General features: G+C 69.1%; 44 protein-coding genes and 1 riboswitch (1 of these 45 cut by a window edge). Of the genes, 22 read left to right on the top strand and 22 right to left on the bottom strand.

Translation table 11 applies throughout. The features are described from left to right. Positions 1–179 precede the first annotated feature (179 nt). Complete coding sequence (gene ygfZ / locus FBZ88_RS16535) at positions 180–1103, top strand: CAF17-like 4Fe-4S cluster assembly/insertion protein YgfZ (protein WP_145618302.1); 924 nt, start codon at positions 180–182, stop codon at positions 1101–1103. On the opposite strand, the gene FBZ88_RS16530 is transcribed toward ygfZ, so the two are convergent. Beyond that, a complete protein-coding gene (locus tag FBZ88_RS16530) occupies positions 1072–2256 on the bottom strand; it encodes a glycosyltransferase (protein ID WP_186464444.1) in 1185 nt (394 codons plus the stop codon). The genes ygfZ and FBZ88_RS16530 overlap by 32 nt on opposite strands. A 398-nt stretch (positions 2257–2654) precedes the next feature. Here FBZ88_RS16530 and FBZ88_RS16525 point away from each other — a divergent pair, with 398 nt between their 5' ends. Then, positions 2655–5027 (top strand): HAMP domain-containing protein, encoded by a 2373-nt coding sequence (locus FBZ88_RS16525; protein ID WP_145618300.1) that lies wholly within the window; start codon positions 2655–2657, stop codon positions 5025–5027. Positions 5028–5036: 9 nt separating this feature from the next. On the opposite strand, the gene FBZ88_RS16520 is transcribed toward FBZ88_RS16525, so the two are convergent. Beyond that, positions 5037–5471, bottom strand: a complete 435-nt coding sequence (locus FBZ88_RS16520) for a winged helix-turn-helix transcriptional regulator (protein ID WP_145618299.1) — start codon at positions 5469–5471, stop codon at positions 5037–5039. 175 nt (positions 5472–5646) lie between these two features. Here FBZ88_RS16520 and FBZ88_RS16515 point away from each other — a divergent pair, with 175 nt between their 5' ends. Together FBZ88_RS16515 and FBZ88_RS16510 are read left to right on the top strand one after the other, a co-directional pair. After that, positions 5647–6261 (top strand): NAD(P)-dependent oxidoreductase, encoded by a 615-nt coding sequence (locus FBZ88_RS16515; protein WP_145618298.1) that lies wholly within the window; start codon positions 5647–5649, stop codon positions 6259–6261. Between the two features lie 233 nt (positions 6262–6494). Beyond that, on the top strand, positions 6495–7238 hold the full coding sequence (locus tag FBZ88_RS16510) for an acetoacetate decarboxylase (protein WP_145618297.1): 744 nt from the start codon (positions 6495–6497) through the stop codon (positions 7236–7238). A 134-nt stretch (positions 7239–7372) separates the two neighbouring features. Here FBZ88_RS16510 and FBZ88_RS16505 read toward each other — a convergent pair whose 3' ends face one another. The 4 genes from FBZ88_RS16505 to FBZ88_RS30315 form a co-directional block, all read right to left on the bottom strand. Continuing rightward, positions 7373–8011 (bottom strand): LysE family translocator, encoded by a 639-nt coding sequence (locus FBZ88_RS16505; protein WP_246138699.1) that lies wholly within the window; start codon positions 8009–8011, stop codon positions 7373–7375. Between the two features lie 8 nt (positions 8012–8019). Beyond that, positions 8020–8730, bottom strand: a complete 711-nt coding sequence (locus tag FBZ88_RS16500; protein WP_145618296.1) for a LysE family translocator — start codon at positions 8728–8730, stop codon at positions 8020–8022. A gap of 24 nt (positions 8731–8754) precedes the next feature. Beyond that, positions 8755–8854, bottom strand: a riboswitch (ZMP/ZTP riboswitch). A 20-nt stretch (positions 8855–8874) separates the two neighbouring features. Then, on the bottom strand, positions 8875–10167 hold the full coding sequence (locus FBZ88_RS16495; RefSeq protein WP_145618295.1) for an MFS transporter: 1293 nt from the start codon (positions 10165–10167) through the stop codon (positions 8875–8877). 365 nt (positions 10168–10532) lie between these two features. Continuing rightward, positions 10533–10709: a hypothetical protein gene (locus FBZ88_RS30315; RefSeq protein ID WP_186464443.1), complete on the bottom strand. Its 177-nt coding sequence runs from the start codon at positions 10707–10709 to the stop codon at positions 10533–10535. Between the two features lie 299 nt (positions 10710–11008). Here FBZ88_RS30315 and FBZ88_RS16490 point away from each other — a divergent pair, with 299 nt between their 5' ends. From FBZ88_RS16490 to FBZ88_RS16470, 5 genes are all read left to right on the top strand, one after another. Next, positions 11009–11575, top strand: coding sequence for a RidA family protein (locus tag FBZ88_RS16490; RefSeq protein ID WP_246138698.1), 567 nt, complete (start codon positions 11009–11011; stop codon positions 11573–11575). 82 nt (positions 11576–11657) lie between these two features. Then, the gene (locus FBZ88_RS16485; RefSeq protein WP_246138697.1) at positions 11658–13259 is read left to right on the top strand and encodes a flavin monoamine oxidase family protein; all 1602 of its coding nucleotides are present in this window, start codon (positions 11658–11660) and stop codon (positions 13257–13259) included. An 11-nt stretch (positions 13260–13270) separates the two neighbouring features. Next, on the top strand, positions 13271–13681 hold the full coding sequence (locus FBZ88_RS16480; RefSeq protein WP_186464442.1) for a c-type cytochrome: 411 nt from the start codon (positions 13271–13273) through the stop codon (positions 13679–13681). A gap of 292 nt (positions 13682–13973) precedes the next feature. Beyond that, entirely contained in the window at positions 13974–16424 is a 2451-nt protein-coding gene (locus FBZ88_RS16475; protein ID WP_246138696.1) for a TonB-dependent receptor plug domain-containing protein, read from the top strand. A gap of 126 nt (positions 16425–16550) precedes the next feature. Beyond that, a complete protein-coding gene (locus tag FBZ88_RS16470; protein ID WP_145608786.1) occupies positions 16551–16913 on the top strand; it encodes a DUF1304 domain-containing protein in 363 nt (120 codons plus the stop codon). A gap of 23 nt (positions 16914–16936) precedes the next feature. On the opposite strand, the gene FBZ88_RS16465 is transcribed toward FBZ88_RS16470, so the two are convergent. Then, positions 16937–17968, bottom strand: coding sequence for a DUF6607 family protein (locus FBZ88_RS16465; protein ID WP_211102690.1), 1032 nt, complete (start codon positions 17966–17968; stop codon positions 16937–16939). A gap of 115 nt (positions 17969–18083) precedes the next feature. Next, on the bottom strand, positions 18084–20369 hold the full coding sequence (locus FBZ88_RS16460) for a TonB-dependent hemoglobin/transferrin/lactoferrin family receptor (protein WP_145618294.1): 2286 nt from the start codon (positions 20367–20369) through the stop codon (positions 18084–18086). A 240-nt stretch (positions 20370–20609) separates the two neighbouring features. Here FBZ88_RS16460 and FBZ88_RS16455 point away from each other — a divergent pair, with 240 nt between their 5' ends. Genes FBZ88_RS16455 through pnuC form a run of 3 tightly spaced genes read left to right on the top strand, consistent with a single transcriptional unit; the run spans position 20610 to position 24600 of the window. Further along, positions 20610–22793 carry a TonB-dependent siderophore receptor gene (locus FBZ88_RS16455; RefSeq protein ID WP_246138695.1) on the top strand — a complete coding sequence of 728 codons (2184 nt, stop codon included), beginning with the start codon at positions 20610–20612 and terminating at the stop codon, positions 22791–22793. Between the two features lie 17 nt (positions 22794–22810). Continuing rightward, complete coding sequence (locus FBZ88_RS16450; RefSeq protein WP_145618293.1) at positions 22811–23998, top strand: phosphotransferase enzyme family protein; 1188 nt, start codon at positions 22811–22813, stop codon at positions 23996–23998. 26 nt (positions 23999–24024) lie between these two features. Next, on the top strand, positions 24025–24600 hold the full coding sequence (gene pnuC, locus FBZ88_RS16445) for a nicotinamide riboside transporter PnuC (protein ID WP_145618292.1): 576 nt from the start codon (positions 24025–24027) through the stop codon (positions 24598–24600). A 142-nt stretch (positions 24601–24742) separates the two neighbouring features. Here the strand turns inward: pnuC and FBZ88_RS16440 are convergent, their stop codons facing one another. Together FBZ88_RS16440 and FBZ88_RS16435 are read right to left on the bottom strand one after the other, a co-directional pair. Next, positions 24743–25027: a hypothetical protein gene (locus tag FBZ88_RS16440; RefSeq protein WP_088873897.1), complete on the bottom strand. Its 285-nt coding sequence runs from the start codon at positions 25025–25027 to the stop codon at positions 24743–24745. Then, positions 25024–25383 (bottom strand): hypothetical protein, encoded by a 360-nt coding sequence (locus tag FBZ88_RS16435; RefSeq protein WP_145608790.1) that lies wholly within the window; start codon positions 25381–25383, stop codon positions 25024–25026. The genes FBZ88_RS16440 and FBZ88_RS16435 overlap by 4 nt, the downstream gene beginning before the upstream one ends. A gap of 137 nt (positions 25384–25520) precedes the next feature. Here FBZ88_RS16435 and FBZ88_RS16430 point away from each other — a divergent pair, with 137 nt between their 5' ends. Further along, positions 25521–26009, top strand: a complete 489-nt coding sequence (locus FBZ88_RS16430) for an Lrp/AsnC family transcriptional regulator (protein WP_088873899.1) — start codon at positions 25521–25523, stop codon at positions 26007–26009. A gap of 61 nt (positions 26010–26070) precedes the next feature. Then, on the top strand, positions 26071–26862 hold the full coding sequence (locus tag FBZ88_RS16425; RefSeq protein WP_145618291.1) for a substrate-binding periplasmic protein: 792 nt from the start codon (positions 26071–26073) through the stop codon (positions 26860–26862). A 95-nt stretch (positions 26863–26957) separates the two neighbouring features. On the opposite strand, the gene ppdK is transcribed toward FBZ88_RS16425, so the two are convergent. From ppdK to FBZ88_RS16410, 3 genes are all read right to left on the bottom strand, one after another. Next, entirely contained in the window at positions 26958–29642 is a 2685-nt protein-coding gene (ppdK, locus tag FBZ88_RS16420) for a pyruvate, phosphate dikinase (protein WP_186464441.1), read from the bottom strand. A gap of 252 nt (positions 29643–29894) precedes the next feature. Then, positions 29895–32024, bottom strand: a complete 2130-nt coding sequence (gene glyS, locus FBZ88_RS16415) for a glycine--tRNA ligase subunit beta (protein WP_145618290.1) — start codon at positions 32022–32024, stop codon at positions 29895–29897. A 3-nt stretch (positions 32025–32027) separates the two neighbouring features. After that, positions 32028–32942: a glycine--tRNA ligase subunit alpha gene (locus FBZ88_RS16410; RefSeq protein WP_050898121.1), complete on the bottom strand. Its 915-nt coding sequence runs from the start codon at positions 32940–32942 to the stop codon at positions 32028–32030. A gap of 315 nt (positions 32943–33257) precedes the next feature. Here FBZ88_RS16410 and FBZ88_RS16405 point away from each other — a divergent pair, with 315 nt between their 5' ends. The 4 genes from FBZ88_RS16405 (at position 33258) to adhP (ending at position 37413) form a co-directional block, all read left to right on the top strand. Continuing rightward, complete coding sequence (locus FBZ88_RS16405) at positions 33258–34967, top strand: bifunctional aminoglycoside phosphotransferase/ATP-binding protein (RefSeq protein WP_145618289.1); 1710 nt, start codon at positions 33258–33260, stop codon at positions 34965–34967. A 6-nt stretch (positions 34968–34973) separates the two neighbouring features. Next, positions 34974–35924 (top strand): DnaJ C-terminal domain-containing protein, encoded by a 951-nt coding sequence (locus FBZ88_RS16400; RefSeq protein ID WP_145618288.1) that lies wholly within the window; start codon positions 34974–34976, stop codon positions 35922–35924. A 3-nt stretch (positions 35925–35927) separates the two neighbouring features. Then, on the top strand, positions 35928–36293 hold the full coding sequence (locus tag FBZ88_RS16395) for a chaperone modulator CbpM (protein ID WP_145618287.1): 366 nt from the start codon (positions 35928–35930) through the stop codon (positions 36291–36293). Between the two features lie 91 nt (positions 36294–36384). Beyond that, positions 36385–37413 carry an alcohol dehydrogenase AdhP gene (adhP, locus tag FBZ88_RS16390; protein ID WP_145618286.1) on the top strand — a complete coding sequence of 343 codons (1029 nt, stop codon included), beginning with the start codon at positions 36385–36387 and terminating at the stop codon, positions 37411–37413. Positions 37414–37445: 32 nt separating this feature from the next. Here the strand turns inward: adhP and FBZ88_RS16385 are convergent, their stop codons facing one another. From FBZ88_RS16385 to FBZ88_RS16375, 3 genes are all read right to left on the bottom strand, one after another. Then, positions 37446–37691 carry a hypothetical protein gene (locus tag FBZ88_RS16385; protein ID WP_145618285.1) on the bottom strand — a complete coding sequence of 82 codons (246 nt, stop codon included), beginning with the start codon at positions 37689–37691 and terminating at the stop codon, positions 37446–37448. A gap of 160 nt (positions 37692–37851) precedes the next feature. Further along, positions 37852–39330, bottom strand: coding sequence for a methyltransferase regulatory domain-containing protein (locus FBZ88_RS16380; protein ID WP_145618284.1), 1479 nt, complete (start codon positions 39328–39330; stop codon positions 37852–37854). Between the two features lie 68 nt (positions 39331–39398). Continuing rightward, positions 39399–40355 carry a glycosyltransferase family protein gene (locus tag FBZ88_RS16375; protein WP_145618283.1) on the bottom strand — a complete coding sequence of 319 codons (957 nt, stop codon included), beginning with the start codon at positions 40353–40355 and terminating at the stop codon, positions 39399–39401. Between the two features lie 342 nt (positions 40356–40697). Between FBZ88_RS16375 and FBZ88_RS16370 the strand changes: the two genes are divergently transcribed. After that, positions 40698–42584: a glycosyltransferase gene (locus FBZ88_RS16370; protein ID WP_145618282.1), complete on the top strand. Its 1887-nt coding sequence runs from the start codon at positions 40698–40700 to the stop codon at positions 42582–42584. Positions 42585–42627: 43 nt separating this feature from the next. On the opposite strand, the gene FBZ88_RS16365 is transcribed toward FBZ88_RS16370, so the two are convergent. Further along, the gene (locus tag FBZ88_RS16365) at positions 42628–46116 is read right to left on the bottom strand and encodes a ligand-binding sensor domain-containing diguanylate cyclase (RefSeq protein ID WP_186464440.1); all 3489 of its coding nucleotides are present in this window, start codon (positions 46114–46116) and stop codon (positions 42628–42630) included. Positions 46117–46360: 244 nt separating this feature from the next. Then, a complete protein-coding gene (locus FBZ88_RS16360) occupies positions 46361–48832 on the bottom strand; it encodes a tetratricopeptide repeat protein (protein WP_145618280.1) in 2472 nt (823 codons plus the stop codon). 126 nt (positions 48833–48958) lie between these two features. Between FBZ88_RS16360 and FBZ88_RS16355 the strand changes: the two genes are divergently transcribed. After that, complete coding sequence (locus tag FBZ88_RS16355) at positions 48959–49864, top strand: hypothetical protein (protein WP_145618279.1); 906 nt, start codon at positions 48959–48961, stop codon at positions 49862–49864. Positions 49865–49867: 3 nt separating this feature from the next. Here FBZ88_RS16355 and FBZ88_RS16350 read toward each other — a convergent pair whose 3' ends face one another. The 4 genes from FBZ88_RS16350 to FBZ88_RS30310 all read right to left on the bottom strand — a co-directional run bounded on the left by FBZ88_RS16350 (position 49868) and on the right by FBZ88_RS30310 (position 54530). After that, positions 49868–51076 carry an MFS transporter gene (locus FBZ88_RS16350; protein WP_145618278.1) on the bottom strand — a complete coding sequence of 403 codons (1209 nt, stop codon included), beginning with the start codon at positions 51074–51076 and terminating at the stop codon, positions 49868–49870. 122 nt (positions 51077–51198) lie between these two features. After that, positions 51199–51786 carry a nucleotidyltransferase family protein gene (locus FBZ88_RS16345; RefSeq protein WP_145618277.1) on the bottom strand — a complete coding sequence of 196 codons (588 nt, stop codon included), beginning with the start codon at positions 51784–51786 and terminating at the stop codon, positions 51199–51201. Between the two features lie 150 nt (positions 51787–51936). Then, positions 51937–54207, bottom strand: a complete 2271-nt coding sequence (locus FBZ88_RS16340) for a TonB-dependent receptor (protein WP_145618276.1) — start codon at positions 54205–54207, stop codon at positions 51937–51939. Positions 54208–54392: 185 nt separating this feature from the next. Then, the gene (locus tag FBZ88_RS30310) at positions 54393–54530 is read right to left on the bottom strand and encodes a hypothetical protein (protein WP_186464439.1); all 138 of its coding nucleotides are present in this window, start codon (positions 54528–54530) and stop codon (positions 54393–54395) included. A 174-nt stretch (positions 54531–54704) separates the two neighbouring features. Between FBZ88_RS30310 and FBZ88_RS16335 the strand changes: the two genes are divergently transcribed. Continuing rightward, complete coding sequence (locus FBZ88_RS16335; protein WP_145618275.1) at positions 54705–55901, top strand: glycosyltransferase family protein; 1197 nt, start codon at positions 54705–54707, stop codon at positions 55899–55901. Between the two features lie 379 nt (positions 55902–56280). Further along, positions 56281–57671: the 5' portion of a TonB-dependent receptor gene (locus FBZ88_RS16330; RefSeq protein ID WP_145618274.1), read on the top strand. The gene runs 961 nt beyond the window's last position; 1391 of the gene's 2352 nt are visible here — the first part of the coding sequence; its start codon is at positions 56281–56283; its stop codon lies off the right edge, out of view.

The raw sequence follows: 57671 nt of genomic DNA, 5'->3' as shown, positions 1-57671 counted from the left end.
CTGGCCCCCAACCCACGGCATGACCCCGGCGACCGGCCCCTTATACAAGCGCCGTCAGACGCTTGCCAATGCGGCGATGGCGGTCGACCCTTGCATACGGGTGGGAACCCTTGCGGCGGAACGCGCCACCCCTTACCTGTTGAAGCACCCCATTGGGAAAACTGTTCAGGTCCGGCATCATGAGTGAAGGCGTCGCATTTTCCTGGCCCCTGGTCGCCCACGGCGTGGCGGGCCGGCTTGCCGACCGGGGCGTGCTGGCGCTGACCGGGCCCGACGCCCGCAGCTTCCTGCAGGGGCTGATCACCAACGACGTTCGCCGCGTCAGCGCCTCCCACGCCATCTACGCCTTGTTCCTGACCGCCCAAGGCAAGTTCCTGCACGAGCTGTTCGTGACCGCCCAGGTGGATGCGGACGGCAACGAAACCCTGCTGATCGAGACGGAAGCGGCGCGGGCGCCCGACCTGCTGCGCCGCCTGTCGATGTACAAGCTGCGGTCCAAGGTGGCCTTGGCCGACGCCAGCGCCCAGTGGGCGGTGGGCGTGGCCCTGGACGGGGCGGCGGCGGACGCCGCGCCTGGTGCCGCGGGGATCATGGAAACGCCGGACGGCCCGGCCATCGCCTATGTCGATCCGCGCCATGCCGGCCTGGGCTTGCGCCTGCTGCTGCCTCGCCCGCTGGCGGAGAGCCTGCCCGACGCGGCCGACGCCTACGCCCGGCGCCGGCTGGACCTGGGCGTGCCGGATGGCAGCCGCGATCTGGTGCCGGAAAAGTCCATTCCGCTCGAGAACGGCATGGACAACCTATCCGCCGTGGCCTTCGACAAGGGCTGCTACATGGGTCAGGAACTGACGGCCCGCACCCACTATCGCGCCCTGATCCGCAAGCGCCTGATGCGGGTGACGGCAACCGACGGACAAGCCCTGCCCGCCGCCGGCACGCCGGTGCTGTGGGGGGAGCGCGAGGTGGGCGAAATGCGCAGCAGCCTGGGGCCCCTGGGCCTCGCGGTCCTGCGGATCGAGGATGTGGAAAAGCCCGACGTGGCCCTGAGCTGCGGCGGCGTGCCGCTGAAGGTCAGTGGCCCGGTGCCGGCGCCCCGGCCTTGAGCGCGGCGGCGGCCGCCGCCTCGGCAGAAGCGATCAGTTCGGCGTAGAGCCGTTCCAGCGCCTCCAGGCTGGTGGCCTGGTTGTAGGCGGGCAGCTCCGGCCGGTGACGCAGGCGGACCCCCGCTCCACGGGCCTGCGCCATCGCCTCCAGCGCCACGCCCAACTGCTCCGCCAAATCATCGGCATCGCCCAGGGCCGCCAGCGGGGCCAGCGCCAAGCCATTGCCCGTTCGCGCGCCGGCGGCCGCGCTGAACGCGTCCCCGCCGTCCTGCGACAGGGGCTGCAGGATGGTGCGGGCCCCTTCCGAGGCGGAGGCCACCACAGGCACACCGGCGTCCAGCGCCTCCAGGAACACCAAGCCGAACGGTTCGAACCGGGAGGGGGAACAGAACAGGTCGGCGGCGTGGTAGAAATCCTTCACATCGCCCCGAAAGCCCAGGAAGCGGATGGCCGGGCAGTCGGCCGCCTGTTGGCGCAACGCCCCCATCTCGGGACCATCGCCAACGATGGCCAGCTTGAGGTGCGGGTGGCCCATGCCGCGTACCGCGCTGACCAACAGGTCGAAGCCTTTTTCCCGGATCAGCGGCCCCACACCCAAGGCCAGCACATCGCCCGGCAGTTCCGCACCCATTTCCGCGCGCAGCGCCGCGATGCGTCCCGCATGCGGGACGGGATGGGCCTGCAGCCACAGGTTTACGCGGGCGATGCGCCCCTCGAACCCGCCCAGCTTGGCCTCCTGCGCCTGCCAATCGGTGGTGGCGACCACGGCGTCGTGGTTCTGGTACCACCGGCGCCGGTAGTCGGGGTGCATGGTGGCCAGCAGGGACGGGCGGCCCGGCAACAGCGGCCGCAGCCGGCCCACGGTCTGGCCCGCGCGGCCGCCATGGCAATGGATGACATCCGGCCGGAAGCGGCGGATATGGCTCCAGATCCCAGGCGCCATGAGGCCGGGCCCCACCGTCACCACCCGCAGTCCCGGCAGCGCGCCCGAGGGCGGCAGCTGGTCGCGGATGGAACGACCACCCGCGTCGGCGCTGTCAGCCCGGACGATCAGCAGAACGTCGTGGTGGCGCGCCTGGGCCGTCGCCAGCTCCGCGACGTGGCGTTCCGCCCCCCGGAACCCTTTGGACAATATGATCTGGACGATACGCATACAGGCCCTCGATACGAAACCCGCGCAGCCACAACGGCGCAGACAACCGGGCCTCCTCACCCAGGATCCAGGCGCACCAACCTCGCCCGACCTGATCCTTCCTACGCCCTGCCCGGCGTGGGGGCAAGCCCCCGCCCGGCATCCGGCATTAAGGTCGCAATCGTGCTCCCGGGTCATGCGGGTCCTGGTACGCGCTTGGCAGCGTCAACCCATCACCATGCCAGGCGGCGCAAAGTGCTTAAGTACAAAGTCATTGACGAAGGTGGGGCGCCCTCCCACACCATGCGCCTTGTACCGGGGCGCCTTACACTGGAGCGCCTTGGGCCGGGGCCGACATCGCCGGGGCGGGGCGCGCCCTGGCAACCGGCGTGTGGAATGGACGACAGGCGGGTGGGGGTATGAGGTCAGGGATCAGTTCATCGCACGGCGCCGCCAAAGGGGGCCCCGCCGGCAGCCTGCGGCGCGCCAGCGGCTGGATCGCCGCCCTGGTCGTCGTCGCGTCCGTCGCCCTGGTGGCGGCCGCGACCTACAACATGGCCCTGTTCAGTCGCGTCGACAGGTCGCTGGATGAGACGCCAGCCGCAGCCGCCGCCAAATCCCGCGCGCTGGATGAGGCGCGGTCCGCCCTGGGCAACGGCGGGCTTCTGAATGCGCTGGCTGTATACGCCGAAACCGGCAGTGCCCAGGCGCGAACCGACATCGCCCAGGCGCTGGAAACGGCGGACCGCAACGTCCGCGCCTTCGAAGGCAACCGCCTGACCACGGCCGAATCAGATCTGGCGCGCGACCTGCACCGTCTGATCGACCGCTACCGCGCAGCGGTGAATGCCGCCGGCGACAAGCCGCAGGCCCTGTCCGGCGCCACTGGCCTGTCGCTGATGACCCTGCATGCCGCCGTGGCCGACCGCATCGCCCAGCTGCGCCGGCAGGAGGTGCAGACCACGGCCGACGTGCTGGCCGGCCCCGCCCGCGCCGGCTTCTGGCTGGGAATCGCCGCCGTGGGCGCCATGCTGGCCACGGCGGCGGCGACCCTGTGGCTGATCCGCCTGCGCCTGCTGGTGCCGCTGGCCCAGTTGCGCGACAGCGTGGGCGGAGTCGCCCGGGGGGATTGGCGCGTGCCCGTGGCCGGCACCGACCGTGTGGACGAACTGGGCGACATGGCCCGCGCCATCGAGGGCTTCCGTCGCCAGGTGGCCGACCTGCCCGACGTGTCCATCATCACCGAGAACGGGCGCGTGCGCCTGAAGTTCGATGGCGACGCCGGCGACCTGTTCGACCAGCTGACCACCCGCCTGCGCAGCGCCGGCGACACCCTGGCCGGCAATGGCGACGCCGTGTCCACCCTGGTGGCCGACACCCGGCGCGACCTGACGGGCCTGCTGAGCGGCACCCAGCGCGACCTCACGGAATTGCTGGGCGACACCCGGCAGGAGCTGGCCGACAGCGTGCGCCGCATGGGCGAACTGTGCGGCGCCGTGGCCAAGGCCGCCGGCGACAGCAACCGCGAGATCAAGGAGGCGACGGAGCTGCTGAGCCGCGCCGCCCTGCAGGTCCACGCCTTCGACGACCGGGGCGGCGGTGGCGGGCTGGACAACTTGGTGGAGGTGCTGCGCCGCAATGCCGACCTGGTGGCCAACACCGTGCTGACCGCCGGCGAGGACGTGGGCCGCGTCGTGCGCGGCCTGTCGGAGACGGAGGGGGAATTGCGCCACGCCACCAGCGAGGCGCAACAGGCCAACGAGCGCATGAACAGTGCCATGGGCGACCTGCAGAACAAGCTGCTGGCCTCGGTCAAGCTGCTGCGCGCCTCGGGCGAGATGCTGGCCAGCAGTTCCGCCGAAGCCACCGCCGGGCTGACGCGCGCGACGGAGGCGGTGGGCAACAGCGACCGCAACCTGCAGGCCGCCCTGGCCCACGCCGGCGACCGGCTGGAACGGGTGACGGGCCGGGTGGAAGGCTCGGCCGAATTGCTGCGCGGCACGGCGGATGAGGTCACGCGCAACCTGTCGGGGGCGCTGGACGGCCTGACCCGTGCCAACCGCCTGATCGAGACGGCGGCCGAGGCCAACAGCACCCGCCTGGAGCCGGTGGCGGAAAGCCTGGCAGCGGTGCAGCGCGACCTGGCGGGGGCGGCCGCGGGCGTGGCGCTGCGCGCGGGCGAAATGACCCGCACCCTGGACAGCCTCGGCAAGATATCGGAGGCCATGCGCGCGGAGCTGGAGCGCCGCAGCGCCGATCCCGACCAGAAGGCCGCCGCCGACGAGGCCATCGCTCGGCTGGAGGCCACGGCCCACGCCCTGGGCGACCGGGCCGGCAGCATCGGCGACACCGCCACCCGCCTGTCGGACATGCTGGCCGCCGGCTTGGGCGACGCCGGGACGCGGGTGGAGGAAGCGGTGCGCGACCTGCAGCGGGAGGCCACCAGCCTGGCGACCGACGCCAGCGGCGCCACCAACGCCCTGAACCGCGCCCTGGCCCGCCAGGACGAGGCAACGGAGTCCCTGCGCGCCCTGACCGGCGGACTGACGGAAGCGCTGACGCCCCGCGTCGATCCCAACCTGGCCACCGTGCAATCCCTAGCCGACGGCCTGCGCATCCGCATGGAAGCGGCCGACCGCACCATCCGCGGCCTGCTGGACCTGACTGGCGACCTGAAGTCCCTGGTGGACAGCAGCCGCGCCCACGAGCAGGCCAGCACCGCCGCCACCAAGGACCTGGGCGACCGGCTGGCCGCCATCGCCGAGCAGCTGCGCGCCACCGCCGGCGGCTAATTCCTATTCCTAGCCATCGTCGCCGGACGCGGCATCATAAGCCCGGCGGCTGGCGCGGATGGCGGGCTGGTGCAGGGCGGCCCACTGGGCCAGGTGCGCCAGGTGGGCGGAGAAGCTGCGGCCCAGGTCGGTCAGGGCGTATTCCACCTGAGGCGGGGTGGTGGGGAACACGGTGCGGCTGGCCAAGCCGTCGCGTTCCAGCTTGCGCAGGGTCTGGGCCAGCATGCGCTGGGAGATGCCCTCGATGGCGCGGCGCAGGGCGTTGAAACGGGCGGGGCCGCCATCCAAGTGACGAATGACCAGGACGCTCCACGCGTCGCCCAGGCGGTCCAGGACGTCGCGCACGGGGCAGACACCGTCCTCCGCATCGGGGCGATATCCGGCGGCCACCACATCCCCAGCGATGACGGGTTCCACAGCTGCTTCGGGTGTGCGTCCGTCCATGAATGTCTCCGTCCTGAGCGCGTCAATTCCGACGGGCGTGGGGTGGTAATGCCGCGATAACCAGGGCATCGAAACGTGCCTTCTTCAAACTTGGCGGTCAAAATGGCATCTGGTTATCGAACGTAACCTAGTCCGCTGTGCGACAGTTCGCCAGCGCTCAAACCGGAGATATCCCATGAAAATCGCCCTGATCGGCGCCACCGGCAATGTCGGCACCCGCATTTTGGCGGAGCTGCGCCGCCGCGGCCACACCGTCACCGCCATCGCCCGGGACGTGGCCAAGGTACCGGCCCAGGACGGCGTCACGGCCAGGGCCGGCGACACCGGCGATGCCGCCGGCCTGGCCCCCCTGCTGGCCGACCACGACGCCGCCATCAGCAGCACCCGCTTCCAGGGTCTGGACCTGCCCTCGCTCCTCAGCGCCATCAAGACCGCCGGCGTCAAGCGCCTGCTGATGGTCGGCGGCGCCGGCTCGCTGGAGGTGGCGCCGGGCGTGGCGCTGATCGATACCCCCGAATTCCCGGCCGCCTACAAGGCGGAGGCCGGCGCCGGCCGCGACGTGCTGAATGCGCTGCGCCAGGGCGACACCGGCGTGGAATGGACCTTCCTGTCGCCATCCGCCTTCTTCTTCGCCGGAGAACGCACCGGCCGGTTCCGCCTGGCCGACGACCAGTTGCTGGTCGATGCCACGGGCAAGAGCCAGGTCAGCTACGAGGATTTCGCGGTCGCGCTGGTGGATGAGGTGGAGAGCCCGGCGCACGCCAACCGCCGCTTCACCGTCGGTTATTGATAAGGCTGGGGAAACGGGGTGCGGCCATCCGCCGCCCCCGTGCACCTATGGTTTGATGCGGCGCAACAAAAATTACTCGGACAGGGAATGGTTTTCCGGGAATGCATCCGCCATCCTGGTCATCCCTTCGTCCGGGTATCGGTCCGCCGCCAAGGTCCTGCAACCATCCCGCCTATCGACCGGTCCCGGTGCTTCCCCCTTTTAGGCCCCGAATGCCTGGGAGTAGTGCCGACATGAATCGTGACGAGATCCTCTCCGCCAGTTCCATGCCCCTGTTCAGCCCCAGCTATCCCCGGGGCCCCTACCGCTTCATCCGGCGCGAATATCTGATCATCACCTATGAAAGCGACCCGGAGGCCATCCGCCGGGCTCTGCCGGAACCGCTGGAGCCGGCGCCGGGCAACCTGTGCTTTTATGAATGGATGAAGATGCCGGACAGCTCCGGCTTCGGCGATTATGAGGAGAGCGGCACCGGCATCGTCGCCCAGTTCAATGGCGAGCCCTGCAACTTCTCGGTCCAGATGTACCTGGACGATGAGCCGCCCATCACCGCCGGTCGCGAGATCTGGGGCTTCCCCAAGAAGTACGGCATCCCCCGCCTGAAGGTGCAGAAGGACACGCTGACCGGCACGCTGCACTACGATGAGGAGCGGGTGGCCATGGGCACCATGACCTACAAGCACTTCAGCCTGGCCGACCGGCTGGATGAGGTGGCCAAGGGCATCGGCAAGCTGAACGTGAACCTGAAGTTCATTCCCGACGTGGACGGCGGCCCCAAGGTGGCCCAGCTGGTGGGCTACAACCTGACCGACGTCCATGTCCACGGCGCCTGGGACGGCCCGGCCCGCCTGCACCTGATGCCCCACGTCAACTGCCGCGTGGCCGACCTGCCGGTACGCCGCATCGTCGGCGGCCGCCACCAGGTGGTGGACTTCACCCTGCCCTTCGGCCGGGTGCTGCACGATTACATGGCCTGATGCGGTTCGGGTGGGCGCGTCCGCGCCCACCTTCCCCGATCTCCATGGCGCCATGCCCGCCGGAAAGCTCTGGCGCCCGCTGTTGCGGGTGGCCAAGACCCCCGGGATGCGTCCTGAGGCCTTGGGGCGAAAGCTTAACGACGGGCCTCGGTCGCCATGCGCAGGGCCAGGCCGGCCAGCACCGTGCCCATCAGCCAGCGCTGCATCCTGAGCCAGGTGGGCCGCGTGCCCAGGAAAGCCGCCAGGCCGCCGGCGGTCAGCACCACCAGGGCGTTAACCGTCAGGCTGATGGCGATCTGGGCGCCGCCCAGGGCCAAGCTCTGCGCCAGCACGCTGCCCTTGCCCGGGACGATGAACTGCGGCAGCAGCGACAGGTACAGCATGGCGATCTTGGGGTTCAGCAGGTTGGTCAGAAAGCCCATGCTGAACAGCCGGCGCGGGCTGTCCACCGGCAGGGCCCGCACCTGGAAGGGGGAGCGGCCGCCGGGCTTCAGCGCCTGCCAGGCAAGGTACAGCAGATAGGCCGCCCCGCCGAAGCGCAGGGCGTCGTAGGCGTAGGGCACGGCGAACACCAGGGCGGTGATGCCGAAGGCGGCGCACAGCATGTAGACCAGGAAGCCCAGCGCGACCCCGCCCAGGGAGACGAAGCCGGCGGCCCGCCCCTGGCAGATGGTGCGGGATAGCAGATAGACCATGTTGGGCCCGGGCGTCAGCACCATGCCCAGGGCTACCAGGCTGAACGCCAACAGCATGTTGATATCCGGCATGCTCATGTCCCCCCTCAGCGCGCCAGGGCCATGTCGCGCACGGCGTCGGCCATCAGGCGCAGGCCCAATGCCCCCATGACGGTGCCGGTCACCCGGTCAATGCCGCCCTTGGCCTTCAAATAGGCGCGGCGTGGCGCCTCCAGTGAAAAGGCTAGGGCGACGACGCTGTACCAACCGGCCTCGATCAGGAAGATGACCGGCGGCAGGAACAGCAGCAGGTGGGACGGCGGCCCACCCGACACCGAAGAGGACGGCAGCAAGGCCGCGAAGATGCCGGCGTAGGCGATGGCGGTCTTGGGGTTGCTGAGCTGGGTGGCCAGCGCCACGACGAAAGCCCGGCCCAGCGACGGCGCGCGGCCATCGGTGGCGGCGCCCGCGTTCATGGCGAGCGGCGTGCCCGCAGCCTTGCCCAGGGGCGTGCCCGCAGCCTTACCCAGGGGCGTGCCCGCCCCGCGCCACATGCGCAGCGCGAGATAGAGCAGATAGAGGCCGCCGGCCAGGCGCAGTGTCATGTTGAGCCAGGCGACGTGGGTCAGCAGGGCGGTCAGACCCAGCAGGGCCAACGTGCCGAAGAAGGTGCCGCCCACGCCCATGCCGACGGCGGCGGCCAGGCCGTTGCGGCGGGATTGGGTGACGGCGGTGCGGGTGACCAGCACGAAGCTGGGCCCGGGGGCCATGGCCCCCAGCAGCAAGGCGACGAGGATAGGGATCAGGCTGGCAAGCATGGGACGCCCCTTCCGTTGTGACGGGTGGATGGCCCAGGCGTGCGGCACGGGGTGCGTCCGCGCTTCCCGATGGTATTCCATCTGGCCCCGTCATCCGAGGCTTACGCCAGTCACGCGGATGACGGGAACGTAACCGCGATGGCCCTAGCCCGCAACCATGGTCTGCCCAGCCATGGTGCGCCGGTCCGCCCGCCGGCCAAAGATCAGTGCCGTGCCCAGGATGACAGCGCCACACGCGGCCATGACCAGGGGCGTGGGCAGAAGGTTCAACAACGTCGGTGCCGCCGTCATGGCCACCAGCGTTCCCAGGCAGTCCAGCACCAGGAACAGGCGGAAGACGGCGGCGATCTCCCCCCCGCTGAACCGTGTCTGGCGCAGGGTGGTCAGGGGGATTTGGCACACCGGGCCGCCTGTGGCCGTGGCCACGGCCGACAGCGCGATGGCGGCCAATGTCCATGGCGCGGGCACGAACGTGGCCAGCGCCATGACGACGAAGCCGCCCCCCACCAGCACGTCGCCCGCGACCACCAGGGCCATGGGCCGGCGGGTCAGCACGCCCCCCGGCGGCAGGCTGCCCACCACCAGGTTGCTGATCAGGTTGCCGGCGCCGTAGGCCGAGAACAACAGGGCCAGGGCGGACAGGCCGCTGAGGCCGAATCCGGCCAAACCCTGCTGACGCACCAGCAGCGGCAGCGCCAGCCAAATGGTCAGCGTCCACAGGCCGCCGGTCAGGCCGCTGCGCCACAGCAGATAGGTGAAGGGTGGCTCCCGCCGCACCAGGCGCCATCCGGCCAGCAAGCGCCCCGCGAGGGTGTCCACCGCCGCCGCCGCGCGCATGGGCGCCTTCCCCGCCGGATCGGCAAGATGCGACCGGACACTGAACACGGCGCAGGCCGATGCCAGGAAGCTGAGGCCGTTCACCCCCATCAGCGCCACCGGCGGCATCAGCGTCGCCAGGGCGCCCGCCAGGGTGGGACCGACCAGGCGCGCCAGACGCAAGGTGCCATCGAATAGGGCGTTGGTGGCGGCCAGCAGGCTGCGGTCCGCCGTCAGCCGCGGCAACGAGGCCTGCAGCGCCGGGTCGAACAACCCCGCCAGGGCGGACAGCGCCACCGACGGCACCACCAGGGTCCACAGGGTGAGATGGCCGGTCAGCGCCGCCAGCACCGGCACCGCCGCCAAGCCGGCGCGCGCCAAGTCGGCCGCCATCATGACGCTGCCCTGGTCCCAGCGTTCCACCCAGGCGCCAGCCAGCAGCGCCACCGTCATCAACGCCACCGTGTCGGCCGCCGCGACATACCCGGTGTCCGGCCCCACCAGCCCCACGGCCAGCCAGACCAGCGCCATTTGATGCAGCTGGTCCCCCACCGCCGACAGCGACAACGCGCCCCATAGACGGGCGATGGGGCCGTGGGCCAAAGGTTTCAGCAGGCGCATCGAAAGGACGTCGGGATTAGTGGCCGCGTGGGGTCCCTTCCTGCTTACAGCAAGCGACCGGCCTGTCCAGTGTCGTTCCCGACAGTCAGCCCCCCACAGCCTAAAGCTTCATAGGGCCGTCGCGTCTGCACAGCTTTGCGGCAACATGCCTGTAACAATCCTGAATTGCCCAATCGCTGTGCGCCCGGTTCGCCGTTGCCTCGGCCGAAATGCTTATATCGCAGCCGCGAACGAATTGGCCCGGTTATTGCTGATAAACCCTGACAGAGTGAAAACGGTCTCATCCCCCTGAAATGGGGGCTGGAACCGGAGATTTGGCAGTTGGGTCGATAAAAGAGAGACGCGGACAGAGTTCAATCCACCCCTTAATTTGACAGAGACGCATGACGAAACGGGCCGTCACCATCATTGTCAAAAATATTTTCCGGACTCTGGGTCGCACTGATCTGGAAACTGATCGGCGCGCCGGCAAGATTCCGACTCACGATATTCTCTATTTCGCGAACGATATTGCGGATATGGCCGTCCACGCGGGCGGCCATTCATATTTTCAGCGATCATTTCCTTCCACATCCCCGCCAACCAGAGCATGAGGACACGCCCCGGGAGCCGCGCGCGGCGCTGACCCGGCAGCGCACCCCTGTACCGGCGACTACACGGAAATTGTGCGACGCACACATCCGAAGCCGCCGCCGATTACCCCACTCCGCCCGCCGGGCCCGGCCCGGCGGGCCGGAGACGACAAGTCCCGCCGCTTGAAATCAAAAGTGGCCCGGGCGCCATCAGGCGACAGGCGTCCGTCGATACAGGACCATAAAAAACGGAACAGGAGAGCCTTGCCTTGACCACCCATTCCACCCGCAGCCCCGAGCGCCGCATGGCCCGCTTCCTGGGGGCCCTGGCCCTGACCGCCGTGCTGGCCGGCATCATCACCGAAGCCGGCATCATCTCATCCAGCGGAACGGCAACGGCCAAGCAGCCCATCACCCGCACCGACGCCGCCGGCGGCTTCCCCATCTCCGCCGCCGTATCCGTGCCGGCGGGATCGGACGTGGTGTACCTCAGCGGCATGACGCCGTCGGTGGCCGACCCTAGTGCGCCCAAGGGCAGCCCGCAGGCCTATGGCGACACCGCCACCCAGACCGTCAGCACCCTGAACAAGATCAAGGAGGCGCTGGCCGCCCAGAAGCTGACCCTGGGTGACGTGGTCATGATGCACGTCTACCTGGTGGGCGATCCCGCCCATGACGGCAAGATGGATTTCGCCGGCATGATGTCCGGCTACACGCAGTTCTTCGGCACCGCTGACCAGCCCAACAAGCCCGCCCGCACCACCGTGCAGGTGGCGGGCCTCGCTGCCCCCGGCCTGATGGTCGAGATCGAGGTGATCGCCGCCCGCGCGCCCTGACGCCGTTCCGGCGGCCCAGGGGCCTGGTGACATCCGCCGCGAACCGGTGGGTGGTCCCGCGATGCGGACAAGGAGGGTGCATATGCCTGCCATGACGGACCTGCCCCGCGCCGGGGTCACACGGCGCCATTTTCTGGAAAAGGCGGCGCTGCTGGGCGGCAGCGCCATGGTGATGACGGCGCTGAACGCCTGGGGGGCGGGGATCGCCTCCATGACCAGCGCGCCGCCGGCCCTGCGCGGATCAGGCGCGGGGCACAAGCTGCTGATCCTGGGTGCCGGCGTGGCCGGCATGACGGCGGCCTATGAAATGTCCAAGCTGGGCTATCAGGTCACCATCCTGGAGGCGCGCGCCTTCGGCGGCGGCCGCTGCCAGACGGCCCGCAAGGGCTTCAAGATGACGGAGTTGGGCGGGGAGGAGCAGGAGTGCAAGTTCGATGAGGGCCTGTACCTGAACCACGGCCCCTGGCGCATCCCGTTCTGCCATCGCTCCACCCTGCACTACACCAAGACGTTCGGCATCCCGCTGGAGGTCTTCGTCAACGAGAACGATGCCAGTTACGCCCAGTTCGACACGGTGAAGGGTCCCCTGGCCGGCAAGCGCGTGCGCCAGTTCGAAATACGGGCCGACATGCGGGGCTACACGTCGGAACTGGTGGCCAAGGCCGCCACCTCGGGCAAGCTGGACACCGGCCTGGCCAAGGACGACGTGGAACTGTTCATCGAGTACCTGCGCGGCGAAGGCTATCTGGAAAGCGACCTCAGCTATCGCGGCACGGAAGGCCGCGGCTACAAGGTCAATCCGGGCGCCGGCATTGATGACCCCGGTCCCGGCGTGCCCAGTACCCCCTACGCCTTCCCCGACCTGGTGCAGTCCCGGCTGTGGCGCATGGTCCAGTCGGTCGGCACCTTCGACCAGCAGCACACCATGTTCCAGCCGGTGGGCGGCATGGACCGCATCGCCAAGGGCTTCGAGAAGCACGTCGGCCACCTGATCAAGTACAACGCGGAGGTGGAGCGCATCCGCCAGTCCGACAGCGGCGTCACGGTGGACTACCTGGACACCAAGACGGGCAAACGCGCCACGGTCAGCGCCGATTACTGCCTGTGCACCATCCCGGTCAGCGTGCTGCGCACCATCGATGCCGACTTCTCCGACGCCTACAAGCAGGCCATGGGGCAGTTGTCCTACGATCCGGTGTGCAAGATCGGCCTGCAGATGAAACGCCGGTTCTGGGAAGAGGACGACGCCATTTATGGCGGCCATGTCTACACCGACGCCCCCGGCCTCAATTTGATCAGCCTGCCGTCATCCGGCTGGCAGTCGGCCAAGGGTGTGCTGCTGGGCTATTACATGTTCGGTGCCGACGCGACGGACATGAGCGGCAACACCCCGGCGGAGCGCGCGGCCATCGCGCTGGAGGCGGGGCAGCGGATCTTCCCCCAATACAAGGACAACTTCGAAACCGCCTTCTCCGCCTCCTGGCACCTGATTCAGTACAATCTGGGCGGCTGGGGCAACTGGAGCGCGGAGGCGCGGGCGACCGCCTATCCGGTATTGGTCAAGCCCGACCGCCGCATCTACCTGGCGGGAGAGCACATCAGCTACATCGGCGGCTGGCAGGCCGGGGCCATCGAGTCCGCCTGGCACCAGATCGCCCAGATCCATCAGCGCGTGGCGGCGTGAGGGAGGGGGAAATGCGCAATACCATCATCCTCACCGCCGCCCTCCTCACCGCTGGCGTCGCCGGCCTGGCCATGACGTCGCCGGCCCTGGCGCAGGACGTGGCCAAGGGTCAGGACCTGTTCAACCACAAATGCGCCGCCTGCCACCAGAAGACGGGCCTGGGCGTGAAGGGCGCCTTCCCGGCACTGGCGGGCGACCCCTTCGTGCAGGGCGATCCGGAACCGGTGGTGCGCACCGTGCTGCAGGGCCGGGGCGGCATGCCCACCTTCGCGGCCCTGCTGAGCGAGGAGCAGTTGGCCGACATCATCAGTTACGTCCGCCAGGCTTGGGGCAACAAGGCCCAGGCCGTGGACCCGGGCTTCGTCGCGCAAGTGAAGGCGAACGCCCATCCGCAGGACAAGGCGCCGACCGTCACCCACTGATGGGGGTGGTCGGCCTGGAGTTCAACGGATCTTGAAGGACACCTTTTCTGGATAGGGGTCGGGAAGCCCCGAAAGCCAGCAAAGGGCCCGGAAGGACCAAGACAAGGGAAAGGAGCACGCCTGTAAGTCAAACCGCCTTTCAAAAAGGCAAATCTACTTCCGCATCGCAATTGATGAGGATTTGAAAAGAGGCGGCCGGGGCAATGAGTCGCTTCGTTTCATAAAACTTGCGGGGAATCGCGCCATCAAGCTGCCGTGATCCAACAAAATATCCAAAGATCAGGGGGCCAACATGACGCTTACAAACAACACCAACGCCATAAGTGCGCGTAAAGCCTTGGGTATCGCCCTGCTGTGCTCAGCGGGATGGCTGGCTATGGGCACCGCCAACGCCGCCACGGCGCCGGCCCCGGCGGCCGATGCCGACGCCCTGTCGGAAATCGTGGTGACGGGCAGCCGCCGCGTGGACCGCTCGGTCGCGGACAGCCCGTCGCCCATCGACGTGTTCACGCCGGATGACCTGTCGCGCCAAGCAGGCGGCGACACCAACGACCTGCTGCGCCAGCTGGTGCCGTCCTTCAACGTCGCCCGTTTCTCCATCTCCGATGGCTCGACCTTCGTACGCCCGCCGACGCTGCGCGGCCTGCCGCCCGATGAGACCCTGGTGCTGATCAACGGCAAGCGCTTCCACCGCTCGGCCCTGGTGCAGATCGGCGCCAACGGCCTGACCGTGGGTTCGCAAGGCCCCGATTTGGCGCAAATCCCGGCCATCGCCATCAAGCAGCTGGAAGTGCTGCGCGACGGCGCCGCCGCCCAGTACGGCTCGGACGCCATCGCCGGCGTCATGAACTTCACCCTGAAGGACAGCGCCGACCAGGGCACGGTGGTGGCCCAGTGGGGCCAGACCTATGCCGGCGACGGCGGCAGCGCCCACATCCAGGCCAATTCCGGCCTGCCGCTGGGCGACCGCGGCTTCGTCAACATCAGCGCCGAGTATGTGAAGAACGACCCGACCTCACGCGGGACGCAGCGCCCCGACGCCGCCAAGCTGGCGGCCCAGGGCCTGACCATCCCCAACCCGGCCCAGCGCTTCGGCGATCCGGCGGTGGAGGCGGAGCGGCTGTTCGTCAACAGCGGCATCGACCTGGGCGACAATTCCAAGGTTTACCTGTTCGGCAACTTCGGCCACAGCTACGCCAAGGAAAGCTTCAACTACCGCAACCCCACCACGGTGTCGTGGCTGATCACGCCCTTCACTCTGGATAACGGCGCCACCTTCAAATGGAACAGCGTCTTCCCCAACGGCTTCACGCCCTGGTTCTACGGCGACATCCTGGATAGCAGCATCACCGGCGGCTACAGGACGACGCTGAAGTCCGGCCTGATCATCGACGCCAGCGCCAGCTACGGCAAGGATGAGCTGCGCTACAGCATCCGCAACACCGTCAACCCCTCACTCGGGCCCAGCAGCCCGCACCAGTTCTATGTCGGCACCCAGATCCAGGAAGAGACCAACCTGAACCTGGACCTGACCTACCCCATCAATCTCAATTGGCTGGCCAGCCCCCTGACGCTGGCGGGCGGCGGCGAGTACCGGCGCGAAACCTACACCATCAAGTCCGGTGACGTGGCCTCGTACCAGGCGGGCAAGTACTACACCGCCGGCATGCCCATCGGGTCCAACGGCTATCCCGGCTTCACCGCCAACGATGCCGGCCAGTACCCCCGCGGCAACTACGCCTTCTACGCCGACGCCGAAGCCGACATCATCAAGGACCTGAGCGCGGGCGTCGCCCTGCGCTATGAAGACTTCGACGATTTCGGCGACACCACCAACTGGAAGATCTTCGGCCGCTATCAGCTGACCGACTGGGTGGCCGTGCGGTCGTCCATCAACACCGGCTTCCGTGCCCCGACGCCCGGCCAGTCCCACATCAGCAGCACGCAGACCACCTTCAAGGCGGGCAGCCCCGAACCCATCGTGCTGGGCACCTTCCCGGTCGACAGCGTGGTGGCCCAGTATTACGGCGCCAAGACGCTGAAGCCCGAGACCTCGTTCAACATCGCCGGCGGCCTGGTGTTCGACCTGCCGGGCGGCGTCAACCTGACCGTCGATTATTACAACATCAAGGTCGAGGACCGCATCGGCATCACCAGCGACTTCACCGTCTCCGCCGCCGACCAGATCAAGCTGGCGGCGCTGGGCGTGGTGGGCGCCAACACCCTGGGCAACGTCAACTTCTTCACCAACGCCTTCGACACCCGCAGCCAAGGCGTGGACATCGTCGCCAACAAGACCTTCGAGGTTTATGACGGCGACCTGCACCTGACGGCGGCGGCCAACATCAACCATACCGACGTCACCAAGTACGACGCTGCCGTGATCGACGCCAACCGCAAGGCGGACATCGAGAACGGCCTGCCGCATTACCGCGTGAACCTGACCGCCAACTACGACATCGGCGCGCTCAGCCTCATGTACCGTGGCAGCTACTACGGTGCCTGGCAGGACAATTCCAGCGCCGGCCAGCATTACGACCCCGCTTGGATCTTCGATGCGGAGATCGGGTACAAGGTGACCGAGGCTCTGACCGCCACCGTCGGCGCGCAGAACCTGTTCGACAAGTACCCGCAGAAGAACCGCAGCGCCGGCCGCCTGAACTATGGCGACCAGTATCCAGACACCTCACCCTTCGGGTACGACGGCGGCATGTACTATTTCCGCGTGGCCTACAAGTGGTAAGCGCCTGACCCAGGCGTGATGGAGGGGGCCGCCCGGGCGACTGGGCGGCCTTTTCCTTTGGTGTTTGCCAACACCCCGCCACCCGGCATAGTGGGTCCATAACAACCTTTGGGGGACGTCCTTTCCATGGCCGTTATCGCGACTATCCTGGTGGCCGTGGTGGCCCTGCTGCACGCCTGGTTCCTGGTGCTGGAGATGGTGCTGTGGACCAAGCCGCTGGGCCTGCGCACCTTCCGCAACTCCCCGGAAAAGGCCGCGCAGACGGCCGTGCTGGCCGCCAACCAGGGCCTGTACAACGGCTTCCTGGCGGCGGGCCTGGTCTGGGGCCTGGCCTATCCCGACCCGGCGGCAGCGCTGCACATCAAGACCTTCTTCCTGCTGTGCGTGATCGTGGCCGGCGCTTACGGTGCCTGGTCCGTCAGCCGCCGCATCCTGATGATTCAGGCGATGCCGGCGGCCGTGGCCCTGGCGGCGCTGTGGCTGGCGTGAAACCCTGACACGGCCGGGCGGCGTCAGGTACCGGACCTGGCCGGGGCTTGCGTCGCGTCGGCGATGACGCGGCGGGCCTCGGCGATGGCGTCCGGGGTGCTTTTGCCGCCCTTGGCGATGCTATCGGCCAGGCCCATCAGCGCCTTGCCGGTGATGGAGCCGTTGTTGGCCTCCTCCGTCACGCTCACCCCCTGGTGCCGGGCGATGGCCTGGTCCCAGGCGGCACGCACGGCCGCCCAGTAGGTCGCGGTCCTGGCCCAGTACTCCTCCGCCGCCGCGACGGGGAAGTCGTCGGAGCGGTTGTAGGTGTTGACCACCGTCTCATGCACGAAGGTCACCAACGTGCCGTCGCGAGGCCCTATCTTGGCATTGTCTTGCTCATGCACCCAGCCGGCGGGCGTGAGCGCGTGGCGATTGGTGCCGCTGTAACGGTCGTAGGGCGGATGGCGGGTAGCGTCGCGGCGCGCCAGGGGGCGCCAGGTCTCGTCGCTGGTCCAGCGTGAGACGCCGGCATCGTGGCGCCAGCGGCCCACCCCGCCATAGCGCGGGGAATCGTCCGTCTGCCAGACGGTCTGCGACCAGGCGCCCTTCGCGGCGGCGGCATCCACCGGGGTCAGCGACCAGTGGCCGGTGCCCTGGTAGGTCAGCACGGTGGCCGGCTGGTGGACCCAGTCCTGGCGCCAATGCTTCACCACCACGGGCAAGCCGTCCTCGCCATCCACCACCAGGATGTGCTGCAGGCGGATGATGGAGCCGGTGTCCTCCACCACCCGCACCACCTCGTTCCCACCGCTGACCTTGGGCGCGATGGGCTTGTAGTCGGCCAGGAAGGGCGTGGTTTCCCGGAAATCGAAAGTCACCTTGTAGGTGCCGGCCATGGCCAGGATGGCTTTACGGTCCTGTTCCGGCGCGGCGGTGGAGGGTGCGGCGGTTTCGGTCGCGCGGGCGGCCAGCGGCAGGTGGGCGGCCACGCCCAGCAGGGCGGCGCCGGTCAGGAAGGACCGGCGGCCAGTCTTTAGGATGTCAGGCGTCTTCAGGGTGTCATGCAGGGTCATCGGTGGGCCTCTTGGGGCAGGTCATGCGATCGGAGAAGAAGGTGGCGGCGGGCACGGGCGGGACCCGCCGCCACCGGGGATCCGGCCAAGCGCCCCCACGCCGGCCGGATCGGGATCAGAGCTTCAGGGTCAGGGAGGCGCCGACGTTGCGGCCCGGCTGGGTCCAGGCGTCCAGCACCGTGGACGTGGACGCTTGGCCGCGCACGTCGCCCCACCACCAGTACTTCTCATCCGTCAGGTTGAAGATTCCGGCGCGGATGCTGGCGTTCTCCGTCACGTTCCAGTAGGCGGTGGCGTCCAGGATGGTGAAGGCCCCCGGGATGAAGTAGGTCGCGCTGCTGACGTCGGACCGGTCCTTGGCCCCGGAATGGGTCATGGTCACCTGCCCACCGAAACGGCCCGCCGGGTCGCGGTAGGTGACACCCAGCACCAGCTTCCACGGGTCCACGCTGTCCAGCGGGGTGGTGGTGGCGCCCGACGTGCTTTCGCCATGGGTGTAGGAGAAGGCGGCCAGGGCGCCGATGCCAGAATTCAAGGTGACCTGGCCCTTGGCCTCCGCCCCCTGCAAGGTCACCCGCGACAGGTTCACATACTGGTAGATGGCCGGGTTGACGGCGGTAAAGGTACCGCCGACCTGCACCTGGTCGATGAAGTCGCGGTAGCGGCCGGCATAGCCGGTGACGCTGGCATCCCAGCGGCCGCCGCCCAGCACGGCGTTTTCCACGCCATTCCCCCCGGTCTTTTCACCCCAGCCGCCGTTGAACTTGAAGCCGCCCTCGACGGTCTGGCTGGTTTCCGCCTTCAGGTTGGGGTTGGAGACGGACTTGTAGTTCTGCGTCGGGTTGGCGAAGCCGTTGTTGACCTGCGACGGCGCCGGCGCCTTGAAGCCCTCGGCCAGGTTCACGAATACACCCACGTCGGGCAGCACATGGTAGAGGATGCCCAGCTTGGGCGAGACGTGGCTGTCGTTCTTGGAAATGGGCGTCAGCGCCGTGAACAGCGGGTCGTCCTTCTTGGGCGACAGGTCATAATAGTCGAAGCGCACGGCCGGGTAGAGGGTCAGCCGCTTGTCGAAGGCGTTAATCTCGTCCTGCAGGAAAATGCCGGCCAGGGTGTAGTCGGTGGTGGGATAGGCCCGCGAGGGGAAGGCATCACCGGCCGAGGGCACCGTGCCGTCGCGCAAGGACTCCTGATGGGTGACCGAATAATCGCCGCCGTACACGAAGGTATGCGTCAGGTCGTGGCCCAGCGTCTTGCTCTGCGCCTGAAGGTCGATGCCGTAAACGTTGGTATCGAAGGTGCTGTCGCGCGTACGGTCGGTGGCGGTGTTACGATCCTCCGCCCCGTATTGGGTCGCGTGGGTTTCCTGGTAGTAGGCCGTCCAACGCAGGCTGTCGATCACGTCCGCGCCGATGTCGTACCGGTGGTCCAGGCTGACGCGGTTGCGGTCCTGCCGATCCCGGGCGATCAGGCCCAGCACGCTGGTGGCGGCCAGTGGCGGCTTGGCGATGGCGCTCAACACCGTGGTGTTGGTGTGGTTGTCGTCATGGTCGAAGGTCAGGCGCAGGCGGTGCGCGTCCGACGGTTCGTACACCACCTTCGCCAGGACGGCGTTCGAATAAAGGTCCTGCGGGTTGGCGGTGGTACGGTCGGTGTTGGCGGCGTTCTTGTCGCCGTTGGTCGCGGTTTCGTTGCCGTCGCGGCGTGTGTACGCCACCAGGGCCTGCAGCTTGCCCACCTTGCCGGCGGCCAGCGCGCCCTTGGACCAAGCCCCATCGGCGGAGGTGTAGCCGACGCTGCCCTGGGCTGCCCAATCCTTACCTGCCGTCAGGAAATCGTCAGGATCCTTGGTGATGAAGCTGACGGCGCCGGCCACGCCGTCGCTGCCGTAGAGTGCCGAGGCCGGCCCGCGCAGGATTTCGACGGACTTCAGCAGGCCCAGGTCGACATAGTCGCCGCGCCCCATGTTCTGGGCGCCGAAGCTGTAGGCGTCGGGCACGCGGATGCCGTCGGTCAGCATCAGGACGCGGTTGCCCTCCAGCCCCCGGATGTTGAAGCCGCTGTCGCCGTCACGGCCGGTGGCGCCGCCGGCCAGAGTGAAGCGCGCCGGGCTTTTACGGACGGAGACGCCGGGTTCGTAGCGCACCAGATCCTTGATATCCGTCACCAGCTGTTCGTCGATCTGTTGGCTGGTGATGACGCTGACACTGGCCGGCACGTCGCTGATGTCCTTGGCCGTGCGCGTGGCGGTCACGGTGACCGTCGCCGCCGGGTCAGCATCGGCGCCATCGGCGGGGGCCGGGTCGGGAGCCGCCGCCAGCGCGATGTGGGTCAGGGTGACGCCCCCCAGCGCCACCAACAGCCAAACCGGAACGGTCGCCTTCAACAGCGTTTGCCGCATTCTTGTTTTCCCCATCAGGTTGGTTCCTGGTGCACCTATATGACTCATGAAATTAAGAATCAATTGCATTCTCATTGCTGGGTCCGGCACTGGCGCAACCCGGCCCTGAGCAGGCAGAGGTTTGACCCGGCGGCGGGAATCCGCCAAAAAGCCGCCAATCCCAATGCTGTTCGTGGCTTGCCCCACCCCGCGCGCCCAGCGGCGGGCACGGCAGTGCCGCCCTTTCAGGATGACAGTCCCGTGACGATTTCCCACCGCCGCCAAGCCCGCCTGATGCACTCCGTGGCGGTGATCGCCCTGGTTATGGCCGGGGCCGCGCAGGCCGAACCGGCCGACCAGCCGGCCACCGTTATCGTCACCGGCGTGCGCGACCAGGGTTTCCGCGCCACCGACACCCAGTTCGGCGCCGCCGGCACGGTGCTGGACACCCCGGCCTCGGTCAGCGTCGTCACCCGCGACCTGATGGATGACCAGCAGGCCCGCCGCCTGAGCGACCTGATCCGCAACGACGCCTCGATCGGGGAGAACTACGCGCCCGAAGGCTATTACGAGGACATCGCCATCCGGGGCTTCCCCCTGGACTTGGCCACCGGCCTGCGGATCAACGGCCTGACCATCGCCGGTGAGCAGCCGGTGGCGCTGGAAAACAAGGAACGGGTGGAGTTCCTGAAGGGCCTGGCCGGGGTGGACGCCGGCGTGGTGGCCCCGGGTGGCTTGGTCGACTATGTCACCAAGCGGCCGGCGGATGTGCAAAGCCTGACCCTGGGCACCGACAACCGCGGCGGCCTCTACAGCGCGGTGGACATCGGCAGCCTGTTCGGCGCGCGCAAGCAGTACGGCCTGCGCCTGAACGCGGCGCATGAAGACATCGCCAGCTACGTCGACCATGCCGACGGCTACCGCAATTTCGGGTCCATCGCCGGCGACTGGCGGGCAACGCAGGACGACACCGTCAACCTGGACCTGGAGTACCAGCGCCGGGTGCAGCACTCCGTCTCCGGCTACCAGCTGCTGGGTGGCACGGCCCTGCCGGCGCTGGACACGGTGCCGCCCTCGCGCATGCTGGGCGCCCAGTCCTGGACCAAGCCCGTCACCATCAATGCCCTGAACCTGTCCGGCCAGTATGAGCATCGCTTCAGCAACGACTGGCGCCTGACGGTGCAGGTGGGCCACAGCCGCACGGTCATCGACGACAACGTCGCATTCGCCTACGGCTGCTATTATGTGGCCAGCTGTGCTGCCGGCGAGTCGCCCGGCTATTACTTCGCGCCCAACGGCGATTTCGACGTCTACGACTACCGCAGCCCCAACGACGCGCGGGAGGATGACCAGGCCCAGGCCCAACTGCTGGGCAAGCTGGCGACGGGTGCCATCGGCCACAGCCTGACCCTGGGCGCCAGCGTCTTCCGCCGCACGGTGACGCAGACCGACTACGTCTATGACTATGTCGGCAGCGACAACATCTACAACCCCACGCCGCTGGCCTTCGCGCCCTCGCCCAACAATCCCGGCGCCAATTACGAACGGCTGGACAGCCGCCAGTACGCGATCAGCGCCATGGACCGCATCGACCTGGGCGCCCTGGTGACGGGGCTGGAGCTGGACGCCGGGGTGCGCACCGTCTTCCTGCGCGAGCGCGCCTACGACATCGACCACGCCACCGTCCGCAACACGGCGGAGACCCTGCCCCTGCCGCAGGTGGCCCTGGTCTACAAGCCGCTGTCGGCCGTGACCCTGTACGCCAGCCATTCCCGCGGCCTGTCCCTGGGCGGCCAGGCGCCGGCCTGGGCCACCAACGCCAGCGAGATCCTGTCGCCGTCCCTGTCCTGGCAGGATGAGGTGGGGGCCAAGTACGACTGGAACGGCCTGCTGCTGGGCGCCAGCGTCTTCCGCCTGAGCAAGGCGTATGAGTACGCCAAGCCCGACGACAGCGAATATGGCTTCACCTATGTGCGCCAGGGGACGGAGCGTCACGACGGCCTGGAACTGAATGCCGCCGGCCAGGTGACCCAAGATCTGCGCCTCACGGCCAGCGCCACCTTCATGCACGCCGTGGCCTACGGCACCGGCACCCCCAGCTATGACGGCCACCAGGCCATCAACGTGCCGCACGTGCGCACCGCGCTTTACGCCGACTATACCCTGCCGCACCTGGACGGGCTGGCCCTGCTGGCCGGCTGGCAATACGTGGGGGAACGGGCGGCGGCGCGTGACGCCGTGGCCACAGCGCCGGCCTATCATCTGTTCAACGCCGGCCTGCGCTATGCCCCCAGCGCGCTGGACAACAAGCTGACCCTGCGGCTGTCGGTCGACAACCTGTTGGATCGGCGCTACTGGAAAGATGTTGGCGAGAGCGCCGGCGACGCCTATCTGCATCTGGGGGCGCCACGCACGGCGCGCTTCACGCTGCAGTATTCCCTGTAAGGTCTCATCCCCGCTTCATGAGCGCCTCCCCCGCCCGGTCCACGCTAGACGGCCTGCATCACGCCCATGGGATGGGGGTGGGCGCGGTGCTGCCCGACTGGCCGCCCCTGACGGGGACGGAGGTGGCGGGCCTGCTGCGCCATTACCCCGATGTGGGTGCGGTGCGCGGCATCCTCAGCCACAGTCCGCGCCCCTTCTCCGCCGCCTCGGTGGTGGCGACGGCAGGTGGCGCGCGCGCGGCGGTGTTCGTGAAGCGCCACCATGCCCGGGTGCGGACCGCCGCCCAGCTGGAGGATGAGCACGCCTTCATGGACCATCTGCGCCGGCGCGGCGCGCCCCTGGGCGTGCAAATCTGCGACGTGCTGGCGACGGCGACCGGCGCCCGCGCCCTGACCCTGGGCGAGTGGACCTATGAGGTCCACGGCCTGGCGCCGGGCCTGGATCTCTACCGGGACGCCCTGTCCTGGACGCCCTTCCGCGACCTGGGCCATGCGCGCGCCGCCGGCACCGCCCTGGCCCGCCTGCACCAGGCCTCGGAAGGGTTCGACCGCCCGCATCGCCGGGGCCAGGCCCTGGTGTCGGGCTTCACCCTGTTTTCCAGCGATGACCCGCTGGCGGCCATGGCGGACTATGTGGCGGCCCGGCCGGCGTTGGCCGATTACCTGTCGACCCGCCCCTGGCGGCGCGACACCCAGCGCCTGCTGCTGCCCTTCCATGACGCGCTGCGGCCGCACCTGGACCGGTTGCCCAGCCTGTGGACGCACAACGACCCGCACGCGTCCAACCTCACCTGGACGGATGCCGGTCCCACGGCCAACGTGGCGGCGGTGCTGGACTTCGGCCTGGCCGACCGCACCACGGCCCTCTATGACCTGGCCACGGCCATCGAGCGCAACACGGTGGAATGGCTGGCCCTGACGGAAGGGCGGCAGCCCACCGCGCACCACGACCAGGTAGCCGCGCTGATGGCGGGATACCATGCCGTCAGTCCCCTGGATGCGCCCCGGCGCCAGGCGCTGGCGGCCCTGCTGCCCCTGGTACATGCGGAATTCGCCCTGGCGGAGACCGACTATTTCCACGGTGTCACGCACTCGGCGGAGAACGCGGGCCTGGCGTACGAGGGCTATTTCCTGAGCCACGCCGCCTGGTTCCACGGGGCCGACGGCCAGGGCCTGCTGGCCTTCATCCGCGACCTGACCCTGTAACCCCGAACAGCGGCGCCCCTTCCCCCATGTCCCCCTTGGAAATCGTCGCCGTCATCGTCAGCGCGCTGGCCGTCTGGACCACCACCCGCCGGTCCTTGTGGTGTTGGCCCCTGGGCCTGGCCTCCGTCGCGCTCTATGGCGTGGTCTTCCTGGAGGCCAAGCTGTACTCCGACATGGTCTTGCAGGCCGTGTTCGGCGCCTTCCTGGTTTATGGCTGGGTGTGCTGGTGGCGGGGGGTGCGCGACGACGGCCAAGTGGTGGTGCGGCCCCTATCCGTTCGCGACGCCATCCTCGGCCTGGCGGCCGGCGGGGCCGCCAGCGTCGCCCTGGGCTTGGCCATGGCCCGCTGGACCGACGCCTCCCTGCCCTATCTGGATGCCACCCTTGCCGGCTTCAGCCTGGTGGCGCAGTACTGGACGGCGCGCAAGCACATCGAGAACTGGTGGCTGTGGATCGCCGTCGATGTGGTCTATGTCGCCATGTACGTGGTCAAGGACCTGTACCTGACCGCCGGCCTTTACGTCGCCTTCATCGTCCTGGCCATCCTGGGCCTGCGCAGCTGGCGGGTTGGGACGGAAGCACCAGCCGTGCAGCCTTTGTAACTTAAGTCTCGGACCAGCGGCATGGCCCCATGCCGCTGTAGGCTGCGACCGCAGCCGCCGGAGGTTTCCGGGGAACGCAGTGGACTGGAAACTGAGGACAAGCCCAGGCCGCGGATGCGGCCGCCCGGCGCCTGAGGGACGCCTAAATACTCCCCGCGACTTGATGCACGCCCACCACGCCGCGGAACAGGGCGGCCACGCGCTCGCTGTAGGCTGACGCGGTGTCGGGCAGCTGGATGTCCACCTCCAGCATGTCCTCGCCCGGCAGGTCGGCGCGGCGGCGGGCATAGACGTGAAGGGGCACAATGTCCAGGCGGGCCAGCGTGCCCATCAGACGGGACAGCAGGCCGGGGCTGGCGTCGGCCGCCACCGACAGCATGACGGGGCTGGCGTTCGACGGCGCGGCGGTGGCAACGGCGGCGGTCATACCCGGGTCTCCGGCAATCCTGCGACCGGCACGGCGGCCACGGCGACGGCGCGGCGCACGGCGGCCTCGGCCGCGTCCCCCTCATACCCGACGACGACGGCATGGGCCGTAGCCCAGGGCCGACCGGCGCGGCGGTCGGCTTCCCCCCGGTGACGGGCCACCGACAGGGCGTAGTCGATGGCGGCGTCCAGGCCGTCGGTATTCTCCAACGGGTCCAGACGGCTCCAGTCGAGGGTCACATCCACCGGGCCGGCGCGGTTCACGGCTAGGGCCACGAAGCCATCGCCGCTGCGCACCAGCGTCAGGGTGGGATGCAGGACGGCATAGTCGGCAGGGGAGCAATCCAGGGGGGGCATGGTGGCGGCTCTTCACAAATCGTGTTCCGATGAGGGCAACAATAGCGGCCAAAGCGCGCATAGTCTTTGCGAAGACTGTTCGAAATCGCCATCATCAACATGACTCATGTTTTAATGTAGCGATATGGAGATGGATCATGCGGCACAAGCTGGACGGGCTGGATTGGAAGATCCTCGACGTGCTGCAACAGGATGGCGCCGCCTCGGCCGCCGACGTGGGCGACAAGGTGGGGCTGTCGCAATCGCCGTGCTGGCGCCGCATCCAGCGGCTGGAGGAAACGGGGCTGATCCGCCAGCGCGTGGCCCTGCTGGACCGGCGGGAGCTGGGCCTGAACTTCCTGGTCTTCGCCCATGTGAAGCTGGAGGCGCACGCCGGCGACAGCCTGGACGCCTTCCGCCGCGCCATCGCCGACATACCGGAGGTGCTGGAGTGCTTCGTGCTGATGGGCCAGGTGGATTTCCTGCTGCGCATCGTCGCCAAAGACGTCGAGGCCTATGAAGCCCTGTTCTTCAAGAAGCTGTCGCAGTTGCCCGGCGTGCGCGAAATAAATTCGATGATGGCAGTGTCGACCGTCAAGGAGACGACTGCACTGCCGTTGGGGCAGCTGCGCGCTGAATTGGGGTAGTCCAGGCAGGGGACCTTGACCATCTGACCGGGCAATTCCCCCCGCCGGGCGTGCCCACACCATGACCCCCACCCGCCGCACCATCCTGTCGCTCTTGCTGGCGCTGTCCGCCAGTGGCATGGCGTCGGGTATCGCGGCGGCGCAGACGGCGCCCCAGCCCATCCGCGTGCTGGTGCCGGAACTGCCGGTGCTGGGGGAGCGGGGCGCCGACGGCCAGGCCAGGGGGCTGGTGGTGGAGCAGGCGCAGGCCATCCTGGACCGCGCGGGCATCCGCGCCACCGTCGAGCTGCTGCCGGTGGTGCGCGTCTATGCCGAGCTGGCGCGGGAACGGCCACCGGGCGGTCCCAAGGTCTATGGCATGGTCGCCGTGCCCATCCGCGACCCGTACCGGGCCATCGTGCCCCTGGCCCTGACCATGGAGACGCAGCTGGTGGCGGTGGCGCGGCAGGGTGTGACGCTGGCGAAGCCCGATGACCTGCGGACGGTGGGCCCGGTGGCCGTGACGGCCACGGGCACCCAGGCCCTGATCCCGGTCATCCAGCAATACGGGATCACCGTGCAGACAGTGCCGTCCACGCTGAACGGCCTGCGCATGATGGCCCACGGCCGGGTGAACGCCGTGATGGGCATCTCCTCCGTCATCGACGTGGTGGCGCGGGAAAACAACCTGACCGACCAGCTGGGCGACCGCGTGCAGGTCAGCGCCATGGAGGCCTGGTTGTCCTGCGACCCCGCCACCCGCGACGCCCCCGAAACCGCGATCCTGCGGGACGCGGCTGAGGCCCTGTACCGTGAAGGCCGGCTGGACGCGATCGCCCGCCAGCATTTCCAGAAGGCGGCTACGGGGAGCTAGGGCGCCGCTTTCCCAGGCGCCCAAAGATGCCCCTCAAAGATCAAGGGCGACGGGGTCGCCCCCGCCGCCCTCAACCTTCGACGTGGAACAGCCGCTTACGCCTCGCTGGCGGGCTTCTCGCCCATCAGCGCCGCCTGCGCCGCCGCCAGGCGGGCGATGGGTACGCGATAGGGGGAGCAGGAGACGTAGCTGAGCCCCACCTTCTCACAGAAGTAGACGGAGGCCGGGTCGCCGCCGTGCTCGCCACAGATGCCCAGCTTGATCTCCGGACGGGTCTTGCGGCCCCGTTCGGCGGCAATGGACACCAGCTCGCCCACGCCCTCGGTGTCCAGGGTCACGAAGGGGTCGTGCTCGAAGATGCCGGCCCGCTGGTAGTCGGGCAGGAAGCTGGCGGCGTCGTCGCGGCTGATGCCGAACGTCGTCTGCGTCAGGTCGTTGGTGCCGAAGCTGAAGAACTCGGCTGACTGGGCGATCTCCGCCGCCCGCAAGGCCGCGCGCGGCAGCTCGATCATGGTGCCGACCAGATAGTCGATCTGCACGCCGGAGGACTGCTTCACCTCGCCCGCCACCCGGTCAATGACGGCCTTCAGGATGTCCAGTTCCTTCTTGGTGCCGACCAGGGGGATCATGATCTCCGGGATCACTGTCTGGCCGGCCTTGCCCACCTCGACCGCCGCCTCGAAGATGGCGCGGGCCTGCATCTCATAGATTTCGGGGTAGGAGATGCCCAGGCGGCAGCCGCGATGGCCCAGCATGGGGTTGGCCTCGTGCAGCTGCAGGGCGCGGTGGCGCACCCGCTGGATGTCCGTGCCGGCGGCCTTGGCCACCTCGTCCATCTCTTCCTCGCTGTTGGGCAGGAACTCGTGCAGCGGCGGGTCCAGCAGGCGGATGGTGACCGGCAGGCCGGCCATGATGCGGAACAGCTCCACGAAATCCTGGCGCTGCATGGGCGCGATCTTGGCCAGGGCGGCGCGGCGGCCGGCCTCGGTCTCCGCCACGATCATCTCGCGCACGGCCACGATGCGCTCGGTATCGAAGAACATGTGCTCGGTCCGGCACAGGCCGATACCCTCGGCCCCGAACTTCACCGCCGTGCGGGCGTCCAGCGGGGTTTCCGCGTTGGTGCGCACCTTCATGCGGCGGAAGCGATCGGCCCAGCCCATGAGGGTGGCGAAGTCGCCGGACAGTTCCGGCTGTATGGTGGGCACGTGGCCCAGCATGACCTCGCCCGTCGATCCGTCGATGGTGATGACGTCGCCGGCGGCGATCTTCTCGCCCCGCACGGTCATGACCCCGGTCTTGTAGTCGATGCGTAGCTCACCCGCACCCGACACGCAGGACCGGCCCATGCCGCGCGCCACCACGGCCGCGTGGCTGGTCATGCCGCCGCGGGTGGTCAGGATGCCCGCGGCGGCGTGCATGCCGTGGATATCCTCGGGGCTGGTCTCCACGCGGCAGAGGATGACCGCCTCGCCCATCTGGGACTGGCGCTCCGCCTCGTCCGCCGAGAACACCACCTTGCCGCAGGCGGCACCCGGGCTGGCCGGCAGGCCCTTGGCGATGATCTTGCGCTCGGCCTTGGGGTCCAGGGTCGGGTGCAGTAGCTGGTCCAGCGACTTGGGCTCGATGCGGCGCACGGCCTCGGCCTCGTCGATCAGGCCTTCCCGCGCCATGTCCACGGCGATCTTCAGCGCGGCGGCGGTGGTGCGCTTACCATTTCGGGTCTGCAGCATGTACAGCTTCTTCTGCTGCACCGTGAACTCGATGTCCTGCATGTCGCGGTAGTGCCGCTCCAGCTTCAGGCGCACCGCGTCCAGCTGCTGGAACACCTCCGGCATGCTCTCTTCCATGGCCGGCAGGTCTGAGCCGTTGGCCTGGCGGCCGGCGACGGTCAGGTGCTGCGGCGTGCGGATGCCGGCCACCACATCCTCGCCCTGGGCGTTGATGAGGTATTCGCCGTAGAAGGCGTTCTCACCCGTGGACGGGTTGCGGGTGAAGGCCACGCCGGTGGCGCAGTCGTCGCCCATGTTGCCGAACACCATGGCCTGGACGTTGACCGCCGTGCCCCAGCTGGCCGGAATGTCGTGCAGCTTGCGGTAGGTGATGGCACGCTGGTTCATCCAGCTGCCGAAGACGGCGCCGATGGCGCCCCACAGCTGTTCCTGCACATCCTGCGGGAAGGGGCGGCCCAGGGCTTCCTGCACCACCTCCTTGTAGCCCTCGATCACCGTCTGCCAGTCGCCGGCTTCCAGGTCGGTGTCGTAGTTCAGGCCCCGGTCGCGCTTGTGGCTGTCCAGGATCTCTTCGAAATGATGGTGGTCCACGTCCAGGACGACGTTGCCGTACATCTGGATGAAGCGGCGGTAGCTGTCGTAGGCGAAGCGTTCGTCGCCGGCGCGCTTGGCCAGGCCCCGGACGGTGACGTCGTTCAGGCCCAGGTTCAGCACCGTGTCCATCATGCCGGGCATGGAGGCGCGGGCGCCGGAGCGCACGGAGACCAGCAGCGGGTTCCCGGCATCGCCGAAGGTGGCGCCGATGATGCCCTCCACCGCCTTCAGGCCGGCGGCCACCTGGTCCTTCAGTTCGGCCGGATACTGGCGGCCGTTGTCATAGAACCAGGTGCAGACCTCGGTGGTGATGGTGAAACCGGGCGGCACGGGCAATCCCAGATTGCTCATCTCCGCCAGGTTGGCACCCTTGCCACCCAGAAGGTTCTTCATCTCGGCCCGGCCCTCGGCCTTGCCATCACCGAAGCTGTACACCCACTTGGACACGCTCATGGTTCCTCACCCGATGAGTTCGGCGGAGCCGCGGCCGGTTCACTCATGGGCCGCCGCTCGCCAGTTTCCCCGAAGTTTTCACTGCGATTTGTGTTTTTTCAGGATCCGGTCAAGCCGGGCCCCATTTTGTCACGCGTACTGAAATCAAAGCCTTGCAGACTATCCAGGCCAACGGAAGGGCCAAGATTGTGACCGCACCCACGGTCCCGGGCACCAAACGAAAACGGGGGCCGGTTTCCCGGCCCCCGCGACTCAACCCTCGATGACCGAGAAGTCCGCCACATGGTTCAACGTGCGGCGGATACCGGCCAGCAGACGCAGCCGGTTGGCCCGCAAGGCAGGATCGTCGGCGTTCACCGTCACCTTGTCGAAGAAGGCGTCCACCGGGCCGCGCAAGCTGGCCAGGGCCGCCATGGTGCCCACGTAGTCCTCGGCGGCCAGCGCTGGCTCCGACGCCGTGCGCGCGGCATCCAGCACCGCCGCCAGGGCCTTTTCCTCATCCACCTGCAGCAAGGCCGCGTCCGGCACGCCGTCATGGGCGTGGCCGTCCTTCTTCTCCTCGATACGCAGGATGTTGGCGGCGCGGCGGAAGGCGGCCAGCAGGTTGGCGCCGTCGTCGGTGTTGACGAAGCCGGCCAGCGCGTCCACGCGGGCCAGCAGGCGGACCAGGTCGCCCTCCGCCCGGCCGGCGAGCGCGGCGGCGATCAGGTCGTGGCGCACGCCCTTCTCGCGCAGGGCCACCACCAGGCGGTCGGCGAAGAAGGCCAGCAGCTCGCCATCCAGGGCGGCATTGTCCAGGGCCAGCTGGCCGCGCGCCACCAGGAACAGGTCGCCGAGGTCCAGGCGCAGGCCGTTTTCCACCACCAGGCGGATGACGCCCAGGGCGGCACGGCGCAGGGCGTACGGATCGCGGGACCCCGTGGGCTTCTCATCGATGCCGAAGAACGCCACCAGGGTGTCGATCTTGTCGGCCAGCGCCACCGCCACGGAGACGGGGGCGGTGGGGCAGCTGTCGCTGGGGCCCAGGGGCTTGTAATGGTCGGCGATGGCCTCGGCCACGGCGGCGTTCTCGCCCTGCTCATAGGCGATATAGCGGCCGACGACGCCCTGCACCTCGGGGAACTCGCCCACCAGGCCGGTCACCAGGTCGGCCTTGGCCAGGCGGGCGGCGCGGCGGGTGGCGTCCACGTCGGCGTGGATGGCCCGCGCGATGACCGCCGCCAGGCCCTCCACCCGGTGGACCTTGGCCGCGGTGGTGCCCAGCTTGGCATGGAAGGTGATCTCGGCCAGCTTCTTGGCCTGGTCTTCCAGCGGCACCTTGCGGTCCAGGTCCCAGAAGAACTTGGCGTCCGACAGGCGGGCGCGTAGCACGCGCTCATTACCGGCCACCACGGCCTTGCCGCCGTCCTCGGTGGTGCGGTTGGCCATCAGGATGAAGCGCGGCGCCAGCTTGCCGTCATTCGTTTCCAGGGCGAAATAGCGCTGGTGCGTGCGCATGGAGGTGGTCAGCACCTCCGCCGGCACGTCCATGAAGGCCTGGTCGATGGTGCCGATCAGGCCCACCGGCCATTCCACCAGGCCCGCCACCTCTTCCAGCAGGCCGGGATCATCGCGCAGGGTAAGGCCCTCGGCGGCGGCCAGCCTGTTGGCCTGTTCCAGGATGCGGGCCTTGCGCGCCTCGCGGTCCAGCACGACGAAGGCGCCGGCCAGCTTCTGCTGGTAATCGGCGAAGTCGGTGATGGTCAGCACGTCAGGCGCCAGGAAGCGGTGGCCGCGCGTGGTGTTGCCGTAAGGCAGGGTGACGGCCGTGGGCTCGCCACCCAGGCAGACGTTGCCCTCCGACGCCTCGGGCGCCGGCTCGGCCGTCTTCAGGGTGAGATAGCCCGGCACCACGGCGCCGTCGAACAGCGCCAGGATGGACTGCAGCGGCCGCACCCAGCGGAAGGTGTTGTTGCCCCAGCGCATGGATTTGGGCCAGGGCAGCTCGCGGATGGCGGCGTCGATGATGCCCGGCAGGGCGTCGACCGTGGCCCCGCCCGGCTTTTCCACCACGGCGAACCAGAACACGCCCTTGCCCGTGTCGCGCTGTTCGCATTGGTCCAGGCTGGTGAGGCCGGCGCCACGCAGGAAGCCCTGGACGGCCGCGTCGGGGGAACCGACGCGCGGGCCCTTGCGCTCATCCCGCACGTCGGCCTGGCGCACCGGCAGGCCGGTGACAGCCAGGGTCAGGCGGCGCGGGGTGGAATGGGCGATGGCGTCGGTGAAGGCCAGACCGGCATCCGCCAGCTTGGTGGTCACCAGGCGCTTGAAGTCATCGGCCGCGCGCACCTGCATGCGGGCGGGGATTTCCTCGGAAAACAGCTCGATCAGCAGCTCGGCCATGGCTCAGGCCCCCTTACCGGAAACGGGCCCAGGCAGGGTCCAGTCCACCTTCTTGTCGCCCTTGACCCACTCTTCGCAGCAGGCCTTGGCCAGGTTGCGGACGCGCAGGATGTAGCTCTGCCGCTCCACCACCGAGATGACGCCGCGCGCGTCCAGCAGGTTGAAGTTGTGCGAGGCCTTGACGCACTGCTCGTACGCCGGCCAGGCCAGGCCGCGCTTCAGCAGCTCGGCGCACTCATGCTCCGCGTCCTCGAAATGGCGCAGCAGCATGGCGGTGTCGGCGGCCTCGAAGTTATAGGCGCTCTGTTCCCGCTCATTGCGGTGATAGACGTCGCCGTACTTCACGCCCTGGCCGTTGAAGTCCAGGTCGTACACGTTCTCGACGTTCTGGATGTACATGGCCAGGCGTTCCAGGCCGTAGGTCAGCTCCGCCGCCACCACCTCGCACTCGATGCCGCCCACCTGCTGGAAATAGGTGAACTGCGTCACCTCCATGCCGTCGCACCACACTTCCCAGCCCAGGCCCCAGGCGCCCAGCGTGGGGCTTTCCCAGTCGTCCTCGACGAAGCGGATGTCGTGCTGCGCCGGGTCGATGCCCACGCGGCGCAGGCTTTCCAGGTAAATCTCCTGCACGTTGGCCGGCGAGGGCTTCAGGATCACCTGGTACTGGTGATGCTGGTGCAGGCGGTTGGGGTTCTCGCCATAGCGGCCGTCCTTGGGCCGGCGCGACGGCTGCACGAAGGCGGCCTTCCACGGCGTGGCGCCCAGGGCGCGCAAGGTGGTGGAGGGGTGGAAGGTGCCGGCCCCCATCTCCATGTCATAAGGCTGGAGGATCAGGGCCCCTTGCTCCGACCAGAACTGGTGGAGCGTCAGGATAAGTCCCTGGAAACTGAGCTTCGCCGCGCCTGAGGCCGCCATTGCCTGACCGTCTTCACCCTGGAAGGGCGGAAAAGGAACTTTTGGGCTTCGAAAACCCGTCCTCCCCGGCCCTTTGTTGCGTTGCGGCGCACCTTACAAGGCGGGCGAACCCCAAATCAAGGCGGCGACCGGCGCGTTTCCCGCATGTGCGCCCCGTTTTGACGCGGGTGTGGCACGCGTGTTCCGCAAGGGAACGGGGCGCACCGCCGCTTGATCCCGCTCAAAGCGGCGGAACCGCCGGGGGGCCTATGCTTTTCCCCCAAGAGAGCCCGCCGCACCGGGTCCCGCCTTTCCGCAATCAGGGAGTCTGCCCCCATGGACGACCAGACCGAGACGCTCGCCTTCCTGGCCCATCCGGAATCCTTCGGGGCCCGTGGCCGGGTGGAGCGTATCGACACCCACATCTCCCACGTCTTCCTGGCCGGCGACCGGGCCTACAAGCTGAAGCGCGCCGTGCGCTATTCCTATCTGGATTATTCCACGGTGGAACGGCGGCGGCATTTCTGCCTGGCGGAGCTGGCGGTCAACCGCCGCTTCGCCCCCAACCTGTACCTGGGCCTGCGCCCCGTCCTGCACACGCCCGACGGCCTGACCCTGGGGCCGGAATGGGCGGCGGGGGAGGATGAGCCGCCCCTGCCGCCCGATCAGGTGGTGGATTGGCTGCTGGTCATGCGCCGCTTCGACCAGGACGCCCTGCTGGACCGCATGGCGACGCAGGGCCGGCTGACGCCGCAGCTGATGCTGGACCTGGCCGACCGCCTGGCCCGCCTGCACCGGGCGCAGCCCGGCCGCACGGAGGGCGGCGGGGCCCAGGGCCTGGCTGAAGCCATCGCCATCACCCGCGCCAACCTGAAGCCGGGCGACGCCTTCTCGGCCGCCGACATCCGCGTCTGGAACACCAAGGTGCAGGCGGCCCTGTTGGCGCAAGGCGGCCTGCTGGACGCGCGGCGGGACGCGGGCCGGGTGCGCGACTGCCATGGCGACCTGCACCTAGGCAACGTCTGCCTGGTGGACGGCACGCCCACCCCCTTCGACGCCATCGAGTTCGACCCCGCGCTCGCCTGCACGGACGTGCTGTACGACCTGGCCTTCCTGCTGATGGACCTGTGTTTCCGCGACCGCGCGGACCTGGCCAGCCTGGTGCTGAACCGCTACCTGGACGTGACGGGGGAGGATATGGCGGGACGGGAGGGCCAGGCCCTGGGCGGGCTGCCGGCCCTGCCCCTGTTCCTGTCGGTGCGCGCGGCGGTGCGGGCCCAGGTGACGGCAGCGGCCGCCCGGCGCCAGACCACGCCCACGCAGAAGACCGCCGGGGCGGTGGAGGCCAACCGTTACCTGCAGCTGGCGCTGGACTTCCTGCGCCGCGACCGGCCGCGCGTGGTGGCGGTAGGCGGTTTCAGTGGCACGGGCAAGTCCACGCTGGCCCGGGCGCTGGCCCCCCTGCTAGGCACAGCCCCGGGCGCCCGCGTGCTGCGCACCGACGTCATCCGCAAGCAGCTGTTCGGGCTGGCGCCGGAGGAGCCGCTGACCAATGAGGCCTACAGCCCGGCCGTCAGCGCCGCCGTCTACGACCGCCTGCGCACCCAGGCCGCCGCTTGCCTGGCCGCCGGGCGCAGCGTCATCCTGGACGCGGTGTTCGCCGACCCCGCCGAACGCGCCCTGGCGGCGGACGTGGCGGCGCGGGCCCATGTCCGTTTCACCGGCCTGTGGTTGCAGGCGCCGGAGGCGGTGCTGGCGGAGCGGCTGCACCGGCGGAGCCAAGCGGCGGCCCGGGATGCATCGGACGCGGATATGCCCGTTTTGCTAAGCCAGATGCGCAAGGGCGCCGGCGAGGTGCGCTGGGCTATCCTGGACGCCGGTCCCACCCCGGCCACGGTGCTGCGCCAGGCGGAAGCCCTGCTGCTGCCCCCGGCGGGGGAGGCCGGCCGTCCCAGCGCGGGCCGTCCCACTGCGGGAACCCCAACGGGTCGCCCCAAGGCCGGCCGCATGATCGCGTCCCCTGGTCCCTTCCCTGGAATGAGGTAGCCTACGGTGGATCCCTACGCCTTGCTGGGCGTCGCCCGCGACGCCGATGAGAAAACCATCCGCAGCGCCTACCGCGCCCTGGCCAAGAAGCACCACCCGGACCTGAACCCGGGCAAGCCGGAGGCCGAGGCCAAGTTCAAGGAGATCGCCGCCGCCTACGCCCTGTTGTCGGACGCGGAGAAGCGCGCCCGCTTCGACCGGGGGGAGATCGATGCCACCGGGGCGGAGACGGCCCCACGCGGGTCCGCCGGCGGGGGCGGCTATTACCGCCAGTACGCCGGGGACGGGGGGCACGCCCGCTATTCCGCCGGTGCCGAAGACTTCGGCGGTTTCGACCACGACGACCTGGAAAGCCTGCTGCGCCGGGCCTTCAGCCAGGGCGGCGGCCCCGGGAATGCCCGCGCCGGTGGGTTTCCGCTGAAAGGCCAGGATGCGCACTATTCCCTGGCGGTGGATTTCCTGACCGCCGCCCGGGGCGCCACCCGCCGGCTGACCCTGCCCGACGGCCAGGTGCTGGACGTCACCATCCCCGCCGGCCTGAAGGACGGCCAGACGCTGCGCCTGGCGGGCAAGGGCGGGCCGGGCGTGAACGGCGGCCCCCACGGCGACGCCTTCGTGGAGGTGGCGGTCTCACCCCACCCGCTGTACCGCCGCGACGGCGACGACATCATCATAGAACTGCCGGTGACGCTGAAGGAGGCGGTGCTGGGCGCCAAGGTCAAGGTACCCACCATCCACGGCAGCGTCATGCTGGCCATCCCGCCCCGCTCCAGCAGCGGCACCCGCCTGCGCCTGAAGGGCCGGGGCATCCGCGCGGGCCACCAGGTGGTGGAGCTGAAGGTGGTGTTGCCGCCAGGGGAGGAGCCGGAGCTGGCAACCTTCCTGGAAGGCTGGAAGCCCCGGCATGACGCCCACCCGCGCGCCGGCCTGGCCGACCTGGACCGTGAGGGAGCTTGAGCCATGGGCACGCTGACCCTATTGACGCTGAAGGCCGTGTGCGCCCGTTTCCCCGAGGTGGGCGAGCAGGACATCCACTGGTGGGTGACGCAAGGCTGGGTGCGGCCCGACGGCCCCCCGACGCCGGAGCATGCCGCCGACTGGCGGTTCCACCCCGTGGATGTCGCCCGCGTGGGCCTGATCCGCGATTTGCGCCACGACATGGGCGTGGCAGACGACACCCTGCCCCTGGTGCTGTCGCTGATCGACCAGGTCTACAGCCTGCGCGCCGCCCTGCGCGGCGTGGCCGGCGTGCTGGACCGTCTGCCGCCCGAGGTGCGCCAAACGGTGCTGGCCGTCACGGAAGAGGTAGATCCGTCCGGTCCTTGACCCATCTCAAGGCTGCCGGCAGCCCGCCGGTATCTTCTGTCGGCGAACGAACGGCCACCGCCGTTTGCCCCGACAGGAAGGACCGTTTCGCATGTCTTTGCCCCGGACCATGAAGGCCGCCGTCGTCCACACCCTGGGTAAGCCCCTGGACATCCGCGAGGTCGCGGTGCCGGAAGTGGGCCCGGGCCAGATTCTGGTGCGCATCCAGGCCAGCGGCGTCTGCCACACCGACCTGCACGCCGCCGACGGTGACTGGCCGGTAAAGCCGCAGCCGCCCTTCATTCCCGGTCACGAGGGCGTGGGGTACGTCGCCGCCGTGGGCGCCGGTGTCACCAATGTAAAGGAAGGCGACCGCGTGGGCGTGCCCTGGCTCTACACCGCCTGCGGCCATTGCGAGCATTGCCTGACCGGGTGGGAGACGCTGTGCACCGCCCAGCAGAACACCGGCTATTCCGTCAACGGCGGCTATGCCGACTATGTGCTGGCCGACCCGAACTTCGTCGGCCACCTGCCGGACAACGTGGGCTTCGAGGAGATCGCCCCCATCCTGTGCGCCGGCGTCACCGTCTATAAGGGCCTGAAAGAGACGGAGGCGCGGCCCGGCCAGTGGGTCGCCATCTCCGGCATCGGCGGTCTGGGCCACGTGGCCGTGCAGTATGCCAAGGCCATGGGCCTGCACGTGGCCGCCATCGACGTCGCCGACGACAAGCTGGAACTGGCCCGGAAGCTGGGCGCCGACCTGACGGTGAACGCCCGCACGGAGGACCCGGCCAAGCGCCTGCACAGCGACATCGGCGGCGCCCATGGCGTGCTGGTCACCGCCGTCTCCCGCCCCGCCTTCACCCAGGCCGTGGGCATGAGCCGCCGCCACGGCACCGTGGCCCTGATCGGCCTGCCACCCGGCGAATTCGGCCTGCCCATCTTCGACGTCGTGCTGAACCGCATCACCGTGCGCGGCAGCATCGTCGGTACCCGCGCCGACCTGGCCGAGGCCCTGGCCTTCGCCGGCGAGGGCAAGGTGAAGGCGGAGGTGGAGGTCCAGCCTCTGGACGCCATCAACACCATCTTCGATCGCCTGCGCGCCGGCACGGTCAACGGCCGCGTGGTGGTAACGCTGTAGGCGTGAATGTCCGGCGGCGCTGGCGCCATCCGTCAGCGCCGCTGCGGGCACTCCGGCTTGCCGCAGGGGGTGGAGCCGCGCGCGACGTAGGCGCCACAGATGGCGCAGGCGTGCAAATCCTCGGCGGCGGGTTCCGGCGCCCGGGGGGCCCTGGCACCCGCCGCCCGCGCGGCGGGCGCCCCGCCGGCCATCTTGCGCCGTTGGGCCAAGGCGCCCCACTGATAGGCTTTCCACACCAGGACGACCAGCCCGACCAGGACCACCAGCTTCGCCAGCATCAACGGCTCCGCACGGCGGTGACAGGCTGGGAGAAAGGGGCGTGAGTCATGGATGGGTCGTCTTGGGACAATAGATCAGGCGGCGGAGATTAAGCCGCCGCAACCCGGGCGTCAAAGCGGCATGCGCCGCTAGGGGCGTCAAAGCGGCTGATCATCGCCGTCATAGCACGCCCAGCCGCGCCAGGCGGGACAGGGCGTCGGGCGGCATCACCACCTCGCCCGCCCAATGGGCGGCGAGCGCGCCCATCTCCTCCACCGAGGCCATGACGCCGCCGCCGGTGACGGCGGAGGCCAGGCGTTCCGGCAGGCGGATCTCGGGATCCAAAGTGGCACCGGTCACCAGGCTGTCAGCCAGCAGGGCCTGGTTCAGGCGGCGCACGCCGGGCAGGGCCGCCTGGATCTGGGCGTCGGCCAGGCAAGGTGCCAGCACATCGCCCGCCACCAGGATGGCCAGGGCCCGCAGCAGCCAGCCGGCGCTGTCGGGGCCCCAATCCGGCACCGTGCGGGCCAGATGCTCCACCAGGTCCGCCAGGGTGGCGGGCCCGCCGGCCAGCACCGCCAGCACCGGGTGGAACAGGCGCGAGACCTCCGGATCGGGCGGGCCCAAGGGCAGGGTGAAGTCCGGCAGGGCGGCGCCGGGCTCGCCCAGGGCCACCAGGCGCAGGGCGCCCAGGCGGGCCACGCGCTGGCGGGCGTCCAGGGCCAGCGGTCCGCGCACGAAGATGTCGCGGCGCAGCGGCTGGTTGGTGACGTAGTCCTTCACCGTTTCGGCCAGGGCACGGGTGGGGGCGGACGCCGCCATGTCCTGCTGCGCCCGGGTCATCATCAGGTCGGGGAAGTTCTCGACCCAGGCGGCGCTGCCGGCGTAGCTGAGCTTGGCCGCCTCCAGGTCGTCTGCCACCTGGGCATGGTAGGCCGGCTGCCAGCCGCTGTGCATGTATTCGTGCACCAGATAGGGCGCGGTGGCGCCGCGCAGGCGGTCCGCCCGGGCGCTGGCGGCGGCGTTGCCATTGAAATAGCCGGCCCCCTGGTTCAGCAGGTGCAGCAGCAGGTCGCGCGCCTGGTCGCCGGCGGCGGCCTTGGGGCCGGGCAGCGCCTGACCGTAGGCGTTCAGCAGGAACTGCACCGGCATGGCCGCCGCCCAGCCCGGCAGGCAGTTGTAGCTGAGATAGGCCGCGCCGCCGGGCTTCAGCCGCCGGGCGATGAGGCGGGCGATATGCCGCCGGCTCTCATCCCCCACCCAGGTGTAGACGCCGTGGAGGGCCACGTAGTCCAGAGGCGGCAGCAGGCCGGTCGCGTCGTTGGACCCATCGGCCACCAACTCGGCGAAGTCGGCCTCGATCAGGCGGATGTTGGCCAGGCCCGCGGCCTGGGCCAGGCGCTGGGCGCCGTGGATGTGGGTAGGGTTGAAGTCGACGGCGATGACCGTCATGTCCGGCCGGGCTGCGGCCAAGGCCAGGGCCGAGAGGCCGTGGCCGCAGCCCAGCTCCAGCCACACCGGGCCACGCTCCCCCGGTTGGGGCGGCGCCACACCCGCCAGCACCAGCGCGGTGTCCAGCCACAGGGGCGACAGCTCCCGGTACCAGCCCCGGGTATAGTCGATGTCGGAGGCGTAGCCCCGGGTCCAGTCGGTGGTCATGCGAAGGAAACTCTCAGCGCCTGAAACACGACTGATACGGCGCGGCCCTGGCGGCGGCAAGCCCGGCTTTAGGGGTGCGGACGCCGACCCAGCCCATGCCACAGCCCAGACCACAGCCCGCTGGCGAAGGCCGCCAGCTTGGGCAGGCGGTCGCGCTCCATCACCGCGATCTTGACGGCGGTGGAGGCGAGGATGCGCAGGGTCCAGCCGGTCAGCGCCGGCACGGCACGCCGGTGCAGCCGCCAGGTCCACAGCGCGTTGCGCGCCTGGAACCAGCGGCGGCGGGCGGCGTGATGGGTGATCGCCAGCGCCCGGCCGCCCGCCTGGACGTGGGTGACGGCGCCCAGCCGGTGGTCCACCAGGGCATCACGCACCGCCACCAGGCGGAAACCGGCACGGCGCAGGCGCAGGGCGTATTCCACATCCACCCAGTCGATGAAGAAATCGTCGCGCAGGGGGCCGCAGGCCCGCGCGGCCCGGGCGCTGACCAGACTGCCGGACGCGGGGGCCAACAGAAGGTCGGGCAGCAGCGGACCGTCGAGTCGACGCACCACGGTCCAGCGCCGGCCGTCGGGGCTGACCACCCAGGGCGAGTCGGGCCCGCCATCCGGTTCCACGTTACGTGCGGCCAGCAAGCCGGTGCCCGGCGGGGCGGCGACCAGCGCATCAGCGTAGGCGGCCCGCAGGCCGGGGCGCGGCACACTGTCCTGGTCCAGGAACAGCAGCCAGTCGGCCCCCTGCGCCAGGGCTTGATCCATCAGGCGGTTCTGCGCGGCCGCCAGACCGATATTGTCCGGATCCGTGAGCAGGACCGCGCCCGTCGCCGCCACCGCGTGGTCGACCCGCGCGTCGTCGCCGGCGTCCCGGCCCCGGTCCTGTTGGAACAGGAAGACGCGGTCGGCCGCGCCGGCGGCGGCGGCCAGGCAGGCGGCGAGGCCGTCATCGGGCCGGTAGGCCACGACCAGGGCCGCGATACGGCCGGGAAACGGGGCGGCGGGAGCAGGGGGCGGGGCGTCCATGGCCATCTTGGATAGCAGCCGGCCTTGGCCTTGGCGACACCCCTTCTAAGCTGCCAGCCACCGGAGGGAGGCACCCCGCATTGCCGCTTGACCCGGGGGCTGCCTGTCCCCCATGAATCGCCTGATAACGACATGGGCGGCCCCGATGGGATGGGGAACCGGCCGGTTGGGGGAGCGCCGATCAGTGCCGGGTTGAACCCGGGCGCGGGGTTGGCGCTTTGTTGTTTCTGGGGACCGGGGCGCCTGCGGGCGCCGACGGAACCGAAGCTGTTTTCCAAGAGGCGGGGCAACCGGCACGTGGATCAGAAGAACCCGGACCACCCCCCGGCAAGGGGATCGCAAGACGCGGTGGCCGCGCATGACCTGGAAGGGGCGCCCCTGGGCGCGCACCCCGGCAGCATGCACGTGCCCGGCACGGCCATAGACGCGGCCCCACCCCCGCCCACAAAACCCCTGCGCGGCCCCACGGGCATGGCGCTGGTCCGGGCGTTGAGCCGCATGGTGGCCCATGGCCAGTTCGCCGACGTGGCCAGCCGCCTGTGGCAGTCGCTGGCGCCCCGGTCGTTCTACCGCGCCTGGACCCTGCGCCGCGACGGCCCCCGCCGCACCGAGGCCGGCGAGATATCCGTGGCCCTGGCCCGCCTGCCCGCCCCACCCCGCGTCAGCCTGATCATGCTGGGGCCGGAGAACAGCGGCCTGAAGCCCGCCGCCTGGGCCATCGCGGTGCGCCGCACGGTCGACAGCCTGACCCGCCAGATCCACGACAATTGGGACCTGTGGCTGCCGGCCGACACCGCCACCGATTTCCGCGACCCGCGCGTGAGGCGCCGGGGCCCCGGCCTGCCCGTCCTGAGCCAGGTGGAGGGCGATACCGTCGCCCTGCTGTCGCCCGGCGACCTGCTGCCCCGCCATGCCCTGGCCTTGTGCGTGCTGGCCATGGCGCAGAACCCGGACACCCAGATCCTCTACACCGACGAGGAATGGACCGACCGCCTGGGCCACCCCCTGCGCCCGGTGCTGAAGCCCGCCTTCGATCCCGACCTGCTGTATGGGTCCAGCGGCGTCTATCCCGGCCAGCTGCTGTTGATGCGCACCGCCCTGGCGCGCCGGGCCATGGCGGTAGGCCAGCAGCCGGGCCAGCTGGATCGGTACCGCCTGCTGCTGGAGGCCACGCACCTGGCGGGGCGGGAGCACGTGCGCCACATGCCGCGCGTGCTGATGCGCCGCCGCCGGCCCCTGCCCGTGGGCGGGCTGCCGGCCCTGCAGTCCTTCCTGGCGACCTACCATCCGGGCGCGGTGGCCGAACCGGTGACGGAGAGGGACCCCAAGGGCGAGGGCCACACCGCCCGGCGCGTCATCTGGCCCCTGCCGGATCGCCAGCCCGTGGTCAGCCTGCTGATGCCCACCCGTGACCGGGTGGACCTGCTGCGTCCCTGTGTCGAGGCTATTCTGGGCGAGACGCGCTATCCCGCCTTCGAACTGCTGGTCATGGACCACGAGAGCCGCGACCCGGAGGCCCTGGCCTATCTGGAGTCGCTGCGCGACCGCCCGGGCGCCCGGGTCATCCCCCATCGCGGCCCCTTCAACTTCGCCGACATGATGAACCGCGCCGCCGTCACCGCCGCCGGTGAGGTGCTGGTGTTCCTGAACGACGACATGGAACCGCAGCACCCCGAATGGCTGCGCGAGCTGGTGTCGCAGGCCCTGCGCCCCGATATCGGCGCCGTGGGGCCCAAGGTGCTGTCGACCAACGGCACCATCATGCACGGCGGCATCGTCCTGGGCCTGGGCAACGGCCCGGGTGCGGCCCGCCTGGCCGGATCGCGCTTCGCCGGCCGGCCGGGCGATACCGTGGGCGACCTGGGCATCGGCCTGTGCGCCCACCGCGTCAGCGCCGTGGCCAGCGCCTGCATGGCCATCCGCCGCAGCTGCTTCGAGGCGGTGGGCGGCTTCGACGCCGACACCTTCCCCATCGCCTTCAACGACGTGGACATCTGCCTGCGCCTGGAACAGGCAGGCTACGCCACGCTGTGGACGCCCCACGCCGTCCTGACGGCGCTGGAACCCTATGCGTCCGACCGGCGGGAACGGGTGGAGCAGGAGCGCCTGGCCTTCCTGGAACGCTGGGGCGCCGCCATCGGCCACGACCGGTCCTGGAACCCCGGTCTGTCGCTGGACGGTCCGGAGGACTGGCTGGCCCTGCCCGGCCTGGTGCATGGGCCGGTGGTAAGGTAGTTGATTTAGAGCCGAGTGCGTTTAACCAGAAACGCACTCGGCTCTAACTGGACGCCGCCTTGGGCTCGGGCGGCGCATCCTGGTCCTGGCCGGATACCGGCCGGTCGTAGGTCTCGCGTTCATAAGGATCTACCAGCGCGGCATCGCCCAAACCGGCAAGACGGGCAAGCGGCTCCAGCGGCGGGGTGTCGGCCACCATCGCCGCTGCGGCCTCATCTCCCGAAGGGTCCCCGGACGGGACGATGGCCCAGCCCATGCGGGCCGCCCGTTCCACCTCGTTATAGGCCAGCACGGTGCGGTTGCGGCCGCCCTTCTTGGCCTGGTAGAGGGCGCCGTCCGCCCGCGCCAGCAAATCCTCCAGCGTCTCGTCAGGGCTGCGCCACTGGGCCACGCCCAGGCTGGCCGTCACCTGGGCCACCTGCCCGTCGTAGGCGACCTCCATCTCCGCCAGGCTGGTGCGGATGCGTTCCGCCACCACCCGCGCGCCGGCAATGTCCGTCTCGGGCAGCAGCATCATGACCTCTTCCCCGCCAAAGCGGGCCAGCAGGTCCACGGTGCGGCAGGCCTTGGCCGCCACCGCCACCGCCGCCCGCAGCACCTCGTCCCCCATGAGGTGGCCGAAGGTGTCGTTGATGCGCTTGAAGTGGTCGAGGTCGAACAGGATGACGGAGAAGGCGCGGCCGTAGCGGCGGGAGCGATCGCATTCCAGGCGCGCCAGTTCGAAGAAGCGGCGCCGGTTCAGGACGCCGGTCAGCGGATCGGTGCTGGCCAGTTGTTCCAGCTTGGTGTTGGCGGCGCGCAGGTCGCGGGTGCGGGCGGCGACGATGCGGCCCAGCGCCCGTTCGCGTCGCATCTGCGCCTCCGTCCGGATCGCCAGCACGCAGGCCATCAACGCCACCAGGCCGAAAACCATCAGCAGCCGGAACCAAGCTTGTTCGTACCAATGGGGCAAGACCCTGATGTGAAACGCCAGCTCAGCCATGGGCGGGATGGACAGCACCTCCGCTGTGTTCTGGCCGGGCTGCGCCACTGGTTCGGCATCAGGATCGAACCCGGCCGTCGCCTCCTGCCTGTTGGACAGGGCCAAGCCCGGCAGGTCGGTCCAGGCGCGCACCCGGAAAGTGTAATCGCCCTGCGGCAGGTTGGTGTAGACGGCCTGGGGCTGGGCGCCGTTCACCTCCACCCAATCCTCGTCGAACCCATCCAGGCAATAGGCGTAGCGGGTGTCGTGCGGGGCGCGGAAGTCCAGCAGCGACAGGGCCAGGCGGATGGTCTTCACACCGGCGCCCAGGGTCAGGGTGCCGCCCGGTGGGGGCAGGCGGCCCGGCGGCTGCGCCTTGTGGTTCACGTCCAAAGCGGTGACGGCCAGCACGCCAACGGGCACGGATGGACGGAGCATGCCGGGCCGCATGACCGTCAGGCCGCCCATGCCGCCGAACAGCACCTCACCCCCGGCACCTCGGGTCGCCGCTTTGATGTTGAAGGCGCGGACGATGACACCGTCACGGGCGCCCAGAACGCGGGGCGGGAAGCCGGGGCCGTTGAACTTCACCAGGCTGGCCGCGGCGGCGGCCCAGACGCCGCCGTCGCCATCCACCGCCAGCGCGGATACGGCATTGTTGGCCAGGCCCTGCGTCTCATCCACCACCAGCGGGGCGATTCCCCGGCGCCCGGCCAGCGCGTCCCGCATCTGCGCCGGCGTCAGCACGGCCACGCCGCCGCCATAGGTGCCGGCCCACAGATTGCCGGCGCCATCCACGACGACATCGTTGACCACGTTGTGCGGCAGGCCGCCGATCGCGCCCGCCTGCGGCGCACGCCGCAGCGTGTGGAAGCGCGGGCGCGGCAGATCCGCCAGGTCGGCCACCGCCAGACCACCGGAGGTGGCCAGCCATACCGTGCCCTGGGGGGCATCCGCGCTGGGGGGCATCACCAGGATCTTGTTCACCTGGTCGGCGGGCAGGCTTTCCGCATCGGCCGGATCATGGACCAGATGGGTCAGGGTGCCGTCGGGCTGGCGGATGTACAGCCCGTCATAGCCGCCCAGCAACACGGTGGTTCCAGCGGGCGTGACTGCCGTCGCCAGGGACAGGACGACCACGCCGTCCAGCGCCGGTATCCAGGACGAGGTGCCGGCCAAGGTGACGGGATCGATGCGGGTGACACCGCGCCCGCCCGCCAGCACCGCCCCGTCTGGCAGAACCGCCAGGCTGTAGATGTCCCGGCCCTGGTCCACCCCCGGCAGGACGACGTGGCGCAGGGTGCCGTCGGCGGGGTCGACCACGTCGACCAGCCCACGCCCGAGGCCCAGCCACACCCGCCCCCGCGCATCCGTGGTCAGGGCATGGACGTCGGCGTCCGCCAGACCGACGCCGCCCGGCGGGGCGGCCTGCACGGTGGAAACCAGACGCTGCCCCGCCTCCACCCGGTCGGCGCCCCGTTGTGTGCCTACCCAGACATTGCCGCTGCGGTCGCGCAGGAAGGCGCGCACCACGTCGCCAGCCAACGAGGTCGACACCATCTCGGAATGCGCCAGGATGCCCACCCGGTCGTCGGCATCCAGCGTCAGGATACCGACGCCATCGGTGGCCAGCCACAGGGGGCCGCCTGGCCCTTCCGGCTCGATGAAGGCACGCACGGTGTGGCGCGCTGCCAGGCTATCCGCACCGCTGAGACCCTTGATCGTCAGGGGACGGCCCGTGGTGGTATCCAGGGCGAACGCCCCATTCTCGCCCGTACCCACCCAGACGCGACCCTGGCCGTCCTCATACAGGGCCCAGACGTCGTCGGCCAGCGCCCGCGCCAGGATAGGGTCGTCCACCGGGGCGGCCACGCGGGTGAACGCCGTCTCACCCGCGCCGCGCCGGAACAACCCGGGATGGCCGCCCAGCCACAAGGTGCCCCGGCTGTCCTCCAGCACGGCGAACAGACGGGGGCTGACGCCGCCGGCACCCGCGTCAGCCACGGGCGATGCCGCGGCGGTACGTGGGTCGTAATGGTCCAGCCCCTGGTCCGACAGCACCCAGGCGCCGCCGTCGCGGGCCGGCCCCAGGGCCATGATGCGGGCGGCGGTGGCGCGGTGGGCGATGGGCACGGCCCGGAAACCGTTCGCGTCCATATCGAAGCGCACCAGGCCGCCGGCGTTCGTGCCGATCAGCAGGCCGCCGTCGTCGATGTACAGCAGGCTGCGCACATAGGCATCGGGCAGGACATAAGAGGGCGGCGGCGCACCGGCCGCCTGCTTGCCAGGCGGCGAGCCTTCGCCGGCACTGGTGTCGGGCGCGCCCCGGTATATCTGGGTACGATAGCCGTCGAACCGCACCAGGCCGCCGAAGGTACCGAACCAGACCACGCCATGGCGGGTCTGCGCCAGGCTGGTCACCACGTCGCTGGGCAGGCGCAGGGCCGGGGGGAAATGGTCGAACTCGGGGCCGGAGAGGCGGGCCCAGGGATCAGGGGCGCCGGCGGAACCGGGGGATTGGGTGGCAAAGGCCGACGCGGCGGCGCAGGCAAGCAGCAGCGCCAGGCCCAACCGCCCGGCCCCCAACCGCCACGCCAGGGCGCCTCCCGCCCGCAAAAAGCGCCGCCCAATCATGACCGGGTCCGCATTCCCTTCACAAGAAATCGCCGCGGCGGGCGACCCGCAGCCATGGTTAACGCCAAATGATTACCAAATCCTCGACAACCAGGCGTTCGCCCCTGCATTCCTGTCGATTTTTTGCCTGGAGCGCGGCGCGAAGGCCAGGACCGGCGCGTGGCGGGGCTGGCGCAAAAGGTTAGGCGTCCGCCAACGGTGGAATCTGGAAAAACGCTTCCAGCGCCTGCCGTCCCACACCCGCCCGCAGCGCCACCACCGCCTGGTCCAGGCGCGCGTCGATATCGGGCAGGGCTTTCTCGGGCACGATGGGCACGAACATCGCCGGCCCCGCGCCGCCATCCAGCCGGCCGCCATCCAGTCGATAGACGCGCCCGGCCCGGTGGACGGGAAGCAGGCGATCGGGTGTCAGCACGAAATGGACACCGGCCACCAGGGCCACCTGATCCAGGAAATAGCCCAGGACCGGGCCCCCGTTCCGGCAGCGGTCCCAGTGATACAGCAGCAGGTCGGCCACGCCCCGGGCGAAGGCCCGGGCCATGTCCCCCGGCCCGACCACCACCAGGCCGCCACCGACCGCGTCATAGGGGGCCGCCAGGTTGGCGGGGCCCCAGGTGGCCGCGACCGGTCGACCGGCGGGCAGGGCGGTGACGAAGCGGGCGGGGTCGGACAGGAAAGCGGCATCGATGTCGGCGACCACCAGCGGCGCGCCATAACGGTCCTGGATTTGAGGCAGGCGCAGGAAGCGCGCGGCGGTCAGGTAGGTAAGGCGCGTCTCATGGTGCAGTTCCGGATCCAGCGCCTCCGTCGACCATCCCAGGCGCAGGCCGGGGGCCGCTGTCGCCAGGAAGGCGACATCATCCGTCGCCGGGTCACAGATATGGACATGCAGGCGGGCGCTGGCGGCAACGGCGGCGATGGAGGCCGCCAGGAAGGGCAGGAAGCGGCGGACATAGCGGCTGTCGGCCGCCACCAGCACCACGGGCTCGTCCGCGGCGCCCGGCGCCGTCCGCCCCCAGTCCAGCGTGGCGTCGAAGCCCGCGCGCAACGGCTCGGCGGCGGCGGTCCAACGCTGGAAGTCATCGCCCAGGGGAATCTGGGCCGCGAAGGGCAGGGCCTGTTCCAAGCCGGCGAAACAATCCTTCGCCCGCCGCTCGTGCCCCAGACGCAGGGCGACGCAGCCGTCCAGGAAGATGAACCAGGGGTCCAGCAAGGGGTCACGCCCCATGGCGGCCGCTGTCACAGCCTCGACCAGCCGGGGCAGCCGCGCCGCGCCATCGGGTTTGCCCAGCAGATGGTTGCCGGTCTCCAGCGCCAGGTAGTAGGCGCTTTTCCAGAAATAGTCCCGCGCCCGCCATTCCGTCGCGACCCAGGCGACCAGGCGGCCCAGGGCATCCCATGCCTGATCCGTCACGGGTGCGATGTCGGCCAGCAGGCGGGCCAGGCGGTGGCAATCTTCCATCCCCGCCGCCCCGGTGCCCGGAACCAGGGCCTGGATCTCGGGCAGCAAGGCGGCCGCCGCCGCGATGTCACCCCGGGTGACCAGCAAGGTGGCGCGGTTGCTGGCCGCCGCCGCACGCAGGTCCGGCGCCAGGTCGCCCGTGGCCATGAGGGCTGCGTAAGCGGATACCGCTTCACCATCCCGCTCGGCCTGATGCAGCAGGCGGGCACGGGCGAACAGCAGGTCGGGGCGGTCCGGCACCAGCGCCAGGGCGCCATCGAGCGCGTCCAGCGCCTGGTCCGGCCGTTCCTGCCGCTCACGTAGCTGCCACAGCGCCTCACGCGCCATCAGATTGTTGGGATCGCGGCCCAGCACCGCCTCGAAACTATCGGCGGCGGCCTCCAGCCGGCCCAGACCGGCCAGCACCTGGCCCAGGCCGAAGCGGGCGGGCAGCAAATCCGGCGCCAGCGCCAGCGCCGCCTCATAGGCCGCGGCGGCGTCCTGCGCCCGGTCCCGCTTGTGCAGCAGCGCGCCCTGCGCCTGCAGGCCCTGCGCCGCCAACAGGGGATCGCGCGCCGACAGCCCGGGGACGGCCAGCCCGGCCTGGTAGGCCGCCAGCGCCGCGTCCTCCTGCCCCTGCGCCTCCCGCACGCGGCCCAGCGTGATGTGGGCCCCAGCCGCGGTCGTCCCCGTCGCCAGGGACAGGGCGCGCGCCAAGGCGGCCGCCGCCGCGTCCTGGCGCCCAAGGGCGTGGAGGCAGCGCCCCTGGTCCAGCGCCAGGGCCGCGTCCGCCGGCGCCAGCCGGGTGGCGCGTTCGAACAGGCCGGCCGCCTCATCCTTGCCGCCTGGCTCGCCCCCGCCGGCCAACAGCCGCGCCAGCGCGGCCAAGGCCTCCGCCTGGTCCGGCTGCTGGGCCAGGACGGCGCGGAACTGCGGGATGGCGGCCTCCGCCCGGCCGGACGCCATCAGCGCCTTGGCCAGCGTCAGGCGATAAGCCACGGCCTCCGGTCGCAGCGCCAGCGCCCGCTCCAGCCCGGCCGCCGCCGCGTCGAAGTGGCCGGCCTGCGCGTCCAGCACGCCCAACAGGTAAAGGGCGTCGGGGGTATCGGGCGCCACGGCCAGGATCCGGCCATAAAGGATGCGCGCCTCGGCCAGGCGCCCCGCCTGATGATGATCCAAGGCGGTCTGCAGCGCCTCAGCGATGGTCGCCACGGCGACACCCCTTTCCCCAAAATGCCCCAAAGAGCCCCATTCCCACGCCGCTGGCGCGAGGACAAGCTTATGGTAAACTAACGATTGTCGACGCAGTCTCGACCAAAGAGGCCAGGCCGCACAAGCATGTCCAGGGAAACGGCATCAACGCCGGCCCCTATCCCCGACGTCCGGCGCCGTTCCCAGGAGGGTCGGCGGGGGCGTGACCCTGACCAATCCCGCCGCTATCGCGCCACCCGCCAGAAGATCGCCCAGCTGAACGAGGCCGTGCGCGCCCTGGGCGCCGATTGCGCCCGCACCCTGGCGGCGGAACCGCATGTGGATGAGGCGTATGCCACCCTGCGCCGCCTGTCGCCCTTGTTCAGCGAGGTCCTGTCGTTCGTCGCCGTCATCGGCACCCAGGTGGACACGTTGGAAGAACCGCGCCGCACCGAGGCGATGGAGCAACTGGCCCTGCTGGAACGCCATTTGGCCCGGCTGGAGCTGGAGACCAGCGCCACGCTGATGGACCAGCTGGCGGCCTCGACCGCGCCCCGCGCCCTCGGCACGCGCCATGTCCTGGAGCGCTGGCTGGCGCGCATGGAAGGGTTGGAGGAAAAGCTGGACCAGGACGGCCAGGCACAGCTGGAGCATATGCGCGCCCTGGCGCGGGCGGTGGCCGATGGCTGCCCCGACCTGCCCGACTTCTCCACGGCACATGTACCGGCCGGCGAGGGCGGGCGGGTGGATGCCGTCCCCTTGCTCGCCCGTGCGCCCGTGGTCTCCCGACCGGACACCGGCACCGTGCAGCTGGCTTTCCGCACGGGTGAGAAGGGGGTGCATATCGACCCAGGCCAGTCGCACAACCTGGCGGCGGAGGTGCGGCGGCTGAAGCTGCAGGTGGCAATCGCCGCCGTGCTGGACATTACGCCGGCCAACGTGGCCCTGGTGCTGACCGGCCATGACCCTTTCCGCGCCGTCCAGGCCACGGCCCTGGCCGACGTGCTGCGCCGGCACATCGGCGCCGACCGGCTGGTGGTCAGCGGGCCTTGAGCCTCACACTTCCTGGCGGCGGGCGTGGGCCAGCAGCCAGCAGCCCAGCAACGCCAGGGCAACGGCGGCGCCGGTGGCCGACACGGCCAGCCAGCCGCCGAGGTCCCATGCCAGGCTGGCCACGGCCGAGCCGCAGGCGCCACCCACGAAATAGGTCGTGAGGTAGACCGTGGTGACCCGGCCCCGGGCGCCATGATTGCCCGCGTAGATGACGCTCTGGTTGGTGATCTGCAGGCCCTGCACGCCAATGTCCAGCAGCAGGATGCCGGCGGTCAGCGCGATCAACGACCAGTGGGTCAAGGCCATCAAACCCCAGGCGGCCAAGCAGGCGGCGGCGAACAGGCCGGTGGCCGCGTGGGCATGGCCCTTGTCGGCCAGGCGGCCCGCCCGGCTGGCGGCCAGCGCGCCGGCCAAGCCCGCCAGACCGAACAGGCCGATGGTGGCCTGGTCGAAATGATAGGGCGCGTCGCTGAGCACGAAGGTCAGGCCCGTCCACAGCACGCTGAAACCGGCGAAGCCCAGGGCCCCCATCAGCGAGCGCCAGCGCAGTACCGCGTCCGTGCGGGCCAGGTGCAGGACGGAGGCCATCAGCCGGCCGTAGGGAATGCTGGGACGGGCGGGGTCGGCCGGCAGCGCGCGCGCCAACAAGGCGCCCAGCACCGTCATCACGACGGCGGCGGCGATATAGACGGCGCGCCAGCCGGCATAATGGGCGATGGCGCCGGCGATGGTGCGGGCCAGCAGGATGCCCAGGATGAGGCCGCTCATGACCGTGCCCACGGTGCGGCCCCGGCTGTGGTCCGGCGCCAGGGACGCGGCGAAGGGCACCGCCACTTGGGCGGCGCAGGACAGCACGCCCACGCCCAGCGAGGCGGCGGCGAAGGTTAGGAAGCCGGGGCTGGCCGCAGCGGCGAGCAGCAGGACGATGCACAGGGCCAGCAGGGTCAGGATCAGGCGCTTGCGGTTGTGGGTGTCGCCCAACGGCACCACCAGCAGCAAGCCCAGGGCATAGCCCACCTGGGTCACCGTCACCAGCATGCCCGCCGACCCCATACCCACCTGGAAACTGGCGGCGATGTCGGCCAGCAGCGGCTGGACGTAATAGATGTTGGCGACCACGGCGCCGCAGGTGATGGCGAACAGCACGGTCAGCCCGGCGGACAGGCCGCGCGACGCGGTTTGGCCGGGGGTGGTTTCGGATGACACGGTCATGGGACGGCGGACCTGTGCTGGGGACAAGGGCGGCCGTCTTCAGTACCGGGGTTCCGTCAAATAGGAAACGGTTAGTTGCGAAAACCAGCCGCGCCCCGGGTGGGGGCTTGACGGCTGCCTTTTCAGTCCACGTCCATCACCCGCAGCAGGGGCCAGCGTTCCAGCCAGCGCTTCCCACGCACCCGCTGATGCAAAATTTCGCGCTTGGCGCCCCGGAAGGCGGGCGTGGGGCGGATGAGGCGGCTGAACAGGTCATCCAGGCCAAAGGGCGCCAGGATCTCCAGCGCATCTTCCGGGGTCAGGCGCACTGCCACGGCCGTGGCCGTTTCCGGCCAGTGGCGCAGGGCGTCGGCGCAACCGGCATAGGGTGCGTCACCGTTGCGGCAGTGCATGCGGGCCTGGTTTTTCACCGACCAGGGGACATCGGGCGCCAGGACCAGCAAGCGGTCGGTCAGGTCGCGATCCACCGCGATGGACGAGCGCGCGGCGTCGAACCATACCACGTCCACGTCGCTGTCGGGCGCCTCACCCGCCGTTTCGGGGATCGCCTGTTGGCGGTGCAGGTGATCCCACACGGCGTTGCGCACGAAGCCTGCGCCAATCCAGCAATCCGGCAGCTCCAGGGCACGGACATGGGCCAGCAGCCGCATGCGCCAGGCATCGTCCCGGATCACGGCTTGCAGGCGATCGCCATAAGTGAGCTGGTGCATGGGGTCGCCCTGTCCTGCGCGCGTAAAAAAAGAATGGGCCCCGCCGGTTAGCCGGCGAGGCCCCTGAAAGATATATGTCTTTCTTCATAGAGAGTGAGACTGCAAAAGGTCACACCCCCAAAATGTCGCACTTATGCAAACTACGCAGCCTTAGAACTTCTTGCGCACCGATACGAACACGGCGGCGGGGGCGCCGGCCTGCAGCGTCTGGAAGGAGCCCGTCGGGTCGCTGACGGTGTAACCGTTGGTGCCGATGGACGAGACGTAGTGGCGGTCGAACAGGTTGGTAACGTTGCCCTGGATTTCCAGGTCACGCTGCCAGCCGCCACCCTGGAAGCGGTAGCCGAAGCTGAGGTCCACGGTCATGTAGCCGGGGACCTTGCCGTCGTTGATGTAGGTGTAGTAGCGCTCGCTCATGTAGTTGCCGGAGACGGCGCCGAACAGCATGCCGTTGTCGAACGACAGCTCGGCCTTCACCATGTTCTGCGGGCTGTCCACGGTGATCTTGCCCTTGGTGGCGGCGTACAGGGTGCCGTCGCCGTTGCGGGTGTCGTCGTCGTAGGTGGACTTGTTGTACGAGTAGGAACCGTACAGCGACCAGTTCTTCACGAACTTCCAGGTGCCGGCCAGCTCGATGCCCTTGGAGGTGACGCCACCCACGTTGGACAGGGCCGACGGGTTGCCCTGGATGCCCGAGCCCACGGTGGTGGCCAGCAGGCGGTCGTGGAAGCTGACGTAGTAGGCGGCGGCCACGGCCTCGAACGTGTCGACGTGAGCGCGGGTGCCCACTTCGAAGGCGTCGGAGGTTTCGGGCTTCAGCTTGTCCTTGATGGCGTTGAAGCCGGACTGGGTGGTGGAGAACGGACCGTCGGTGTGCGAGCTGACGAAGGCGCGGGCGTTCTTGGCGTAGTCGCCGAACAGCTCGGCCTCATCGGTCAGCTGGTAGTTGAAGCCGATCTGCGGCAGGAAGCCCTTGGACGTATCGATGGAGCCGTTGATGATGTCGCTGGCCGAGGTGTAGCGCTGCGTCTGGCTCTCGTTCTCCACCTTGATCGACTTGAAGCCGTAGTTGATCTTCAGCTTGTCCAGGGCCTGCCAGGTGTCCTGCAGGTGGAACACGTAGGTCTTGGTGTTGAAGGCGTACTGCCACTGGGTGGCGAAGGGGTTTTCCTGGAACTCATCCGCCGTGCGGCCGGGGCTGTCCAATCCCAGGCCGTAGAAGCGGCGGGCCTGGTCGAAGTCGTTGTTTTCGAACCACAGGCCGCCTTCGATGGTGTGGTCGGCCAGGGTGTAGGTCAGGCTGTCCACCGTACCGATGCGCGACACCGTGTATTCGGTGGTGCGCATGGAAATGGGCGAGCCGCCAAAGGCGGCGGGGGTCGCCAGGTAGGGCGTGTCCCAGGTGCCCATGCCCTTGTCGTGGTGGCCATAGACCATGGCCTTCAGCGACAGGCGGTCGTTGATGGGGTATTCCAGCTGGGTCGAGCCGATGATGTCTTCACGGTTGCCGGCGCCGTCGAAATAGACGTCGTCGGGCGTGGAGTAGGGCGCCGGAATGGGCTTGCCGGCCTGGTAGGCGGTCGCGATGGCCTTGGCCAGCGTGTAGTTGTCCGAAATGTTGTCCAGCTTGTAGCCGAACTTGCCGATCAGGGCCAAGGACAGGTCCTGGTAGTCGTTCTCATGCCGGTCGGAGTAGTTGACCATGGTGGTCAGCGTGCCCTCGCCCACCGGCTGCACGAACTTGCCGTTGGCCTGCTGCTGCCACTGCTCGCCGTGGCCCTTCCACTTGTTGCCATGCTGGTAGTCGTAGCTAAGGTAGCCGCGGCCGCCGCCATCGATCTCACCCGATTCGATGCGGCCGAAGGCGCGCACCGTGGCGTTGCTGCCGTAGCTGACGGCGGCCAGGCCACCGGCGGTGGTCTCCGGATCGGCCGACTTGAACTTCAGCGTGCCGCCCAGGTTGGAGGTGGATGCGGTGTCCAGGGCGCCGGTGCCCTGGGCCATCTGGGTGACGCCCAGGTTCTCGGACGAAATGGCGCGGCTGATGTGCAGGCCGTTATCGTTGGCGTAGCTCATGTCACCCAGCGGGATGTCATCGAGCGTGAAGCCCAGCTGGTTCTGATTGAAGCCGCGCACCGAGATGCGCACCGCCCATTCGTAGGCGCCGTAGGGATCGGCGGCCTGGTAGTTCACGCCCGGCAGCTTGGAGATCACCTTGATGGGGCTGGCGCCCGGAACAGCGATCTGCATGTCCATGGGCGTGATGGCCTGCACCTGGCGGGTTTCGCCGCGGCCGAACACGACGATTTCCTGCAGCGCGTCGGCATCCGCGGCGGCGTCCGGCGCCGCCTGCGCGAACGTGGCGCTGGAAATACCGAGGATGAGCAGAGACACACCTGCCAACAACCGATTCTTCAGCATCGAATTTCCCCCTTCGATTTATTTAAAATCTTCCCCATCCGGCAATACACAGAAGTGATACGGTCACTCTTATGTCCGGCTTGAAGGCGCATGCTGCATAGCAACACGATATGAATATTTTAAGACAGTGTGATTACCGATCCATTTACTAGTAACGGTGTGACATTTTGGTATACAGCCCTCCGTCACAGGGATAGCGGGCCTTCCACCCCTGAGGTGGTCGTCGCCGCCACCGCCCAAGCCCCGCGCGCGCCCAGCGCCGGCGGGGCGGCGGTCTCCAGCAGTAACAGCGACAGGGCCCGGCGGCGGCCCACCAAGGTCATGGACGATCATCCGGCGAGGGGTAGGAAGACCGTCCGTTACGCCATCCGCTTGAAAAGACGGCGACACATTGGTTAACGATTCATGACCGTCTGGGCACCGGTGTCCGATGCTGGCGTCACCAGCCCGGCTGGGGCACCTTAGGCGCCGGGGGCCGACGCCCCAGGGGAGAGGTCATGCGTATCGTTCTGTTCAAGGGCCAGTCGCAGTACGGCTCGCTTCGGCTGCATATCGACCAGCTGGCGGCAGCCCTCGCGGCCATGGGGCACGAGGCCATCGTGATCGACCTGTTGCTCCCGGACGGAATGGCGCGGCTGAACGCCGCACTCAGCCAGCCGGTGCAGTTTTTCTACTCCCTGAACGGCATGGGGGTGGACATGCGCGTCGGCGACCAGACGCTGTACGATGCGGTCGACAGCCTGTTCATCACCCTGCATGTCGACCACCCGGTGCATCTGTGGCCCCGGCTGGAGATCAAGATGGACCGGCGGCTCATCGTCAGCTTCCTCGATGAAAGCCACGTCAAGCTGGTGCGTGACAGCTTCCCCCCCGAACATTTCGCCGCGCTGTCGATGATGCCGCCGGGCGCCAACACCAGCATTCCGCCGGCCATGCCGGATGAGGAAACGCTGTTCCAGGACTGGGCGGTGCTACGCGACATCCCCCTGCTGTTCACCGGCACCTATCGGGGCACGCCCCAGCGGGATTGGCACAGCGCCGAGCGCAACTTCGTCACCACTCTGTTCGATGACGCCGCCGACCTGGCGCTGAGCCAGGACACGCTGTCGCTGGAGGAGGCCATCGATCAGGTGGTGGCCGCCCGCGATACCAGCCTGACGCCTGCCGGCCGCACCCAGCTGATCCGCAAATCACGCGACGTCTATCGCTATGTGGAAGCCTATCGCCGGCACCAGTTGCTGGTGACGCTGAACGCCGCCGGGGTGCCGCTGGTGGTTTACGGCAAAGGATGGGAGGACCGGCCCTTCCCCGCCTTCGATTGGCGGGGCGAAGGCAGCTTTGAGGAGACGCTGCGCCTGCTGCGCCGCACCCGCCTGGTGCTGAACAGCAACAACAACTTCGTCGCGGGCGGGCATGAACGGGTGTTCGCGGCGCAAGTCAACGGCGCAGCCGTGGTGTCGGACACCAGCCGCTACTACGACCGCCACTACACCGACGGGCGTGATATGCTGTTCTATCGCTGGACCGCCCTGGAAACCCTGCCCGCCCAAATCGAGGCGGCATTGGCCGATCCGCACGGCTTGGCGGCCGTGGCCCGGGCGGGCTTCCGCCAGGCCGCCACGCACCACACCTGGGACGTCCGCGCCCGCCACATCCTGGATTTGTTCGCGGCCGTCAACATCCTGACCCGCTGACTCCCGATCCATCACCTTCGATCCACTGACCGAAAGCGGGGTCGGTAACCCGCTGCGTCATAGTGGCGCAGCGAGCCCACCCGCGTGCCATGAAAATCATTATCAGTATAAAGCTGGTGTTGCTCTCCGCGCTCATGTCAAACGATGATCGGCGTTAAGGCCAGATCAACAAGAACCACGTGCTTCCGCCGAATTCCGCCGCTCGCGGCGTCAAAATTAACAGAATGTTTAATTTATAACGAAGTCGTTAATCGACCCAAAACCAAGATAATTTCTTTTCCGGTAATAATACCGAAATAAACAGTCAACCAAAATTTAACGTGCACCCCCAAGGCGCGAAACCTAGTGAAGCGCCACGTTTTTCATGGGGAGCCGAAAAATGTTCAACAAAACAAGAAGCAGCCGCCGTTTCCTCCGCGCCGCCTTGTTGGCCGGCAGCGCCGTGGGCTTGGCCTGGGCCGGCGGGGCCTGGGCCGCACCCGCCGATGCCGCCGTGGACGCCGGCGCCAGCGGGAACACGGGCAGCGGGGACACGGGCAGCGGGGACACGGGCAGCGGGGACACGAGCGGAAGCGCCAGCCGCTCCACCGCCGGCACCGGCTCGGAAGGTGTGGACGTGGACACCATCCTGATCGAGGCAGAGCGCAACCGGGCCGCCGCCGAGGCGCCCGTGAAGGCATCGCTGGACCAGACCCAGCCGAAATCCTTCATCAGCCGCCGTTACATCGAGCAGGCGACGCCCGAGACCGGCGACTTCACCACCACCGTCCTGATCGCCCCCAGCATCGGCGGCATCGCCTCCAACGGCGGTGGCGTGGGGGAGACCAACAAGGTCACCCTGCGTGGCTTCGCCGACGGGCAGTTCAACATCACCTACGACGGCATGGCCTTCGGCGACACCAACGATCCGACGCACCACCCCGCCTCATACTTCCCGGCGTCCACCATCGGATCGGCCGTCGTGGACCGCGGCCCGGGTGCGGCGGGCGACCTGGGCCAGGCCAACTTCGGCGGCGCCATCCACTATTTCTCGCCCACCGTGGACGACAAGTTCGGCCTGTCGCAGAAGATCACCTTCGGCTCGTTCAACACCCAGAACTTCGTTTCCACCATCCAGACCGGCAAGCTGGACGAACTGGGCGGCACCAAGATCCTGCTGAACTTCGATGAGCGGCAGTCGGACGGCGAGCTGAGCTTCTCCAGCGGCGAGGCGCAGAACCAGCTGATCAAGATCCAGGTGCCCATCAGCGAGAAGTGGCAGGCGACGCTGTTCGCCACCCACAACCGCACCCACTTCTACCAGTCCGACGCCGGTCCGGGCGAAACCTGGGCCCAGGTCGTGGCCTACGGCAAGGACTTCGCCCTGAACGACAACCCCAAGGACGAGCATTACTACAAGTACAACCAGCAGCGTAAATCCAGCGACTTCGACTACATCAACGTCAAGGGCGACCTGGGCGACGGCTTCAGTGTCGACAATGACGCCTACACCAATTTCTATTCCAACCAGACGGAATCGGTGAACGACGTCACTGGCCTGGTGGGGGCGGCCAACACCTCCAGCACCGGCAACAAGAACCTGCCCAAGACCGACATCGGCGGCTACAGCAAGGGCAACCGCTATCGCGTCTTCGGCGATATTCTGCGCGGCAACAAGGACTGGACCTTCGGCACGCTGAAGGTGGGCGGTCTAGTCGAAACCTCCAGCACCGACCGGCACAACCTGCTGCAGGATGAGACCCAAAGCATCGACGACCTGAAGTATTCCAG

It is taken from the genome of Nitrospirillum bahiense, from assembly GCF_007828025.1.
Lineage (GTDB): Bacteria > Pseudomonadota > Alphaproteobacteria > Azospirillales > Azospirillaceae > Nitrospirillum > Nitrospirillum amazonense.
The sequence above is the reverse complement of the archived record's forward strand: the minus strand, read 5'-3'. Positions and strand labels throughout refer to the sequence as shown.

Excerpts from the sequence above, each read along its gene's own strand:
- FBZ88_RS16395 (WP_145618287.1), top strand. The coding sequence starts at position 35,928 with ATGGGCACGCTGACCCTATTGACGCTGAAGGCCGTGTGCGCCCGTTTC.
- FBZ88_RS16525 (WP_145618300.1), top strand. The coding sequence starts at position 2,655 with ATGAGGTCAGGGATCAGTTCATCGCACGGCGCCGCCAAAGGGGGCCCC.
- FBZ88_RS30310 (WP_186464439.1), bottom strand. The coding sequence starts at position 54,530 with ATGACCTTGGTGGGCCGCCGCCGGGCCCTGTCGCTGTTACTGCTGGAG.
- ppdK (WP_186464441.1), bottom strand. The coding sequence starts at position 29,642 with ATGAGCGTGTCCAAGTGGGTGTACAGCTTCGGTGATGGCAAGGCCGAG.
- FBZ88_RS16450 (WP_145618293.1), top strand. The coding sequence starts at position 22,811 with ATGAGCGCCTCCCCCGCCCGGTCCACGCTAGACGGCCTGCATCACGCC.
- FBZ88_RS16410 (WP_050898121.1), bottom strand. The coding sequence starts at position 32,942 with ATGGCGGCCTCAGGCGCGGCGAAGCTCAGTTTCCAGGGACTTATCCTG.
- FBZ88_RS16380 (WP_145618284.1), bottom strand. The coding sequence starts at position 39,330 with ATGACCACCGACTGGACCCGGGGCTACGCCTCCGACATCGACTATACC.
- FBZ88_RS16515 (WP_145618298.1), top strand. The coding sequence starts at position 5,647 with ATGAAAATCGCCCTGATCGGCGCCACCGGCAATGTCGGCACCCGCATT.
- ygfZ (WP_145618302.1), top strand. The coding sequence starts at position 180 with ATGAGTGAAGGCGTCGCATTTTCCTGGCCCCTGGTCGCCCACGGCGTG.
- FBZ88_RS16345 (WP_145618277.1), bottom strand. The coding sequence starts at position 51,786 with ATGCACCAGCTCACTTATGGCGATCGCCTGCAAGCCGTGATCCGGGAC.
- pnuC (WP_145618292.1), top strand. The coding sequence starts at position 24,025 with ATGTCCCCCTTGGAAATCGTCGCCGTCATCGTCAGCGCGCTGGCCGTC.
- FBZ88_RS16500 (WP_145618296.1), bottom strand. The coding sequence starts at position 8,730 with ATGCTTGCCAGCCTGATCCCTATCCTCGTCGCCTTGCTGCTGGGGGCC.
- FBZ88_RS16425 (WP_145618291.1), top strand. The coding sequence starts at position 26,071 with ATGACCCCCACCCGCCGCACCATCCTGTCGCTCTTGCTGGCGCTGTCC.
- FBZ88_RS16405 (WP_145618289.1), top strand. The coding sequence starts at position 33,258 with ATGGACGACCAGACCGAGACGCTCGCCTTCCTGGCCCATCCGGAATCC.
- FBZ88_RS16335 (WP_145618275.1), top strand. The coding sequence starts at position 54,705 with ATGCGTATCGTTCTGTTCAAGGGCCAGTCGCAGTACGGCTCGCTTCGG.
- FBZ88_RS16520 (WP_145618299.1), bottom strand. The coding sequence starts at position 5,471 with ATGGACGGACGCACACCCGAAGCAGCTGTGGAACCCGTCATCGCTGGG.
- FBZ88_RS16350 (WP_145618278.1), bottom strand. The coding sequence starts at position 51,076 with ATGACCGTGTCATCCGAAACCACCCCCGGCCAAACCGCGTCGCGCGGC.
- FBZ88_RS16510 (WP_145618297.1), top strand. The coding sequence starts at position 6,495 with ATGAATCGTGACGAGATCCTCTCCGCCAGTTCCATGCCCCTGTTCAGC.
- FBZ88_RS16480 (WP_186464442.1), top strand. The coding sequence starts at position 13,271 with ATGCGCAATACCATCATCCTCACCGCCGCCCTCCTCACCGCTGGCGTC.
- FBZ88_RS16435 (WP_145608790.1), bottom strand. The coding sequence starts at position 25,383 with ATGCCCCCCCTGGATTGCTCCCCTGCCGACTATGCCGTCCTGCATCCC.
- FBZ88_RS16460 (WP_145618294.1), bottom strand. The coding sequence starts at position 20,369 with ATGCGGCAAACGCTGTTGAAGGCGACCGTTCCGGTTTGGCTGTTGGTG.
- adhP (WP_145618286.1), top strand. The coding sequence starts at position 36,385 with ATGTCTTTGCCCCGGACCATGAAGGCCGCCGTCGTCCACACCCTGGGT.
- FBZ88_RS16375 (WP_145618283.1), bottom strand. The coding sequence starts at position 40,355 with ATGGCCATGGACGCCCCGCCCCCTGCTCCCGCCGCCCCGTTTCCCGGC.
- FBZ88_RS16340 (WP_145618276.1), bottom strand. The coding sequence starts at position 54,207 with ATGCTGAAGAATCGGTTGTTGGCAGGTGTGTCTCTGCTCATCCTCGGT.
- FBZ88_RS16495 (WP_145618295.1), bottom strand. The coding sequence starts at position 10,167 with ATGCGCCTGCTGAAACCTTTGGCCCACGGCCCCATCGCCCGTCTATGG.
- FBZ88_RS16355 (WP_145618279.1), top strand. The coding sequence starts at position 48,959 with ATGTCCAGGGAAACGGCATCAACGCCGGCCCCTATCCCCGACGTCCGG.
- FBZ88_RS16440 (WP_088873897.1), bottom strand. The coding sequence starts at position 25,027 with ATGACCGCCGCCGTTGCCACCGCCGCGCCGTCGAACGCCAGCCCCGTC.
- FBZ88_RS16385 (WP_145618285.1), bottom strand. The coding sequence starts at position 37,691 with ATGCTGGCGAAGCTGGTGGTCCTGGTCGGGCTGGTCGTCCTGGTGTGG.
- FBZ88_RS16430 (WP_088873899.1), top strand. The coding sequence starts at position 25,521 with ATGCGGCACAAGCTGGACGGGCTGGATTGGAAGATCCTCGACGTGCTG.
- FBZ88_RS30315 (WP_186464443.1), bottom strand. The coding sequence starts at position 10,709 with ATGGCCGCCCGCGTGGACGGCCATATCCGCAATATCGTTCGCGAAATA.
- FBZ88_RS16505 (WP_246138699.1), bottom strand. The coding sequence starts at position 8,011 with ATGAGCATGCCGGATATCAACATGCTGTTGGCGTTCAGCCTGGTAGCC.
- FBZ88_RS16485 (WP_246138697.1), top strand. The coding sequence starts at position 11,658 with ATGCCTGCCATGACGGACCTGCCCCGCGCCGGGGTCACACGGCGCCAT.
- FBZ88_RS16470 (WP_145608786.1), top strand. The coding sequence starts at position 16,551 with ATGGCCGTTATCGCGACTATCCTGGTGGCCGTGGTGGCCCTGCTGCAC.
- glyS (WP_145618290.1), bottom strand. The coding sequence starts at position 32,024 with ATGGCCGAGCTGCTGATCGAGCTGTTTTCCGAGGAAATCCCCGCCCGC.
- FBZ88_RS16475 (WP_246138696.1), top strand. The coding sequence starts at position 13,974 with ATGACGCTTACAAACAACACCAACGCCATAAGTGCGCGTAAAGCCTTG.
- FBZ88_RS16465 (WP_211102690.1), bottom strand. The coding sequence starts at position 17,968 with ATGACCCTGCATGACACCCTGAAGACGCCTGACATCCTAAAGACTGGC.
- FBZ88_RS16530 (WP_186464444.1), bottom strand. The coding sequence starts at position 2,256 with ATGCGTATCGTCCAGATCATATTGTCCAAAGGGTTCCGGGGGGCGGAA.